At 71.4% G+C, this 55945-nt stretch carries 49 protein-coding genes (1 of these 49 cut by a window edge); 29 read left to right on the top strand and 20 right to left on the bottom strand.

The features are described from left to right. Together lplAB and ABWO84_RS08985 are read left to right on the top strand one after the other, a co-directional pair. A protein-coding gene (gene lplAB / locus ABWO84_RS08990; RefSeq protein ID WP_353114186.1) for a lipoate-protein ligase LplAB crosses the window boundary here: on the top strand, positions 1-816 show its 3' portion. 234 nt of this gene lie to the left of the window's left edge; the window shows 816 of its 1050 coding nt (coding positions 235-1050); its start codon lies off the left edge, out of view; its stop codon occupies positions 814-816. Beyond that, positions 813-1730, top strand: coding sequence for a DNA-methyltransferase (locus ABWO84_RS08985; protein WP_353114185.1), 918 nt, complete (start codon positions 813-815; stop codon positions 1728-1730). The genes lplAB and ABWO84_RS08985 overlap by 4 nt, the downstream gene beginning before the upstream one ends. 10 nt (positions 1731-1740) lie before the next feature. Here the strand turns inward: ABWO84_RS08985 and ABWO84_RS08980 are convergent, their stop codons facing one another. Next, on the bottom strand, positions 1741-2325 hold the full coding sequence (locus ABWO84_RS08980) for a TetR/AcrR family transcriptional regulator (RefSeq protein ID WP_353114184.1): 585 nt from the start codon (positions 2323-2325) through the stop codon (positions 1741-1743). Positions 2326-2465: 140 nt separating this feature from the next. Between ABWO84_RS08980 and ABWO84_RS08975 the strand changes: the two genes are divergently transcribed. Next, entirely contained in the window at positions 2466-3947 is a 1482-nt protein-coding gene (locus tag ABWO84_RS08975) for a carboxylesterase/lipase family protein (protein ID WP_353114183.1), read from the top strand. Between the two features lie 62 nt (positions 3948-4009). Beyond that, the gene (locus ABWO84_RS08970) at positions 4010-6277 is read left to right on the top strand and encodes a glycoside hydrolase family 3 C-terminal domain-containing protein (RefSeq protein ID WP_353114182.1); all 2268 of its coding nucleotides are present in this window, start codon (positions 4010-4012) and stop codon (positions 6275-6277) included. Positions 6278-6319: 42 nt separating this feature from the next. Here ABWO84_RS08970 and ABWO84_RS08965 read toward each other — a convergent pair whose 3' ends face one another. Beyond that, the gene (locus tag ABWO84_RS08965) at positions 6320-7225 is read right to left on the bottom strand and encodes a LysR family transcriptional regulator (RefSeq protein ID WP_353114181.1); all 906 of its coding nucleotides are present in this window, start codon (positions 7223-7225) and stop codon (positions 6320-6322) included. A gap of 62 nt (positions 7226-7287) precedes the next feature. Between ABWO84_RS08965 and ABWO84_RS08960 the strand changes: the two genes are divergently transcribed. Then, positions 7288-10728, top strand: coding sequence for a bifunctional proline dehydrogenase/L-glutamate gamma-semialdehyde dehydrogenase (locus ABWO84_RS08960; protein ID WP_353114180.1), 3441 nt, complete (start codon positions 7288-7290; stop codon positions 10726-10728). 1164 nt (positions 10729-11892) lie between these two features. Here ABWO84_RS08960 and ABWO84_RS08955 read toward each other — a convergent pair. The 4 genes from ABWO84_RS08955 to galT all read right to left on the bottom strand — a co-directional run bounded on the left by ABWO84_RS08955 (position 11893) and on the right by galT (position 16815). After that, positions 11893-13335 (bottom strand): carboxylesterase/lipase family protein, encoded by a 1443-nt coding sequence (locus ABWO84_RS08955; RefSeq protein ID WP_353114179.1) that lies wholly within the window; start codon positions 13333-13335, stop codon positions 11893-11895. A gap of 280 nt (positions 13336-13615) precedes the next feature. Further along, positions 13616-14125, bottom strand: a complete 510-nt coding sequence (locus ABWO84_RS08950) for a GNAT family N-acetyltransferase (RefSeq protein ID WP_353114178.1) — start codon at positions 14123-14125, stop codon at positions 13616-13618. 319 nt (positions 14126-14444) lie between these two features. Further along, positions 14445-15623: a galactokinase gene (gene galK, locus ABWO84_RS08945; protein ID WP_353114177.1), complete on the bottom strand. Its 1179-nt coding sequence runs from the start codon at positions 15621-15623 to the stop codon at positions 14445-14447. Between the two features lie 22 nt (positions 15624-15645). Further along, positions 15646-16815 carry a galactose-1-phosphate uridylyltransferase gene (gene galT, locus ABWO84_RS08940; protein ID WP_353114176.1) on the bottom strand — a complete coding sequence of 390 codons (1170 nt, stop codon included), beginning with the start codon at positions 16813-16815 and terminating at the stop codon, positions 15646-15648. A gap of 59 nt (positions 16816-16874) precedes the next feature. Between galT and ABWO84_RS08935 the strand changes: the two genes are divergently transcribed. Beyond that, positions 16875-17882, top strand: a complete 1008-nt coding sequence (locus ABWO84_RS08935) for a LacI family DNA-binding transcriptional regulator (protein WP_353114175.1) — start codon at positions 16875-16877, stop codon at positions 17880-17882. Positions 17883-18021: 139 nt separating this feature from the next. Here ABWO84_RS08935 and ABWO84_RS08930 read toward each other — a convergent pair whose 3' ends face one another. Both ABWO84_RS08930 and ABWO84_RS08925 read right to left on the bottom strand, forming a co-directional pair. Further along, a complete protein-coding gene (locus ABWO84_RS08930) occupies positions 18022-18510 on the bottom strand; it encodes a hypothetical protein (RefSeq protein WP_353114174.1) in 489 nt (162 codons plus the stop codon). Continuing rightward, positions 18507-18953, bottom strand: coding sequence for a DM13 domain-containing protein (locus ABWO84_RS08925; RefSeq protein ID WP_353114173.1), 447 nt, complete (start codon positions 18951-18953; stop codon positions 18507-18509). Before ABWO84_RS08925 ends, ABWO84_RS08930 begins: the two co-directional genes overlap by 4 nt. A 151-nt stretch (positions 18954-19104) precedes the next feature. On the opposite strand from ABWO84_RS08925, the gene ABWO84_RS08920 reads away from it, so the two are divergent. The 8 genes from ABWO84_RS08920 (at position 19105) to ABWO84_RS08885 (ending at position 27310) form a co-directional block, all read left to right on the top strand. Continuing rightward, the gene (locus tag ABWO84_RS08920) at positions 19105-19803 is read left to right on the top strand and encodes a response regulator transcription factor (RefSeq protein ID WP_353114172.1); all 699 of its coding nucleotides are present in this window, start codon (positions 19105-19107) and stop codon (positions 19801-19803) included. Next, positions 19800-20945 carry a sensor histidine kinase gene (locus ABWO84_RS08915; protein ID WP_353114171.1) on the top strand — a complete coding sequence of 382 codons (1146 nt, stop codon included), beginning with the start codon at positions 19800-19802 and terminating at the stop codon, positions 20943-20945. Before ABWO84_RS08920 ends, ABWO84_RS08915 begins: the two co-directional genes overlap by 4 nt. Before the next feature lie 176 nt (positions 20946-21121). Further along, a complete protein-coding gene (locus ABWO84_RS08910) occupies positions 21122-22249 on the top strand; it encodes a Gfo/Idh/MocA family protein (RefSeq protein WP_353114259.1) in 1128 nt (375 codons plus the stop codon). 2 nt (positions 22250-22251) lie between these two features. After that, positions 22252-23424, top strand: coding sequence for a dihydrodipicolinate synthase family protein (locus ABWO84_RS08905; RefSeq protein WP_353114170.1), 1173 nt, complete (start codon positions 22252-22254; stop codon positions 23422-23424). 73 nt (positions 23425-23497) lie between these two features. Beyond that, positions 23498-24361, top strand: coding sequence for a sugar phosphate isomerase/epimerase family protein (locus ABWO84_RS08900; RefSeq protein ID WP_353114169.1), 864 nt, complete (start codon positions 23498-23500; stop codon positions 24359-24361). 33 nt (positions 24362-24394) lie between these two features. Then, a complete protein-coding gene (locus tag ABWO84_RS08895; RefSeq protein WP_353114168.1) occupies positions 24395-25144 on the top strand; it encodes a sugar phosphate isomerase/epimerase family protein in 750 nt (249 codons plus the stop codon). Between the two features lie 10 nt (positions 25145-25154). Next, complete coding sequence (locus ABWO84_RS08890) at positions 25155-26198, top strand: LacI family DNA-binding transcriptional regulator (RefSeq protein ID WP_353114167.1); 1044 nt, start codon at positions 25155-25157, stop codon at positions 26196-26198. Then, complete coding sequence (locus ABWO84_RS08885) at positions 26195-27310, top strand: glycerate kinase (protein ID WP_353114166.1); 1116 nt, start codon at positions 26195-26197, stop codon at positions 27308-27310. Before ABWO84_RS08890 ends, ABWO84_RS08885 begins: the two co-directional genes overlap by 4 nt. Before the next feature lie 85 nt (positions 27311-27395). On the opposite strand, the gene pgm is transcribed toward ABWO84_RS08885, so the two are convergent. Next, positions 27396-29045: a phosphoglucomutase (alpha-D-glucose-1,6-bisphosphate-dependent) gene (gene pgm, locus ABWO84_RS08880; RefSeq protein WP_353114165.1), complete on the bottom strand. Its 1650-nt coding sequence runs from the start codon at positions 29043-29045 to the stop codon at positions 27396-27398. Between the two features lie 57 nt (positions 29046-29102). On the opposite strand from pgm, the gene pheA reads away from it, so the two are divergent. After that, positions 29103-30044, top strand: a complete 942-nt coding sequence (gene pheA, locus ABWO84_RS08875; protein WP_353114164.1) for a prephenate dehydratase — start codon at positions 29103-29105, stop codon at positions 30042-30044. Positions 30045-30127: 83 nt separating this feature from the next. Here pheA and ABWO84_RS08870 read toward each other — a convergent pair whose 3' ends face one another. Then, positions 30128-31057, bottom strand: a complete 930-nt coding sequence (locus ABWO84_RS08870) for an endonuclease domain-containing protein (RefSeq protein ID WP_353114163.1) — start codon at positions 31055-31057, stop codon at positions 30128-30130. A 195-nt stretch (positions 31058-31252) separates the two neighbouring features. Further along, complete coding sequence (locus tag ABWO84_RS08865; RefSeq protein WP_353114162.1) at positions 31253-32308, bottom strand: LLM class flavin-dependent oxidoreductase; 1056 nt, start codon at positions 32306-32308, stop codon at positions 31253-31255. 101 nt (positions 32309-32409) lie between these two features. On the opposite strand from ABWO84_RS08865, the gene ABWO84_RS08860 reads away from it, so the two are divergent. Further along, positions 32410-34140 carry a cation:proton antiporter gene (locus ABWO84_RS08860; RefSeq protein WP_353114161.1) on the top strand — a complete coding sequence of 577 codons (1731 nt, stop codon included), beginning with the start codon at positions 32410-32412 and terminating at the stop codon, positions 34138-34140. A 70-nt stretch (positions 34141-34210) separates the two neighbouring features. Here the strand turns inward: ABWO84_RS08860 and ABWO84_RS08855 are convergent, their stop codons facing one another. Continuing rightward, the gene (locus ABWO84_RS08855) at positions 34211-35638 is read right to left on the bottom strand and encodes a dicarboxylate/amino acid:cation symporter (RefSeq protein WP_353114160.1); all 1428 of its coding nucleotides are present in this window, start codon (positions 35636-35638) and stop codon (positions 34211-34213) included. Positions 35639-35824: 186 nt separating this feature from the next. On the opposite strand from ABWO84_RS08855, the gene ABWO84_RS08850 reads away from it, so the two are divergent. Continuing rightward, positions 35825-36067, top strand: coding sequence for a hypothetical protein (locus tag ABWO84_RS08850; protein WP_353114159.1), 243 nt, complete (start codon positions 35825-35827; stop codon positions 36065-36067). 103 nt (positions 36068-36170) lie between these two features. On the opposite strand, the gene ABWO84_RS08845 is transcribed toward ABWO84_RS08850, so the two are convergent. The 5 genes from ABWO84_RS08845 to ABWO84_RS08825 form a co-directional block, all read right to left on the bottom strand. Next, entirely contained in the window at positions 36171-36518 is a 348-nt protein-coding gene (locus ABWO84_RS08845) for a hypothetical protein (RefSeq protein ID WP_353114158.1), read from the bottom strand. Between the two features lie 63 nt (positions 36519-36581). Continuing rightward, complete coding sequence (locus tag ABWO84_RS08840) at positions 36582-36857, bottom strand: helix-turn-helix domain-containing protein (protein ID WP_353114157.1); 276 nt, start codon at positions 36855-36857, stop codon at positions 36582-36584. A gap of 74 nt (positions 36858-36931) precedes the next feature. After that, complete coding sequence (locus ABWO84_RS08835) at positions 36932-37171, bottom strand: helix-turn-helix domain-containing protein (RefSeq protein WP_353114156.1); 240 nt, start codon at positions 37169-37171, stop codon at positions 36932-36934. Continuing rightward, the gene (locus ABWO84_RS08830; RefSeq protein WP_353114155.1) at positions 37168-37878 is read right to left on the bottom strand and encodes a hypothetical protein; all 711 of its coding nucleotides are present in this window, start codon (positions 37876-37878) and stop codon (positions 37168-37170) included. Before ABWO84_RS08830 ends, ABWO84_RS08835 begins: the two co-directional genes overlap by 4 nt. After that, positions 37878-38630, bottom strand: coding sequence for a hypothetical protein (locus ABWO84_RS08825; RefSeq protein WP_353114154.1), 753 nt, complete (start codon positions 38628-38630; stop codon positions 37878-37880). Before ABWO84_RS08825 ends, ABWO84_RS08830 begins: the two co-directional genes overlap by 1 nt. A gap of 238 nt (positions 38631-38868) precedes the next feature. On the opposite strand from ABWO84_RS08825, the gene ABWO84_RS08820 reads away from it, so the two are divergent. From ABWO84_RS08820 to ABWO84_RS08805, 4 genes are all read left to right on the top strand, one after another. Continuing rightward, positions 38869-41391, top strand: a complete 2523-nt coding sequence (locus tag ABWO84_RS08820) for an ATP-dependent Clp protease ATP-binding subunit (RefSeq protein ID WP_353114153.1) — start codon at positions 38869-38871, stop codon at positions 41389-41391. A gap of 91 nt (positions 41392-41482) precedes the next feature. Further along, positions 41483-41986, top strand: coding sequence for an amino-acid N-acetyltransferase (locus tag ABWO84_RS08815; protein WP_353114152.1), 504 nt, complete (start codon positions 41483-41485; stop codon positions 41984-41986). Between the two features lie 9 nt (positions 41987-41995). Then, positions 41996-42658, top strand: a complete 663-nt coding sequence (locus ABWO84_RS08810) for a hypothetical protein (protein WP_353114151.1) — start codon at positions 41996-41998, stop codon at positions 42656-42658. 224 nt (positions 42659-42882) lie between these two features. Further along, the gene (locus tag ABWO84_RS08805; RefSeq protein ID WP_353114150.1) at positions 42883-43287 is read left to right on the top strand and encodes a dehydrogenase; all 405 of its coding nucleotides are present in this window, start codon (positions 42883-42885) and stop codon (positions 43285-43287) included. A gap of 12 nt (positions 43288-43299) precedes the next feature. Here ABWO84_RS08805 and radA read toward each other — a convergent pair whose 3' ends face one another. Then, positions 43300-44667, bottom strand: a complete 1368-nt coding sequence (gene radA / locus ABWO84_RS08800; protein WP_353114149.1) for a DNA repair protein RadA — start codon at positions 44665-44667, stop codon at positions 43300-43302. A 61-nt stretch (positions 44668-44728) separates the two neighbouring features. On the opposite strand from radA, the gene ABWO84_RS08795 reads away from it, so the two are divergent. The 6 genes from ABWO84_RS08795 to cydC all read left to right on the top strand — a co-directional run bounded on the left by ABWO84_RS08795 (position 44729) and on the right by cydC (position 51971). Then, a complete protein-coding gene (locus ABWO84_RS08795) occupies positions 44729-45286 on the top strand; it encodes a DUF2441 domain-containing protein (protein ID WP_353114148.1) in 558 nt (185 codons plus the stop codon). 63 nt (positions 45287-45349) lie between these two features. After that, a complete protein-coding gene (locus ABWO84_RS08790) occupies positions 45350-45970 on the top strand; it encodes a helix-turn-helix transcriptional regulator (protein WP_353114147.1) in 621 nt (206 codons plus the stop codon). Between the two features lie 113 nt (positions 45971-46083). Further along, the gene (locus ABWO84_RS08785) at positions 46084-47496 is read left to right on the top strand and encodes a cytochrome ubiquinol oxidase subunit I (RefSeq protein ID WP_353114146.1); all 1413 of its coding nucleotides are present in this window, start codon (positions 46084-46086) and stop codon (positions 47494-47496) included. Between the two features lie 13 nt (positions 47497-47509). Continuing rightward, on the top strand, positions 47510-48535 hold the full coding sequence (gene cydB / locus ABWO84_RS08780) for a cytochrome d ubiquinol oxidase subunit II (protein WP_353114145.1): 1026 nt from the start codon (positions 47510-47512) through the stop codon (positions 48533-48535). Continuing rightward, positions 48535-50283, top strand: coding sequence for a thiol reductant ABC exporter subunit CydD (cydD, locus tag ABWO84_RS08775; RefSeq protein WP_353114144.1), 1749 nt, complete (start codon positions 48535-48537; stop codon positions 50281-50283). The genes cydB and cydD overlap by 1 nt, the downstream gene beginning before the upstream one ends. Next, complete coding sequence (gene cydC / locus ABWO84_RS08770; protein WP_353114143.1) at positions 50280-51971, top strand: thiol reductant ABC exporter subunit CydC; 1692 nt, start codon at positions 50280-50282, stop codon at positions 51969-51971. Before cydD ends, cydC begins: the two co-directional genes overlap by 4 nt. Before the next feature lie 251 nt (positions 51972-52222). Here cydC and ABWO84_RS08765 read toward each other — a convergent pair whose 3' ends face one another. Further along, positions 52223-52693 carry an HIT family protein gene (locus ABWO84_RS08765; protein ID WP_353114142.1) on the bottom strand — a complete coding sequence of 157 codons (471 nt, stop codon included), beginning with the start codon at positions 52691-52693 and terminating at the stop codon, positions 52223-52225. Positions 52694-52784: 91 nt separating this feature from the next. Here ABWO84_RS08765 and ABWO84_RS08760 point away from each other — a divergent pair, with 91 nt between their 5' ends. Both ABWO84_RS08760 and ABWO84_RS08755 read left to right on the top strand, forming a co-directional pair. Further along, the gene (locus ABWO84_RS08760) at positions 52785-53240 is read left to right on the top strand and encodes an SRPBCC domain-containing protein (RefSeq protein ID WP_353114141.1); all 456 of its coding nucleotides are present in this window, start codon (positions 52785-52787) and stop codon (positions 53238-53240) included. A gap of 18 nt (positions 53241-53258) precedes the next feature. Then, positions 53259-54305: a hypothetical protein gene (locus ABWO84_RS08755; protein ID WP_353114140.1), complete on the top strand. Its 1047-nt coding sequence runs from the start codon at positions 53259-53261 to the stop codon at positions 54303-54305. Here the strand turns inward: ABWO84_RS08755 and ABWO84_RS08750 are convergent, their stop codons facing one another. After that, positions 54306-55034: a DUF1345 domain-containing protein gene (locus ABWO84_RS08750; protein ID WP_353114139.1), complete on the bottom strand. Its 729-nt coding sequence runs from the start codon at positions 55032-55034 to the stop codon at positions 54306-54308. Between the last annotated feature and the right edge of the window lie 911 nt (positions 55035-55945).

The raw sequence follows: 55945 nt of genomic DNA, 5'->3' as shown, positions 1-55945 counted from the left end.
CCCGAGGCCGTCGGCACCGCGGTGCGCCGGGCTCTGGTGACCGCCCCCGGCTGGCGCGACTTCGACTGGGAGATCGTCCACGACGAGGCGGTGTCGCCGCGCATGAACCTCGCCCTCGACGAGGTGCTCACCGGCCGCGTCGGGGAGGGGCGCCGCCGTCCGACCCTGCGCATCTGGGAGTGGGACGAGTCGGCCGTGGTGATCGGCTCCTTCCAGTCGTACCGCAACGAGGTCGACCCCGAGGGGGCGGCGAAGCACGGATTCGACGTCGTCCGCCGCATCTCCGGCGGGGGCGCCATGCTCATGGGCTCGGGGCAGATCATCACCTACTCGCTCTACGTGCCGGCATCCCTCGTGCAGGGCATGACCTTCGCCGACTCCTACGCGTTCCTCGACGACTGGGTGCTGCAGGCGCTGCGGTCGCTCGGCATCGACGCCACCTATCAGCCGCTCAACGACATCGCTTCGCCCACCGGCAAGATCGGCGGCGCCGCCCAGAAGCGCCTCGCCAACGGCGGAGTGCTGCACCACGCCACCCTGTCGTACGACATCGACGGCCAGGTGATGACCGAGGTGCTGCGCATCGGGCGCGAGAAGCTCAGCGACAAGGGCACGGTGTCGGCCGCGAAGCGCGTCGACCCGCTCCGCAGCCAGACGGGCCTCTCCCGGGCCGAGATCATCGAGCGCTTCAAGGACACCTTCCGCTCGCTGACCGGCGCCGAGGACGGATCGATCAGCGCCGACGAGTACGCGGATGCGGAGGCGCTCGTCGTGTCGAAGTTCGCCACCGACGCCTGGCTGCACCGGGTGCCGTGACCGACCTCTCGGCGGGTCCGGAGACCCTCGCGCCCGCCGGACCCGGCGCGGTGGAGATCGTGCACGGCGACAACCTGGCGGTCGCGGCGACGCTGGAGTCCGGCTCGTTCACCCTCGTCTACCTCGATCCGCCGTTCAACACCGGCCGTACCCAGGAGCGCCAGCACGTCAGCGTGCGCCGGACCGACGCGGATGCCGAGGACGCCGAGCCCGACGCCGGGCGGGGCGCGGTGGAGATCAGCCACGGATTCCACGGCCACCGCTATGAGAGGGTGCGCAGCTTCCTCCACGCCTACGACGACCGGTTCGACGACTACGGCGACTTCCTCATGCCGCGCCTCGCCGAGGCCTGGCGGCTGCTCGCCGATGACGGCACGCTCTATCTGCACCTCGACTACCGTGAGGCCCATTACGCGAAGGTCATGCTGGACGCGGTCTTCGGGCGCGACGCGTTCCTCAACGAGATCATCTGGGCGTACGACTACGGGGCGAAATCGCGACGACGCTGGCCCACCAAGCACGACACGATCCTCGTCTACGCGAAGACCCCCGGGAAGCACGTGTTCAACGCCGATGACGTCGACCGCGAGCCCTACATGGCCCCGGGGCTGGTCACCCCGGAGAAGGCGGCCCGGGGGAAGCTCCCCACCGACGTCTGGTGGCACACGATCGTGCCGACCACGGGGCGGGAGAAGACCGGATACCCGACGCAGAAACCCGAGGGGGTGCTGCGCCGCATCGTGCGGGCGTCGAGCCGGCCGGGTGATCGGGTGCTCGACCTGTTCGCGGGCTCCGGGACGACGGGCGCGGTGGCGTCGGCGCTCGGCCGCGACGCCGTGCTCGTGGACGTGAACCCCGAGGCGATCCGCGTGATGCGCGCACGGATTCCGCACGCGAGCCTTCGCGAGGGGTGACGGCGGGCGCTCAGCGCGCTGTGGCGGGGAGCGGGCGCAGCAGGGCGAGGAACTGCTCGATGTGCGCGGGCATGTCGATGCCGGGATCGACGAGCCACGCGCTCTGCAGGCCGTCGGCGAGCACGCGGAGCGTTCGCACGATCCATCCGGGGTCGACGTCGTCGCGGATCTCCCCGCGCTCCTGCGCGGCGGCGAACAGCTCGCGGAAGGGCTCCTCGAGGAGCGCGGTGCGCTCGCGGAAGTACGCGTGCGCCGGATGCGCGGGGTCGCCGGCGGCCGCGGCGAGCTGGGCGTAGAGCTGCACGAGGCCGGGCACCGAGGCGTTGTGCCTGATCACGGCGAGGAACGCGGCCGTCGCATCCTGGTCGGCGTAGGTGCGGAGGTCGTGCTCGTCGCGGGCCTGGAGGATCGCCACGAACAGCTCCTCCTTGCTGCCGAAGTAGTGCAGGAGCCCGGCGGGGCTCAGCCCGGCGGCGTCGGCGATGTCGCGCACCGACGCGCCGCGATAGCCCTGGGCGGCCACGACGGCGAGGGCGGCGCCGAGGATCTCCTCGCGCTTGGCGATGCCCTTCGCGTACACAGCTCGTCCGGCCATCCCCTCAGCGTAGCCGCGCGCGGTGAGAAACCGAACGATGTTCGTGAATGCCTTGCGCGGGCGGCGGCGATCTGCGAGCATGTCGATGAATAACGAACAGTGTTCGGTTTTCGCCGGACCCGCTCGCCGAGGAGCACGCGATGGACACGCAGACCGACTACGTCGAGGTGCAGACGGCCGCCGGCCGGGTGCGCGGCGCCTGGCGCCCGACCACCGGCGGACGCGGCGCTCCGCGCTCGGCGGCGTTCCTCGGCATCCCGTTCGCCGAGCCTCCGGTGGGGGAGCTGCGCTTCGCCGCTCCCGTGCCGAAGGCCCCCTGGCGGGGCGTGCGCGATGCGCTGGCCTTCGCCCCCACCGCGCAGCGCGGCGATCCGGGTGTCACCCTGATCCCGGAGCCGTCGGTCCCGGGTGAGTCGACGCTCAACGTCAACGTGTTCACGCCGTCCCCGGGGAGCGCCGGGCCGGGGGCGGGACTCCCGGTGCTGGTGTGGATCCACGGCGGCGGCTACTTCGCGGGCTCCCCGGCGAGCCCCTGGTACGACGGTCGCAACTTCAACCGCGACGGCGTCGTCACCGTCTCCCTCTCGTACCGGCTCGGCTTCGACGGCTTCGGGTGGATCGAGGACGCCCCGTCCAACCGCGGTGTACGTGACTGGCTGCTCGCGCTCGAATGGGTGCAGGAGAACATCGCGGCCTTCGGGGGCGACCCCTCCCGCGTGACGATCGCCGGGCAGTCGGCGGGCGGCGGCGCCGTGCTCACCCTGCTCGGGATGGAGGCCGCCCAGCATCTCTTCCACGGCGTCTACGCGGTCTCCGGTGCGCTCGCCGACGTCTCCGCGGAGCGAGCCGAGGCGTTCGGGCGAGAGCTCGCCGCCGCGGGAGGCATCGCCCCGACGCGGGCGGGGTTCTCCTCGCTGAGCGAGGAGCGGGTGCTCGAGCTGCAGAAGAAGGCCACCGCCCTCGATCCCTCGTCGATGAGCACGATCATCGACGAGGGCCTGCCGCTCGGCCCCGCCGTCGACGGCGACCTGATCCGTCGCCCCACACCGGAATCGCTCCGCGCGGGTGTGGGCGCCGGCACTCCGCTGGTGCTCGGCGCGACCGACGACGAGTTCTCGATGGCCCTCGCCGATGCCGGGAAGGCGCTGCGGTGGGTGCCGCGCGGGATCCTGCTGGGCAAGCTCGGGCTGCCCCGGTCCGCACGCCGAGAGTACCTCGCGGCGAACGCCGACGTCGCCGCCCTCGGGAAGACCCGGCTCGCGGGGAGGCTGCTGACCGATCGGATGTTCCGGGTGGCGGTGCTGCGGATCCTCGCCGACCGCGGCGACGCCCCCACCTGGGCCTACCGGTTCTCCTGGCCCTCGGGACGCTTCGGCTTCGCGGAGCACTGCCTGGACGTGCCGTTCCTCTTCGACTGCCTCGACGGCCCCGCGATCGAGCCGCTGGCCGGATCCGCGGCGCCGCAGGGGCTCGCCGACGAGGTGCATGCGGCCGCGGTGTCGTTCGCCGAGCGCGGCGAGCCCGGCTGGCCGCGCTGGGACGACCGGGAGATCGCTCGGGTCTGGGACACCCCGTCGGAGGACCTCCCCGACGCCTACGCCTCCGTGAAGGCCCTGCGATGAGCGCCCGGCCTCCGCGGCATCCGTCCTCACCCGCCTCAGACACCGACAAGAAAGGCCGTCGCATGACCGACATCCCCGACTCCGTCTCCTCCCTCAGCGTCGAGCAGAAGGCCGCGCTCACGAGCGGCGCCGACTTCTGGACGACCAAGGCCGTCGGTGACGTGCCGAGCATCATGCTCACCGACGGCCCGCACGGCCTCCGCAAACAGGCGGGAGCCGGCGACCACCTCGGTCTCAACGACAGCGTCCCCGCGACGTGCTTCCCGCCGGCGACCGCGCTCGGCTCGACCTTCGATCCGGAGCTGGCGGAGCGGGTGGGCGTCGCGCTCGGTGTCGAATCGGCGATCGAGGACGTCGCCGTCATCCTCGGCCCGGGCATCAACATCAAGCGCTCGCCGCTGTGCGGCCGCAACTTCGAGTACGTGTCGGAGGACCCGATCCTCTCCGGCGCGATCGGGGCCGGACTCGTCCGCGGCATCCAGTCGCAGGGCGTCGGCTCCTCGCTCAAGCACTTCGCCGCGAACAACCAGGAGACCGACCGGATGCGCGCGAGCTCCGACGTCGATCCTCGGCCGTTGCGCGAGATCTACCTCCGCGGCTTCGAGCGCGTCGTCAAGGAGGCGCAGCCGTGGACGGTGATGTGCTCCTACAACCGGATCAACGGGGTGTACGCGTCGGAGGACCCGTGGCTGCTCACCCGGGTGCTCCGCGACGAGTGGGGCTTCGAGGGGCTGGTCGTCTCAGACTGGGGCGCGGTGAACGACCGCGTCGCGGCGCTCGCCGCCGGCCTCGACCTGGAGATGCCCGCCAGCGGCGGGGAGACCGATGCGCAGATCGTCGCCGCCGTCTCCGCGGGGCTGCTCGCCCCCGCGGTGCTCGACACCGCGGCCGGGCGGATCGCGGACCTCGTCGCGAAGTCGCGGCGGCGCCCGGCAGCCGAGGGCCCGCTCGACGTCGACGCCCACCATGCGCTCGCCCGTGAGGTGGCGGGGCGTTCGATCGTGCTGCTGCGCAACGAGCCGGTCGACGGCGTCCCGCTGCTCCCTCTCGCCGAGGGGGCGTCGATCGCGGTGATCGGCGAGTTCGCCCGCACGCCCCGCTACCAGGGCGGCGGCTCCTCGCACATCAACCCGACCCGGCTCGACGATGCGCTCGGCGCCCTCACCGCGGCGGCGGGGTCGCAGCGCGTCGCGTTCGCGCCGGGCTTCTCCTTCGACCCCGCGACCCCGGAGGCGGACGCCGCGCGGCTGAGGGACGAGGCCGTGCGCCTCGCGGCGGCGCAGGACGTCGTCGTGGTGTTCCTCGGCCTGACAGACGCCGAGGAGTCGGAGGGCTTCGACCGCGAGCACATCGATCTGCCGCCCGTGCAGCTCGCCCTGCTCGACGAGGTCGTCGCCGCCAACCCCCGCACCGTCGTCGTGCTCTCGAACGGCTCCGTCGTCGCACTGCCCTTCGCCGACCGTGTGCCGGCGATCGTCGAGGCCTGGCTGCTCGGGCAGGCGGGCGGCTCTGCGACGGCGGACGTGCTGACCGGGGCGGTGAACCCCTCCGCGCGCCTGGCGGAGACGATCCCGGTGCGCCTGGAGGACACCCCGGCCTTCGGCAGCTTCCCCGGCTCCTTCGGGCACGTCCGGTACGGCGAGGGCGTGCTCGTCGGGTACCGCTGGTACGACGCGCGCCGGATGCCGGTGGCCTACCCGTTCGGCCACGGGCTGTCGTACACCGCGTTCTCCTATGGGGACGCGACGGCCGAGGTGCAGGCGGACGGGGACCTCGTGGTGACGGTGCCGGTCACGAACACCGGATCGCGGGACGGACGCGAGGTCGTGCAGGTGTACGTCGCGCCGGCGGCCTCGGCCGTGGAGCGTGCGCCGCGGGAGCTGAAGGCGTTCTCCTCGGTCGAGGTGCCCGCGGGCGGGACGGTCGCGGTGTCGCTGACCGTGCGGCGCGCTGACCTCGCCTACTGGGACGTCCGCGTGGACGGGTTCGTCGTCGAGGGCGGCGTGTACCGTGTCGAGGCGGGCGCATCGAGCCGCGACATCCGCGCGGTCGCCGAGGTCGCGATCACCGGAGACGAGGTGTCGCTGCCCCTGACCATGGAGTCGTCGATCGCGGACGTGCTCGCGCATCCGATCGCCGGTCCGCTCGTCGCCCAGCAGCTTGCTGCCGCGAGGGGGATGATGGACGGCGCGATGGATGCCGGGATCATGGGCGACGAGGCGATCGCGAAGATGATGTCCTCGTTCCCGATCGGGCGCCTGGCGGGCTTCCCCGGGATGAGCGTCGACCGTGCGCAGGTGGAGCAGCTGATCGCCGCCGCGAACGCCTGAGGGGCCGCCGCACGGACGGGCCGGGGCTCCGTCCGTGCGGGCTCAGCGGGAGAGGAACGCCTCGGCGAGGGCGTCGCGCACCAGGCGGATGCCCTCGCCGGATCGGGCGGCGTCGCGCACGGCGGTGAACACCTCGCGCACCGGATGTCCCGGCAGATCGGCGACCGTCGTCGAGGGCGGCGCATCGCCCCAGATGAGGTCGGGCAGCATGCCCACGGCGTGCCCCGACTCCACCAGCCGCACATGGGCGGTGAGGTCGGCGGCCTCGAAGCGCACATCGGGCTCGAAGCCGGCCGCCCGGCACTGCTGCATCGCCCACTGCCGGGCCGCCGTGCCTGCCGGCTCCATCACCCAGACACGGTCGTGCAGCGCGCGGAGCGGGGCCGGGGGCTCCGACGGCGGCAGCACGATGCGGATCGGGTCCTCGCCGAGCAGCTCGTGCGTCACGCCCTCGCGCCGCTCGCGGGTGTGCCCGGGGTACTGCTCGGCGATCACCAGGTCGAAGCGGCGGGCCGCCAGCTCGAAGAGGCTCTCCTCGGGCGGCAGCGCGGCGAGTTCCACCCGCAGGCGGGGCTCCCGGGCGGCGAGCAGCGTGAGGGCGGCGGGCACGATCGTCTCCGCCGCGGTCGGCATCGCGGCCAGGCGCACCGGCTCGAGCGACGGGCCGCCCGCGAGCGCGGCCCGCGCCCCCTCGTCGAGCTCGAGGGCGCGGGCCGCATGGGCGGCGAGCACCCGGCCGGCCGGGGTCAGTCGCACCCGGCGTCCGTCCGGCTCGAGCAGGGCGACGCCGGCCTCGCGCTCCAGGATGCCGAGCTGCTGGGACACGGTCGACGGGCTGTAGGAGAGCGAGGCGGCGACCTCGGCGATCGTGCCGCGGAGGGCCAGCTCGTGCAGCATCCGCAGGCGTCGCAGCTCGAACATCGCATCCCCCGTTCTCATCGAAGACATCGAACATTATCCGTCATGAATGATCGCTTTTCATAGTGGATGATGCGGCCCACACTGAAAGGATGAGTGCCCCCGCCCCCCGCGCCGACGCATCCCTCACCGACCTCTCCGCCCTCGCCGACGACGCCGTCGCGCTCGTGCGGACGTGGCTCGCCGAGAGCCGTGAGATCCCGGTGGACACCGCGGCGCAGCGCCTCGCCGGCGTGCTGCGCGATCCGAACGGGCTCGACTTCACGGTCGGCTTCGTCGACGGTGTCGTGCGCCCCGAGGACACCCGGGTCGCGGCCCGCCGGCTCAAGGAGCTCGTGCCCCTCACCCCGAAGTTCCTCCCCGCGCCGCTGCGGGCCGCGATCGCGCTCGGCGGCGCCTTCGCCCCCGCGTTCCCGGGCATCGTCGTGCCGATCAGCCGTCGTGTGCTGCGCGGGATGGTGCGGCACCTCATCGTCGACGCGCGCGACGAGAAGCTCGGCGCCGCGATCCGGCACATCCGCGAGTCGCAGGACGTGAAGCTCAACGTCAACCTGCTCGGTGAGGCGATCCTCGGGCGCGACGAGGCGGCCCGCCGGCTGGAGGGCACCCGGCGCCTGCTGCAGCGCGCCGACGTGGACTACGTCTCGATCAAGGTGTCCTCCACCGTCGCCCCGCACAGCCCGTGGGCGTTTGACGACGCGGTGGCGCACGCTGCCGAGGCGCTGCGGCCGCTCTACGACATCGCCGCCGCCGGGCGGAAGTTCATCAACCTCGACATGGAGGAGTACAAGGACCTCGACCTCACGATCGCGGTCTTCACCGGCATCCTCGACCGCCCCGAGTTCCGCGATCTCGAGGCGGGCATCGTGCTGCAGGCGTATCTGCCCGACGCCCTCGGGGCGATGATCCGCCTGCAGGAGTGGGCGGCCGCCCGCGTCGCAGCCGGGGGTGCGCCCGTCAAGGTGCGCGTCGTGAAGGGCGCCAACCTCCCGATGGAGACGGTCGACGCCGAGTCGCATGGCTGGCCCCTGGCCACCTGGCCGACCAAGCAGGCCTCGGACGCCTCGTACAAGGCGGTGCTCGAGTACGCGCTGCGCCCGGAGCACGTCGGCAACGTGCGCATCGGCGTCGCCGGGCACAACCTCTTCGACATCGCCCTCGCCTGGCTGCTCGCCTCGAAGCGGGGCGTCACCGAGGGGATCGAGTTCGAGATGCTGCTGGGCATGGCGTCCGCGCAGGCGACCGTCGTCAAGCGCACCGTGGGCTCGCTGCTGCTCTACACCCCGGTGGTGCATCCCGACGAGTTCGACGTCGCGATCGCCTACCTCATCCGCCGCCTCGAAGAGGGTGCCTCGCACGAGAACTTCATGTCGGCGGTGTTCGACCTCGACGCCGACCCTGCGCTGTTCGAGCGGGAGAAGGACCGCTTCCTCGCCTCGATCGCCGACGTCCCCGCCGAGGTGCCCGGCCCGAACCGCGTGCAGGATCGCAGGCAGGCCCCGGCCCCGGCGGCGGCCTCCGGCTTCGAGAACACCCCCGACACCGATCCCTCCCTGCGCGCCAACCGCGAATGGGCCGACGGCATCCGCTCCCGGATGGCCGGCTCCGTGCTGGGGAACGAGACCGTCACGGCGAACACGCTCTCGACGGAGGACGAGGTGTCCGCGCGGATCGCGTCGGCGGTCGCCGCCGGCGAGGCCTGGCGTGCGCGGGGCGCGGCCGGTCGCGCGGAGATCCTGCATCGCGCCGGCGACATCCTCGAGGCGCGCCGCGCCGACCTGCTCGAGGTGATGGGGTCCGAGGCGGGCAAGGTCATCGAGCAGGGCGACCCGGAGGTGTCCGAGGCGATCGACTTCGCGCACTACTACGCGGAGAGCGCCAAGGATCTCGCCGACGTCGACGGCGCCGAGATGCACGCCGTCGGCCTCACCGTGGTGACCCCGCCGTGGAACTTCCCCGTCGCGATCCCGGCCGGATCGACCCTGTCGGCCCTCGCGACCGGCTCCCCGGTGATCATCAAGCCCGCCCGTCAGGCCCGGCGCTCCGGCGCGGTGATGGTCGAGGCGCTCTGGGAGGCCGGCGTGCCGCGCGAGGTGCTGCAGTACGTGCAGCTCGACGGGCGGGAGCTGGGCGCCCGCCTCGTGAGCGACCCCGCGGTCGGCCGCGTGATCCTCACCGGCGGCTTCGAGACCGCCGAGCTGTTCCGCGGGTTCCGCGAGGACCTGCCGCTGCTCGCCGAGACGAGCGGCAAGAACGCGATCATCGTCACCCCGTCGGCCGACCTCGACCTCGCCGCGAAGGACGTCGCCTACTCGGCGTTCGGGCACGCGGGTCAGAAGTGCTCCGCCGCGTCGCTCGTCGTCCTCGTCGGCTCGGCCGCGACCTCGGAGCGCTTCCGCCGCCAGCTCGTCGACGCGGTCCGCTCCTACGACGTCGGGGCCCCCTCCGACGGGTCGAACCGCATCGGCCCCCTGATCGGCCCGGCCGAGGGCAAGCTCCTCTCCGCGCTCACCACCCTGCACCCCGACGAGTCGTGGATGCTGGAGCCGGAGAGGCTCGACGACGCCGGTCAGCTCTGGCGTCCGGGCATCCGCGACGGCGTGAAGCGCGGCAGCGAGTTCCACCGGGTGGAGTACTTCGGGCCGGTGCTCGGCGTGATGACGGCCGGATCCCTCGCCGAGGCGATCGACATCGTCAACGACATCGACTACGGCCTCACCAGCGGCATCCACTCGCTGGACGAGGACGAGATCCAGCAGTGGCTCGCGCGGATCGAGGCGGGCAACGTGTATGTCAACCGCGGCACCACCGGCGCCATCGTGCAGCGCCAGCCGTTCGGCGGCTGGAAGAAGGCGGCCGTGGGGGCGGGTTCCAAGGCCGGCGGCCCGAACTACCTCGTCGGGCTCTCCGAGTGGACGGACGCCGCGGTGCAGTCGTCCACGGCGCTCGACGCCCTCGCGTCCTCGGCGGTCGCGCTGGTCGAGGGCGACGACGCGGAGTGGCTGCGCGGCGCGCTCGCCACCGACATCGACGCCTGGGCCGCGGAGTTCGGCGTCGTCCGCGACGCGACCGGCCTGGAGACCGAGCAGAACGCGCTGCGCTATCAGGCGGTACCGGTGGCCGTACGGTTCGAGGGTGATCGGGTCGCCGAGCTGCTGCGCGTGGTCGCCGCCGGTCGCCGCACCGGCTCGCGGGTGACCGTGACCGCCGCGGAGGCGCTGTCCGCGCCGGTGGTGACCTGGCTCGGCTCGCACGACGTCACGGTCGTGGTGGAGGACGCCGCCGCCTGGGCATCCCACGCCGTGCGCCTCGCGGCGGCGGGCGGCCGGGTGCGTCTGGTCGGCGCCTCTGCGTCGGCGACCGCGGAGGCCGTCCACGGTGCGCCGGGTCTCGCCCTGTACGCGAACCCGGTGGTCGCCGCGGGACGCGTGGAGTTGCTGACCTTCCTGCGCGAGCAGGCCGTGTCGGTCACCGCGCACCGCTTCGGCACCCCGCACCGCTACGAGATCCCGGTGCTCGACCCCGTGCGCTGAACCGGGCCCGGGCGGAGCGCCCGGCATTCCGCGGGGCCTTCGTGCCTTCCGCGGAGTGCTGGGCGTTCCGCCTGTTTCCGGGTGGGTGTGGGGGCGTTCCGTTTCGCGGTCGGTGTCCCGTTCTGCGGGTGGTGTCCCGTTTTGCGGACGGTGTCCCGTTTTGCGGACGGTGTGGGCGGATGTGTGCGGTATTCGTGACGGGGTCCGCGGTTCGGGCGGGTGGGCGCCGGGGCGAGGGCGCATCTGTGTGTCGGGGACGTGTCTCGTTCTGCGGACGGTGTCCCGTTTCTCGGACGGTGTAGGCGGATGTGTGTGGTGTTCGTGACCGAGTCCGCGGTTCGGGCGGCGGGATGCCGGGGCGAGGGCGCATCTGTGTGTCGGGGACGTGTCTCGTTCTGCGGACGGTGTCCCGTTTCTCGGACGGTGTAGGCGGATGCGTGCGGTACTCGTGACAGGGTCCGCTGTTCGGGCGGCGGGCGCGGGGCATCCACGGGCGCGGGGGCATCCAGGGGTAGCGTCCTCGATTCACGGACGGCATCCCGTTCTGCGGACCCCGTGGCCGCGGTGTTCGTGACCGGCTCTGTGGTTCGAGGCGGCGAGGCCTCGGGACGCGGTGTATGTCACGGGGCGGCGTGGCGTCCCGTTTCGCGGACGGTGTCCCGTTCTGCGGACGGTGTGGGCGGATGTGTGTGGTATTCGTGACGGGGTCCGCTGTTCGGGCGGGTGGGCGCCGGGGCGCGGTGCGTCCGGGTCTGGCGTGGCGTCTCGTTTCGCGGACGGTGTCCCGTTTCTCGGACGGTGTGGGCGGAGGTGTGCGGTGTTCGTGACAGGGGCCGCGGTTCGGGCGGGTGGGCGCCGGGGCGCGGTGCGTCCGGGTCTGGCGTCGCGTCTCGTTTCGCGGACGGTGTCCCGTTCTGCGGACGGTTCGAGGCGGGTGTGTGCGGTGTTCGTGACAGGGGCCGCGGTTCGGGCGCGGCGGCCGCGGTTCGGGCGCGGCGGGCGCCGGGACACGGGCGCATCCGTGTCGGGATGTGTCTCGTTCCGCGGGTGGTGTACCGTTTCGCGGACTCTGGGGCCGGGCGGTGTTCGTGACAGGGGCGGCGGGGGCAACCGAACGGACGGCGATGCCGTGATCCGTCCGTGTCGCGAACGGCGCGGAGGTGGTCAGGCGAGGGGCAGGGCTCCGTCGTAGGCGGCGGCCGATACGCCGAGTCCGCTCGTCGCGCCGAACACCCGGGCCGTACCCGGATCGCTGCGCCAGTCGGGCCAGCCGGGCGCGCCGGTGCGGACGAAGGCGGCCGCGGCGCCGTGCATCTCGTCGGCGAGCGACTGCGGCGGATGCGGGCCGGCGTGCGCGGCCACGTGATCCTCCTCGAGTCGATCCCACCAGAAGGGGACGTCGAGGCAGTGGTATGACCAGCCCTTCGTCGGTGACACCCAGGAGAACCGGTATGCCCAGGTCGGGGCATCCGCTCTGGCCTCGGCGACGCGCACGACCAGCGAGCGGAACACGCGGTCGGTGACGAAGCGTCCGAGCACCGCGGGGGTGGGGCCGAGCCGGGGATTCGCGGCCCGCCAGGTCCGTCGCGTGCGCCGGTCCTTCTCGAGGGCGCGCAGCGCGAGGCAGGAAGGGATGAAGCGGAGCACCCGTGGCGCGCGGTCCAGGACCATCGTGAACTCGTCGTCGGTGGCGCCGAGGAGAAGCGGCTTGTCGGCGCCGACCCCGGCAGCGATCGACTCGACCGTCGGACGTGTGATGAGCTCGCCGTCGACGATCGGCCCCCAGGGGAGCCCGTCGGCGAGGGTCGCGAGTGTCGCGGCGAGGCCGGTCTTGCCCAGCAGCGACGCCTCGTACTGCCGCTTGGTGAGCTGTGCCTCGGTCCTGGCGAGGAAGCCCTCCCGTGTGGGCTCCGTGCCGACGAGCTCGGCGAGGCGGATGCTGCGGCGGCGGGCGATGTCGCGGGAGAGGTCGCCGAGGGCTCCGGAGACCGAGAACGCCGCGTGGAAAAGGTGCTGTGCGGAGGGCATCCCGAGCAGGGTGAGCACCGCGCCCCCGCCGGCGGACTGGCCCGAGATCGTGACGCGCGAGGGGTCGCCCCCGAATGCGGCGATGTTCTGCTGCACCCACTCCAGCCCCGCGATCCAGTCGCGCACGCCGCGGTTGTCCGGTGCGCCGTCGATGACGCCGAAGCCGTCGAAGCCGAGGCGGTACGACACCGTGACGGTCACGATGCCGTCGCGTCCGAAGGAGGCGCCGTCGTACCAGGGGCTCGCGGGCGAGCCCGAGGAGTACCCTCCTCCGTGGATCCAGACCAGCACGGGCAGGCCATCGGCATCGGCCGGGGCGAACACGTTCACGTTGAGGGTGGACTCCCCGGGAACACTCGGCTCGGGGATGATCGCATCCGGCTCCTCCCGGCGCTGCGGGGTCGCGCCGTAGGCCGTCGCATCCCGCACCTCGGTCCACGGCGCGGGAGGCTGCGGGGCCCCGAAGCGTCGCTCGCCGACGGGAGGCGCCGCGAACGGGATGCCGAGGAACGCGACCGATCCGTCGTCACGGCGGATACCGCGCACCGGACCGGAAGCGGTCGTGACGATCGGTTGCATCTCCTCAGTATGCCGGGGCTTCCGATGGGCGGGCCGGGAGAGCCTGTCCCGTTTCGCGGATGGTGTCCCGTTTCGCGGGCGGTTCGGTGGGATGTGTCCGGTGTTCGTGACGGGGTCTGCTGTTCGGGTGGAGGGGGCGGTAGGCGGGTGTCCCGGTTCGCGGATGGTGTCCCGTTTCGCGGGTGGTTCGGTGGGATGTGTCCGGTGTTCGTGACGGGGTCTGCTGTTCGGGCGGGGCGCACCGCGCCGGACCCGAGGAGGGTGATCCCTGACGGCCGGATCAGGCGAGCGGCTTCACCCGGCGGCGTTCGAAGAGGCGCAGGTGCGGGCGTTCCTCGACCTTCGTGGCGCCGTCCTCGACCCAGCCGTGCCGTTCGTAGAACGCCGCCGCCCGATCGTTGCCGTCGAGCACCCAGAGATAGGCGCTGCGGTATCCGTCGTCCTTCAGGCTCTGCTCGACCTCGGCAAGCAGGGCGCGACCGGCTCCCGTCGACCAGGAATCCGGGTGCGCGTAGATGCCCCACAGCTCGCCTGCCTCGGAGAGGTCGTCCTCCCGCGCCGCGCCGAACGACGCCCAGCCGACGATTCGACGATCGCGCTCGGCGACGAGTGTGCGGGAGCGCTCGTCGCGTTCGGCGAGGAGACGCGCCCACCCCTTCTCCCGCTCGGACACGGAGAGGTCGTCCAGCACGGCCTGCGGCATCAGTCCGCGATACGCCTCCTGCCACGAGCGCACGTGCACGACCGCGACGCCGTGCGCGTCGTCGGGGACGGCCTCGCGGATCAGCATGCGGCCATGTTACGCATCCGGATGTGGTCGCGCCCCGGCCGTGCGCGTCGTCGCATCTCCGGAGGGCGACCGTGTGAAGGCGTGAATGCGGGCGTCGAGGGGCGGATCCGAACCGGACGACGCATTCGGGATGCCGGCCGGTTGCTGACTCGCGCCGGTACGTTGCGCGAGGCCCACGGGCGTGACCACCGTGGAGCAGGATCAGAGGCGAAGACCTCGCGCGCGGACTCGGACGAGGTCCCGCCCCACCCGGGCGTGACGGCGCGCAGGGGCGTGAAGGCGCGCAGGGGCGTGGAGGCTGCGCCCCACCCGCCCATGACTACGCGTCGCGGCGGGGCCCCGCCGCGGGGGTGACCGTGAAGGTGTGCGGCGCGGCGAAACCGGCATCGGCGAAGGCGCGCCCCACGGCCTCGGACACGGCGCCGACCCGTTCCCGGTCGACGAGGGCGATCGCGGCGCCCCCGAATCCGCCGCCGGTCATGCGCGCCCCGACCGCTCCGGCGGCCAGCGCGGTGTCGACGGCGGCGTCGAGCTCCGGCACCGAGATCTCGAAGTCGTCGCGCATCGAGGCGTGGGAGGCGATCAGGAGGTCCCCGATCGCGCGCGGGCCGTGCTCGCGCAGCGCGACGACCGTGTCGAGCACGCGCTGGTCCTCCGTGACGACGTGCCGCACGCGGCGGAAGGTCGCGTCGTCCATCAGCTCCGCGGCGCGGGGCAGGTCGGAGGGATGCAGGTCGCGCAGCGCAGGGACGCCCATGATCGCCGCGCCCCGTTCGCAGGCCGCACGGCGGTCACGGTAGCCGCCCGTGGCGTGCGCGTGCTCGACGCGCGTGTCGATCACGAGGACCTCGAGTCCGGCGGGGGCGAACCCGGTCGGAATCGACTCGGCCCGCAGCGTACGGCAGTCGAGGAAGGTCGCCGCATCCGCCCTCCCGAGCATCGACGACATCTGGTCCATGATCCCGGTGGGCGCACCCACGGCCTCGTTCTCCGCCTTCCGGCCCGCCTGCGCGAGTGCGACGGCGTCGAGTCCGAGGCCCCAGAGCGCGTTGAGCGCGGCGCCGGTCGCCCCCTCGATCGCGGCGGAGGAGGAGAGGCCGGCCCCGATCGGCACATCGGAGGCGATGGCGATGTCCAGACCGGGGAGCGCGGAAGCGTCGTTCGCCGCCGCGCTCAGCGCCCAGGCGACGCCGAGCGGATAGGCCGACCACTCCGGCACGCGAAGTCCGTCGTGCGACGGGAACAGTGCGGCCAGCTCGCCGATCCCCGCTTCGACCGGCGTCTCGGCGAAAGTGGAGGCGACGCGGATCCGCCCGTCCCGGCGGCGGCTCACCGCGGCATAGGTGCGGTGCGGGATCGCGAAGGGCAGCACGAATCCCTCGTTGTAGTCGGTGTGCTCGCCGATGAGGTTGACCCGTCCCGGCGCGGACCACACGCCCTCGGGGTCGGCGCCGGTGAGGGTGCGGAGCAGGTCGACGGCGGTGTTCTGAGCGGTCATCGGGATTCCTCGGGGCGTGCGGTCAGGCGGAGACGGAGGCGACGGCGTCGCGGAGCCGGGCGGCGGCATCCTCCGGCAGGATCTCGGCCGTCCAGGCGGACATCGCCGCCTCGGATCCGGCGAGGAACTTCATCTTGTCCACGGCGCGGCGCGGGCTCGTGAGCTGCAGGTGCATCCGCATGCTGTCGCGGCCGAGGCGCACCGGAGCCTGATGCCAGGCGGCGATGTACGGCGTCGGGGTGTCGTAGAGCGCATCGACACCGCGCAGCAGTCGCAGATACAGCGGTGCGAGCTCATCCCGTTCCTCGGCCGTCAGGCCCGTGAAGTCGGCGGCGTGGCGATGCGGCATCAGATGCACCTCGAGCGGCCAGCGTGCGGCGAAGGGCACGAACGCGGTCCAGTGCTCGCCCTGCAGCACGACCCGCGACGAAGACCGCTCGGCGTCGAGGATGCGGGCGAAGAGGTCGGGCGAGGTGCGCCCGATCGCGTCGAGCATCTGCGCGGTGCGGGGCGTGACGTACGGGTAGGCGTAGATCTGGCCGTGCGGATGCGGGAGCGTGACGCCGATCGCCTCGCCGCGGTTCTCGAACGGGAACACCTGCTCGATGCCGGGCAGGGCGGAGAGCGCCGCGGTGCGATCGGCCCAGGCCTCGATGACCGTGCGGGCGCGGACGACCGACTGGGTGCCGAAGGATCCGGACGCCTCCGGGCTGAAGCAGACGACCTCGCAGCGGCCGATGCTCGTGCGGGTGCGTCCGATCCCCGGATGCCCGAGGTCGTCGAGGCCGCGCGGAGGGTCGGCGGCGGCCGGTGTCTCGCCGGTCACCGCCGCGAGGGCGGGGCCGAAGGAGGGGGAGCGGTTCTCGAACACCGCGACGTCGTAGAGCGACGGCACCTCGGATGGATTGTCCCCGGTCTGGGGGGCGAGCGGATCGGCGTCGGCGCCGGGCAGCATCACGCGGTTCTGGCGCTTGGTGGCGTAGGTGATCCAGTCGCCGGCGAGCACGTCCTGTCGCATCGTCGCGGTCTCGGGGCGGGGGTCGAGCACTCGGGCGTCGACACGGCGCTCGGCGCCGAGCGCGGATCCCGGGTCGTCGTAGTAGACCAGCTCGCGGCCGTCGGCCAGGCGGGTGTCGCGGGCGACTACGCCGGCGCCGAGGGTGCGCGAGGCGGGAACGGAGGAGATGTTCACGTCAACACGGTAACTCTACGGGGATGGTAACGTCAACAGGCACGAGTGGGAGGAAGCGGATGTCGCAGAAGCGCGTCTCGATGGCGATGGTGGCCGCCCACGCCGGGGTGTCGGGGCAGACGGTGTCGCGGGTCGCGAACGGCAGCCCCCATGTCGACCCGGACACCAGGGCTCGTGTGGAGCGGGCGATGGGCGAGCTGGGTTACCGGCCGAACCGAGCGGCGCGGGCGCTGCGCACCGGGCGGTCGCACACTCTCGGGGTCGTGGCGCAGACGCTCGCCACGGTGGGCAACTCGCGGATGCTCCAGGCCATCGCCGACGCCGCGTCGGCCCGTGGGTACGCCCTCACGGTGGTCACGCTGGGCGGCGGCGGAGACATCGCCGACGCGTTCGCCCGGCTGCACGAGCAGGGTGTCGACGGGGCGATCGTGCTGAACGAGGCGACCGCGCTCGCCCGAGAGGCACCGCCGGCCGGCCTGCAGCTCGTGGTCGTCGACTCGGCCCCCGACGACCGGTTCACGGTGATCGGCACGGATCACGCCGAGGGGGCGCGCATCGCCACCGCCCACCTCCTCGCCGCGGGGCATCGGACCGTGCACCACCTGGCGGGGCCCGCGGGATCCTTCGCCGCGGACGAGCGGGAGCGGGGATGGCGCGTGGCCCTCGGAAGGCGACGCGCCCCGGAGGCGCTCCGCGGCGACTGGACGGCGCGCGCGGGGTATGACGCCGGCCGGTCCCTCGCCGTCCGGGATGAGGTCACCGCCGTGTTCGCGGCGAACGACCAGATGGCGCTCGGTCTGTTGCGCGCCCTCGCGGAGGCGGGGAGGAGAGTGCCGGAGGACGTCGCCGTGATCGGGTTCGACGACATCGCGGACGCGGCCGACTACCGCCCGCCGCTGACCACGCTCCGGCAGGACTTCGACGCGCTCGGCGAGCTGGCCGTGCGGGCACTGGTGTCCCGGATCGAGGCCGCCGTGCCCGGGGGCGCCGACGGGACCGTCGATCCCGGCACGATGCCTCCGGCGGTGCTCGCCCCAGCGACCCTCGTCCGCCGCTCGAGCGCCTGATTCCCGGCCCCGGCCCTCCGGCCCCGGCCCTCCGGGTGCGTCTATTCGTCGCAATGTCTCGTTATCCGACCCGAATAACGAGACATTGCGACGAATAGACGGTGTGGGCAGCCTCGGGGGTGTGGGCATTGCCCGGGGGTCACGGTTGCGGGCCGGGGCGTCGCGTGCGCGTTAGCAGCGGGAGGCCGATGCGGCCCGCCTGCGGGATCGCGAGCACGAGCGCCGAGAGCACAACGAGGATCGGATACTGCGCGATGAGCTGATCCGATGACCAGTACAGCATCAGCGTGCCGATCGAGCAGAGCGCGACGATCACGGTCCACACCCGGCCCCCGCCGAGGATGAGCAGCACGCCGAGCAGCACTTCGAGCGCGGGGATCGCGATGCCGAACAGGCCCGGCGCGGTGCGCATCAGGTCGCCGAGCGGCGCGAAGAACCAGGGGACGCGCGTGTTCCCGGCGGAGCCTTCCGCCACGAGGAGGATGTCGGATGCGCCGAAGCCCGCGCGGTATTTGAGGACGCCCTCGAGCAGCCACAGCACCCCGGCGGCGACCCTCGCCGCACCGCCGAGCAGCGATGCGGCGAGGGCGATCCGTCCGCGTGCGGGCGCGATCCGGCTCCCGCTCATGAGAGCGCGGCGGCGCCGAACACCGCCTTGGCCTTGTCGCAGTGGATCACGACATCGGTGTACTTCGAGAGGTCGACATCCTTCAGGGAGAACGTCTGGGAGGCCTTGTCGAAGGCGACGGCGTCGATCTGCATGCCCGCGGAGACGGCGGCCTCGTCGGTGCCGTTCGCGAGGTAGACGTGCAGGTCGGGCCCCTCGTCCGAGGAGAAGCCCTCGAGCGTCAGCTCGGTGTCGGAGACGGTCACCGTTCCGGCGACCTTCTTGCCGTTCAGGCCCATGAAGTCGCCCTTCTTCATGGCCATGTCCATCGGCTTGTCCGTGGACATCGAGTCGCTCGACGAGGACGGCTTCATGGGCTCGTCGGAGGTGCCTCCGGCGCTGCACCCGGCGAGGGACAGCCCGACGAAGAGCAGGGCGGCGGGGATGACGGCGGTCTTGCGCATGATCTTTCTCCTTCCCGGCGGGACTCTCTCGCCGGATGCGGGAACAGGGACGCTGACGACGGTAGGCAGGGGCGGCGGCCCGCCGGGGGAGTTCTTTCGGAGACGTAACAACCCGATGCCCTCGGGCATCCGCGCGGATTAGCCTCGGAGCATGCCGGAGTCGCCCCGTGCCGTCCTCGTGGAGGACGACCCCACCGTCCGCGGTGCCGTGGACGGTTATCTGCGCGCCAACGGATACCGGGTGGCGGCGTTCGACAACGGCCTGGCGGCGTTGCGCGCCGTGCGCGACGAGGTGCCGGACGTGCTCATCGTGGACCGGATGCTCCCGGGCATCAGCGGCGACGAGCTGTGCCGCGAGGTGCGGGGGTTCTCGTCCGCCCCGATCATCATGCTCACCGCCCTCGGCGAGGTGGAGCAGCGGATCGAGGGCCTCGAGACCGGCGCCGACGACTACCTCGTCAAGCCCTTCGCGTTGCGCGAGCTGCTGCTGCGGGTCGGCGCGCTCATCCGGCGCTCGCGCGCGGCGGATGCGCCGACGCGGGTCGTCGTGCGCGGGGACTTCACCGTCGACCCCGCGCGTCGCCAGGTGCGCGTGCGCGACCGGGAGGTCGTGCTGGCGGCGCGCGAATACGAGCTTCTCGCGTACCTGGTGGAGAACGCCGGGCGGACGCTGTCGCGCGACGAGATCCTCCGCGAGGTGTGGGGCTGGTCCTTCGGTGAGGCGTCGACCGTGACCGTGCACGTGCGGAGGCTGCGCGAGAAGATCGAGGACGATCCGCGGCATCCGCTCTATCTGCTCACCGAGTGGGGTGTCGGGTACCGCTTCTCGACCGGAGGTGAGGCCGCATGATGCCGCTGGGGGTCGTGGACGTCGTCGCGATCGTCGTCACCTGTCTGCTCTGCGCGGGCGCCGTGGCGCTCGTCGCGGCACTCGTGCTGATGCGCGCCCGTCGCGCGGGGCTGGCGTTCCGCTTCGGCGTCGTGGGCAGCGCCGCGGTGCTGGCGCTGGCGCTGTCGGTGCTCGCGATCGCGCTGCAGATGTACATCTCGCCGCATGACCTGACCGTGCTCGTCTGGGTCGTGTGCGTCGCCCTCGTGTTCGCGCTGGCCGCGGCGTGGGTGGCCGGACGGGCGGCGCGGTCGTCCCTCGCCGGCCTCTCCGACGCCGTGCAGCGGGTCGGAGAGGGTGACGTCGTCGAGCCGGGGAGCAGCGGGTGGCGGGAGATCGATGAGCTCTCGGCCCAGCTGGCGGACGTGTCGGCACGGCTGAGCGAGGCGCGCGCCGAGCTGGAGAAGGCCGACTCGGATCGCCGTCGGTTCCTCGCATGGATCTCACACGATCTCCGCACGCCTTTGACGAGCATCCGCGCGCTCGCCGAGTCGATGGAGGCGGGGCTGCACGAGGATGCGGCGGCGTTCCCCTCGCAGGTGCGGTCGCAGGTCGAGACGCTGGGGCGGATGGTGGACGACCTCTTCGAGCTGTCGCGGATCACGTCCGGGGCGCTGCGGCTGCGGACGGAGCAGGTCGATCTGCTCGACATCGTCTCGGATGCGGTCGCGGACGTGCGTGCGCCGGCCGCGGAGCGCGGGGTGCGCATCGTGCAGCGCGGCATCGCGGGGCACGTGCTCTGGGCGGATCCGCATCAGCTCGGCCGGGTGATCGTGAACCTGCTCACGAACGCGATCCGTCATGCGCCCCGGGGGTCGGACATCCTCCTGTTCGCCGAGTCCCCGGATGAGCGGCGCCTCGTGCTCGCCGTGCTCGACCGGGGCGGCGGCGTGGCGGTCGAGGACCTCGACCGGATGTTCGATGCGGGCTGGCGGGCCGATGCCTCCCGCACGGCGGAGGCTCCCGGGGCCGTGGCATCCGGTGCGGGGCTCGGCCTGGCGATCGCCCGGGGGCTGGCCCGCGCGCACGGCGGCGACGTGTACGCCGAGCGCACGTCCGAAGGCTTCTGCCTGAAGGTGCTGCTCCCGCTCTCCGAGCCCTGAGCCCTGCCCCGTGTCGCGCGTCCCCGGTGGGTTCCGTCTATTCGTCGCAAAGTGCCGGAATGCGAGGCGCATTCCGGCACTTTGCGACGAATAGACGGGGTGCGCGACGTGGGGTATGGTGTCGGAAAGCGTTTACCGACTGTGAAGGAGACCCCGTGCGGGAGATCGGCATCATCATGAACGGCGTCTCCGGGCGCATGGGCTACCGGCAGCACCTGGTGCGCTCGATCCTCGCGATCCGCGAACAGGGCGGCATCGAGCTGTCCGACGGCACACGGGTGACGGTCCGCCCGATCCTGGTGGGCCGCAGCGAGGCGAAGCTCGCGGAGCTCGCCGCGAAGCACGGCATCGACGACTACACCACCGATCTCGACGCCGCGCTCGCGGACCCCCGCGCGGAGATCTACGCCGACTTCCTGGTGACCAAGGCCCGCGCCGCGGCGCTCCGCAAGGCGATCGCCGCGGGCAAGGCGATCTACACCGAGAAGCCCACCGCCGAGTCCCTCGACGAGGCGCTCGAGCTCGCCCGGCTGGCGCGGGCGGCGGGCGTGAAGACCGGCGTCGTGCACGACAAGCTCTACCTCCCCGGACTGCAGAAGCTCCGGCGCCTGGTCGACTCGGGCTTCTTCGGCCGGATCCTCTCGGTGCGCGGCGAGTTCGGCTACTGGGTGTTCGAGGGCGACTGGCAGCCGGCGCAGCGGCCCAGCTGGAACTATCGCGCCGAGGACGGCGGCGGCATCATCTCCGACATGTTCCCGCACTGGAACTACGTGCTGGAGAACCTCTTCGGCGAGGTCAGGAGCGTCTACGCCCAGGCCGCGACCCACATCCCCGAGCGCTGGGACGAGGACGGCCGGCCCTACACCGCCACCGCCGAGGACGCGGCGTACGGCATCTTCGAGCTCGAGGGCGGGATCCTCGCCGAGATCAACTCCAGCTGGACCGTGCGGGTCAACCGCGACGAGCTGGTCGAGTTCCAGGTCGACGGCACCCACGGCTCGGCCGTGGTCGGCCTGTTCGGCGCGAAGATCCAGCATCGCAACGCCACCCCCAAGCCGGTGTGGAACCCCGACCTCGCAGATGCCCACGACTACGACGCCGACTGGGCGGAGGTGCCGGTGAACGACGTCTTCCTCAACGGGTTCCGCCAGCAGTGGGAGGAGTACCTGGAGTCCTATGTGCTCGGGACCGACTACGCCTTCGACCTGCTCGCGGGCGCCCGCGGCGTGCAGCTCGCCGAAGCCGGGCTGACGTCGAGCGCCGAGGGCCGCAAGGTGCTGCTCGACGAGCTGACGCTGGGCTGATCGTGACGACCCTCCGACTCCTCTCCGCGGCGGGCGTCCTCGGCGAGACCGCACTGAACGAGACCGGCGCGGTCTCCCGCCCGACCTCGCCGCTGCGCAGCCGCGTCGCCTACGCGGCCGCGCACGTCGTGCCGCGGGTGCACGCCGACAACACGCCGGGCCGCCCGGCCGACATCGACTGGGACGCCACGCTCGCGTTCCGTCGGAACGTCTACTCCTGGGGTCTCGGCGTCGCGGACGCGATGGACACCGCGCAGCGCAACATGGGCCTGGACGCGGCGGCGACCCGCGAGCTCATCGCCCGCAGCGCCCAGGTCGCGCGGGAGGAGGGCGGATCGGTCGTGGTCGGAGTGAACACCGACCACGTCGAGGAGGCGCACATCACCCTGAGCGAGGTGATCGACGCCTACCGGAGTCAGCTGCAGTTCGCGGAGGAGCAGGGGGCGGGGCCGGTCCTGATGGCCTCGCGCCACCTCGCGAGGGCGGCCGAAGGGCCGGAGGACTATCGCCGTGTGTATCGTGCAGTGCTCGAGAGCGCGACCGCCCCCGTCGTGCTGCACTGGCTGGGCACCGCCTTCGATCCCGAGCTCTCCGGCTACTTCGGCGCGGAGGACTGGCCCGCGGCAGCCGAGGTGCTGCTCGACATCATCGCCGAGAACCCCGGCAGGATCGCGGGCGTGAAGATGAGCCTGCTCGACGCCGAGAGCGAGATCTCGGTGCGTGCGCGCCTGCCGGAGGGCGTGCGGATGTTCACCGGTGACGACTTCAACTACGTGTCGCTCATCGGCGGCGACGACATCGGGCAGGGCGATGCGCATTCCGACGCACTGCTGGGTGCCTTCGCGGCGATCACGCCGGTGGCGTCAGCGGCGATCCAGGCGCTGGACGCGGGAGACGCCGCCGCGTACCTCCGCATCCTCGGCCCCACCGAGGAGCTCAGTCGTCAGGTGTTCGCCGCGCCGACGTTCTACTACAAGACGGGCGTCGCCTTCCTGGCCTGGCTCAACGGGCATCAGCCCGCGTTCCAGATGGTCGGCGGTCTGCACTCCGCGCGGAGCCTTCCGCACCTCTCGCGCATCGTCGAGCTGGCGAACGCCTCGCTCGCCCTCGAGCATCCGGAGCTCGCGCGGGAGCGCTGGCACGGGATGCTCCGGCTGAACGGGCTGGACGCATGATCCGCCCGGCACGGCCGGCGGCCGTATCCGCCCCGCGGGCGACAGCCCGCCATCCGTTCCGAGGAGCACGCCGATGACCGCCGATCCGCGCCTGTCCGTCAACCAGGCCACCATCAAGTACGCCGACCTCGGGACGGCGCTGCGGGTCACCGCGGATGCCGGGGTCTCGTCGATCGGGCTCTGGCGCGAGCCGGTGAACGAGGTCGGCCTCGACACCGCCATCCGGATGCTGGCCGACTCGGGCCTCCGGTTCTCCTCGCACTGCCGCGGCGGCTTCTTCACGGTGCCGGAGGGTCCGGCGCGCCGGGCGTCCATCGACGACAACCGGCGGGCGATCGACGAGACGGCGGCCCTCGCGGCGGCGGGGGCGGAGGGCTCGGCCGCCGTGCTCGTGCTCGTCGTCGGCGGCCTGCCGGAGGGGTCCCGTGATCTCGTGGGCGCCCGTTCGGGGGTGCACGACGCGCTCGCCGAGCTCGCGCCGCACGCCCGGGACGCCGGCGTGACGCTGGCGATCGAGCCCCTGCATCCGATGTACGCCTCCGACCGCGCCGTCGTCTCGACGCTCGGCCAGGCCCTCGACCTCGCCGCCGACTTCGACGCCGCGGTGGTCGGCGCCGCGGTCGACACGTTCCACATCTGGTGGGATCCCGACGTGTTGTCGCAGATCGCCCGTGCCGGGAAAGAGGGGCGCATCGCGACCTATCAGGTGTGCGACTGGAAGACCCCGCTGCCCGCCGACGTGCTGCTGTCGCGGCACTACCCGGGCGACGGAGTGATCGACTTCGGGCCCCTCACGCGAGCCGTTCTCGACGCCGGCTACGAAGGGGACATCGAGGTCGAGATCTTCAACGCCGATATCTGGGCCGCCGATCCGGCCGAGGTGGTGGCGCGCACGGCGGCGTCCTTCGGCGCCGCGGTGTCCCCGCACCTGGGGTGACATGCCGGCGGAGGCATGCGGGAGGATGAACGGATGAGCATGCGACCAGGGCTCTGCTCGATCACCTACCGTCGGCTGAGCGCGGCGCAGGTCGTCCTGACCGCGGCGTCCGCGGGACTTGAGGCGATCGAGTGGGGCGGCGACGTGCACGTGCCGCCGGGCGATGTCGTGCGGGCCGCTGAGATCGGGCGGATGACCGCGGATGCCGGTCTCGCGGTTTCCTCCTACGGGTCCTACTGGCGCGGCGAGGGGGAATTCGGTCCGGTGCTCGACGCGGCGACCGCGCTCGGAGCCGATCGGATCCGGGTGTGGGCGGGACGGATCGGATCCGTGGATGCCGATGCGGGGGACCGTGCGCGGATCACCGGCGCCCTCGCAGACGCGGTGGAGCAGGCGGCGGCATGCGGCGTCCTCGTCGCGCTGGAGTACCACGGCGGGACCCTCGCCGACGGGCCCGGTGCGGTGCGCCGGCTGCAGGACGACGTCCCCGGGCTCGGCACCTACTGGCAGCCGAGCGTCGGGGTGCCGGCTGCGGCGGCGCTGGCGGAGTACGCGGAGATCGCCGAGAGGGTCGCGGCCGTGCACGTCTTCTCGTGGTGGCCGACCGTCGAACGGCGGCGGCTGCATGAGCGCGACGACCTGTGGGGTCCGCTGTTCCGCCGTGCGCAGGAGCCGCGGGACGCGCTGATCGAGTTCGTGCCGGACGACGATCCCGCTCTGCTCGCTGCGGAGGCGGAGACCCTGCGCCGCTGGATCGCAGATGCCGCGGACTGCGGCGACTAGGCTCGCGGACATGACCGCCTCCGACGTGAACCGACCCGCCCGCATCGCCGCGCCCACGCTGCACGATGTCGCCCGGGAGGCCGGGGTGTCCCTCGCGACGGCCTCGCGCGTGCTCAACGGCTCGGAGCGCAAGGTCGCGGACTCGTTCAGGGAACGGGTCGAGCGGGCCGCGGAAGCCCTCGGGTACACGCCCAACCTGTCGGCACAGTCGATCGCCCGCGGCACGTCCCCGGTGATCGCGCTGCTCGTCGCGGACATCTCCGACCCGTACTTCGGGCTCATCGCATCGGGCGTGGCCCGGGGCGCCGACGAGCGCGGCCTCATCGTCACGATCGCGGTGACCGAGCGCGATCCCGACCGGGAGGCGCGCATCCTGCGGGCGCTCCGCGGGCAGCGTCCGCAGGGGATCATCCTCGCGGCCTCGCGCACCGGAGGAGGCCTCGACGACGCGGCATCCGCCGAGCTGTCCGCCTTCGCCGCGCTGGGCGGCAGGACCGTGACCCTCGGCCCGGGCGGCGAGCGGAGCATCGCCCTCGACAACCGCGGCGGCGCCGAGCGGCTCGGCCGCGCGATGGCGACGAAAGGGTACCGCCGGGCGATCGTGCTGGGCGCGGCGGAGGGCGTGCGCACGTCGGATGAGCGTCTCGCCGGCTTCTCCGCCGGGTTCGAGGGCGGCGGCGGGTCCGTCGAGCGCGTGTACCGCGGCGGCTTCCAGCGAGAGTCGGGGGCGGAGTCGATGGCGGCCGCGCTCGCCGACGGCGTGGAGCCGGGCACGCTCGTGTTCGGGCTCAGCGACGTGGTCGCGGTCGGGGCGATGACGTCGATCCGCGATGCGGGCCGGACGGTCGGCGCGGACATCGCCGTGTGCGGCTTCGACGACGTCCCGGTCAGTCGCGACGTCACGCCGCCGCTGACCACCGTCGGGGTGCCGCTGAGCGACCTCGGCTATCAGGCGTTCCGTGCGACCGTCGACGCCGAGTGGCGGCAGGAGGACCTTCCGCTCGAGGTGATCGTCCGCGAGAGCACACCCGGACCCGCCGGGGTCTCCGGGTGAGGGTGGTCCTGGCGCCGGACAGCTTCAAGGGGACGATCTCGGCGGCGCGGGCGGCCGAGGCGCTCGCCGAGGGATGGTCGTCGGAGGATCCGGACGCGGACATCGTCCCGCGTCCGATGGCGGACGGCGGCGAGGGGACGGTCGCGGCGTTCGCGGCCGCGCATCCGGGGGCGGTGCGGATGCCCGTGGTCGTCGACGGCCCGGCCGGGAGTCCGGTCGACACGTCGTGGCTGCTGCTGCCCCCTTCGGCGGAGCAGCAGGGCGGCACGGCGGTGATCGACCTCGCCTCGACGTCGGGGATCGAGCTGCTCGATGGGCTGCGCCCCTGGGATGCGGACAGCACGGGATTCGGCCAGGCGATCGCGGCGGCCCTCGGTCACGGGGTGTCGCGGCTGGTGCTGGGCATCGGATCGAGCGCGTCGACGGACGGCGGCACCGGGATGCTGCGCGCCCTGGGCGCCCGGTTCCTCACCGCGTCGGGCACGGAGACGGTGCCGGGGGCTCGGGGGCTGCGCGATGTCGAGCGCCTCGACCTCTCCGGTCTGCTGCCGGCTCCGGAGACGTCGGTGCTCACGGATGTGACCAATCCGCTCACCGGTCCGCGGGGAGCTGCGGAGGTGTTCGGCCCCCAGAAGGGGATGCATGACGCCGGTGACCGGGCGCAGGCCGATGCCGCGCTCGGACGGCTCGCCACCCTGCTGGGGCTGGATCCGGAGACGCCTGGCGCGGGCGCGGCCGGTGGCGTCGGCGGGGCGCTGATCGTGTGGGGAGCGAGGCTGCTGCCCGGGGCGCAGGAGGTCGCCCGTCTCGTCGGGCTGGCGGAGGCGATCTCCGGCGCGGACGTGGTCGTGACCGGGGAAGGCTCCTACGACGGGCAGTCCGGTGACGGAAAGGTGCCGTCGTTCGTGGCGGGTCTGGCCGAGGACGCCGGGGCGTCGCCGATGCTCGTGGCGGGCCGGATCGCACCGGACGCGGATCCCTCGCTGTTCCGGATCGCGATGTCGCTGACGGAGCTCGCGGGGAGCGCGGAGGCGTCGCTCGCCGATCCGGCGCGCTGGTTGCGTGACGCGGGCGCGAGGCTCGCCGTGGAGGCGAGGCGTACGGGGCGGTGAGCCGGCACGGGGTCCGAGCCCGGAGGTCGCGCGTCCGGTGCCGGGGAGCCGGGAGGGTGTCCGACTCCGGAGAGCTCGCCGGCGCTCAGCCTTCTGAGCCGAGCGCCGCGGACACCACCGCGCGGGCCTCCTCCTGCACCTTCGCCAGGTGGTCGGCACCGAGCAGGCTCTCGGCGTAGAGCTTGTAGACGTCCTCCGTGCCCGAGGGCCGCGCGGCGAACCAGGCGTGCTCGGTCTGCACCTTCAGGCCGCCGATCGCCGCTCCGTTGCCGGGTGCGTGCGAGAGCTTGGCGGTGATCTCCTCGCCGGCCAGCGCGCTCGCGGTCACGGCCTCGGGGGCCAGCCGGCCCAGTGCGGTCTTCTGCGCCGGCGTCGCCGGGGCGTCGACGCGCTGATAGGCGGATGCGCCGAACGCCTCTTCGAGCTCGGCGTAGCGCTCGGAAGGGGACTTCCCGGTGACCGCGATGATCTCCGCGGCGAGCAGGCAGAGCAGGATCCCGTCTTTGTCAGTCGTCCAGGGCGAGCCGTCCATCCGCAGGAACGATGCCCCCGCCGACTCCTCGCCGCCGAACGCGACGGTGCCGTCGAGCAGCCCGGGCACGAACCACTTGAACCCTACGGGAACCTCCAGCAGGCGGCGCCCGAGCGATTCCGCGACCCGGTCGATGATCATCGACGACACCAGCGTCTTGCCGATCGCCGCGTCCCGTGGCCACTGCGCGCGGTGCGAGAACAGGTAGTCGATCGCGACCGCCAGGTAGTGGTTCGGGTTCATGAGGCCCCCGTCGGGGGTGACGATCCCGTGCCGGTCGGCGTCGGCGTCGTTCCCGGTGAGGACGTCGTAGTCGCCCTTCTTCGCGACGAGGGAGGCCATCGCCGACGGCGACGACGGATCCATCCGGATCTTCTCGTCCCAGTCGAGCGTCATGAAACGCCAGGTCGGGTCGACCTCGGGGTTGACGACCGTCAGCTCGATCCCGTGCATGTCGGCGATCAGCGACCAGTACTCGACGGACGCCCCTCCGAGCGGGTCGGCCCCGATCCGGACGCCGGCGCGCTTGACCGCCTCGATGTCGATGATCGACGGGAGGTCGCGCACGTACGCGTCGCGGAAGTCGTACTCGCCGATCTTCGAGTCGTCGATGTCCGCATGACGCTGGCGCCTCACGCCCTCCAGCCCGCCGGCGATGAGCTCGTTCGCGCGCGCGGCGATCCATCCGGTGGCGTCGGTGTCCGCGGGCCCGCCGTTCGGCGGGTTGTACTTGAACCCTCCGTCCCGAGGCGGGTTGTGGGAGGGGGTGACGACGATGCCGTCGGCGCGGCCCGGGTCGTTCGCCGCACGTCCGCGGTTGTAGGTGAGGATCGCGTGGCTGAGGGCCGGGGTCGGTACCCAGGAATCGCGCGAGTCGGTCCGGACGTCCACGCCGTTGGCGACGAGCACCTCGACGGCGGTGCGCTCGGCGGGGAGTGACAGCGCGTGGGTGTCGCGCCCCAGGAAGAGCGGGCCGGTGATGCCCTGTCCGCGCCGGTAGTCGACGATCGCCTGGGTCGTGGCGAGGATGTGGTCCTCGTTGAAGCTCGACGACAGCGCCGACCCGCGATGCCCGCTGGTTCCGAACACCACGCGCTGGGCGGGATCGGAGGGATCCGGATGCCGGTCGTAGTAGGCGGCGATCAGTTCGTCGACGTCGATGAGGTCACTTTCCTCCGCAGGGAGGCCGGCACGGCTCGTCATGAATCCCATCTTGCACCGGCCGCGACCGCGCGTGCGAGATATCACTAGGCTTGCGAGGTGACCGAACGCCGCACGTACAGCTATCTGGGACCCGCCGGAACGTTCACCGAGGCGGCGCTCGACCAGGTGCCGGAGGCGCGCGGACACGAGTGGCGCCCGGTGCACAACGTGGGCGAGGCGCTGGGCGATGTGCTCTCGGGACGCAGCGATGCGGCCATGATCGCGATCGAGAACTCCGTCGAGGGCGGCGTGTCGACCACGCTCGACGCCCTTGCCACGCAGCCCGGGCTTCGCATCGTCGGCGAGTACCTGGTGAAGGTCAACTTCGTGCTGGTCGCGGCGCCGGGGACGACGCTCGACGACGTCGACGTGATCGCCGCGCATCCGGTGGCCTACGCGCAGTGTCATGGATGGCTGGGCGAGAACCTGCCGAAGCACTCGCACCTGCCCGCCGCCAGCAACGTGGCCTCGGCGATCGGGATGCTGGACGGAACCCTGCCCGCGCAGGCGGCGATCGCGGCGCCCGGGATCATCGCGCATCACGATGTCGCCGTGCTCGCCGAGGAGATCGGCGACAACGCCAACGCGGTGACCCGCTTCGTGCTCGTGACCCGCACCACCGCGCCGGCGGCGCCGACCGGGGCGGACAAGACCTCGCTCATCGTCGAGCTCCCCGATGACCGCCCCGGCGGCCTGCTCGACCTGCTGGAGCAGTTCTCGACACGAGGCATCAACCTCTCGCTGCTGGAGTCCCGGCCGATCGGCGACGAGCTCGGCCGGTACCGGTTCGTGCTCGACGCCGACGGACACGTGCACGACGAGCGGATGGCGGACGCGCTGCTCGGCATCCGCCGGTTCAGCCCGCACGTGGTGTTCCTCGGGTCGTACCCGCGGGCCGATCGCAAGATCGTCCAGTACCCCGAGCGGTACGCGGACGAGGTCTTCGTCGAGGCGCGCGACTGGCTGCGCGGCCTGATCGACGGGGAGCCCGAAGCCTGACGCATGTCGCACGGTGTGAGAACGTCGCATCGCGGACGTGGAGGGACGTCTCATCGCGCCTGGGAGCGGCCGGGTGACGAGAGTCATGCGGCCTCCCGCTGAGTGGGGAACACCCCTCGTAACCGGGCGACGACGCTGGCGCCGCCATCGCGCAGGTCGAGCTCGGTGATCCGGATCACCGTCCACCCGAGATCCTCGAGATCGCGTTGCCGGCGGATGTCGGCACGCCACTGCTCCTTCCCCGTGCGGTGGCCGTCCCCCTCGTACTCGATCGCGATCCGAAGACTCGGATAGGCGAGGTCGACGCGGGCGATCAGGCCGTCCCGCGACCGCACCTCGTGCTGGACCTCGGGTTCGGGAAGCCCGTGGGCCAGGAGGAGCATCCGCGTCTCGGTCTCCTTGGGCGACTCGACGTGCGGGCGTGCGAGGGCGAGAGCGCGGCGGACCGTCCCGCATCCCGGGAAGCGGCCCCATTCGTCGAGGCGCTGCCCGACGTCCTCCGCCCTCACCGGGCGCCGTGCACCGCGAGCCGGATAGTTCCCGGCATCGGAGATGAGCGCGTCGATGATCACGACGGCGTCGAGGAGGGTCACCTCCTTCGCGCACGTGAAGAAGGCGGCGATCGGATCGATGAGTTTCGCGCCCGCGAGGGACCAGGTGACCGCACGGTCTTCAGCGAGGCGTGTCCCGCGCACGCCTCGGGTGCGCGGCGGGCACGTGCCCGTGGGCACGACGACGTCGATCGGCTCCCCCGTCCGCCAGACGGTCGGGAGGGGAAGGCCCCAGAGGCGTGCGGCGGTGCGGCCCCCGAACCGCTGGCCCGGTCTCAGCCGTGGGAGGTAGCAGGCCACCGCGGCGCCGAAGGTCGCCGGAGGCTCGACGGCGCGGACCCCGTGGAACGGGCGGGCGAGGTCTCGGGCACTGTGGCGTCCGCGACCGACCCCGAGCGCGGCGGCCTCGCTCACCGAGAACTGCGGGCCGAGCGGCGGGGGAAGGGCAATCCTGTGTCGCATGCCCCCATGCTGACGGCGTCGGGTGCGCCGCCCGCCGCGATCCCCGCCCAATGTGGAAACCCCGCCACATCTCGCCAATGTGGAACTCGAGTCCCGCCGGGGCGATCCGTCGTGAGAGATCAGAAACGCACCGCGGAAGGCCTTCCTAGATGCGTTTCTGCGCACCCACCGGGCAAGACCGGGCGGAGCGGGGAGTCAGGACTGGGGGCCGGGGGCGAGGAGCTCCAGCGTCTGGAGGCGTCCGGGGGTGGCGTCCAGGGGGTCGGCGGCGTAGGAGCCGGCGACGGGGGAGATCATGATCTCCTCGACGCCGTGACGTGCCGCGAAGGCTTCCAGTTCCGCGGCGACCGACGCGCCGTCCCCGATGAACCATCCGGCGCGTGCCGCGTCGATGGTCCGCTCGTCGGCGTCGTCGTCCCCGTCGGCCATGCCCTGGCGCGCCCGCTCGACGGTCTCCAGCGGCACGAGGGGGCGTCCGCCGCGGATCCTCACCATCATCCGCAGCTGCGGCAGCGCCCGTTCCTGCGCCTCCTCCGCCGTCGGCGCCGCGACGACGTTGGCCGTGAGGAAGGTGCGCGGCTCGGGGTGGGCTTCGCTGGGCTGATATCCGGTGCGGTACAGGTCGAGCGCGCGCTCGAGCCCGTGTCCGGCGAAGTGGTTCGCGAAGACGTAGGGCAGACCGAGTGAGGCCGCGAGCTGCGCGGAGTAGTCGCTCGACCCGAGCAGCCAGACGTCCGGGCTGCCGGACGCCGCCGGTGTCGACCGCACGCTGTACTCGCCGCCGGAGGTGAACCGCACGGTCGCGCCCTCCGCCTGCAGCATCAGCTGGATGTCCTGCACGTGCGACGGGAACCTCTCCACGTCGCCGGAGGTGCCCGACTGACGGAGCAGCTGCGTGATCACGGGGTCGCTGCCGGGGGCGCGTCCGATGCCCAGGTCGATCCGTCCCGGCGCGATCGCCTCGAGCGCGGCGAACTGCTCGGCGACGATGAGCGCCGCGTGGTTTGGCAGCATCACGCCTCCCGACCCGACCCGGATCCGGTGGGTGCGCGAGGCGGCGGCCGCGATCAGCACCGGGGGAGTGGTGGAGGCCACCGCCGGCATGTTGTGGTGCTCGGCGAACCAGTAGCGGAGGTAGCCGAGCTCGTCGGCGCGCTGCGCGAGCGCGAGGGAGGCGCCGATGCCCTGGGCGCTGGTCTGGCCGTCGCGGACGGGGACGAGATCGAGGACGGAGAGCTGCAGGGAAGTCATCGTGTGTGTGCAACGCTGTGGGGCTGCCGGGCATTCCTCGATCGCGGCCGATCCGCGCGGCCGCGTCCGCCGACGTCGGGCGCCCGCGCTAGCCTTTCCGCATGGATGCCGAGATCTTCTTCGTGCTCGTCGGCGCCGTGCTGGTCGCGGCGGTCGCCCGCTGGCGTGGCTGGCCCGCCCCGCTGCTGGTCACCGGCGTCGCGCTCGCCGTGGCGTTCCTGCCCTTCGTCCCGAATCCGACGATCGACGGCCATCTGCTGCTGAACATCGTGCTGCCGCCGCTGCTGTACTCGGCGGCGCTGGACGTGTCGTTCGTGAGCTTCAAGCGCAGCATGCCGCAGATCCGCCGTCTGGGAGTGGGGCTCGTGATCGTCACCACCGCGGCCGTGGGGCTGGTGGCATGGCTGCTGATGCCGCAGCTCACCCTTCCCGGTGCGTTGCTGCTCGGGGCGATCGTCGCGCCGCCCGACGCGGTCTCCGCGGCGGCGATCGGCCGCAAGCTCGGCCTGCCGCGGCGGGTCATGTCCGTGCTGTCCGGCGAGAGCCTGATCAACGACGCGACCTCGCTGACCCTCTACCGCGTCTTCGCGGTGATCATCGCGGGCGCGACGACCATGACGGTGTGGGACGGCATCTGGCAGTTCGTCGTGGCCGTGGTCGTCGGCGTGCTCGTCGGCCTGATCTTCGGCGCTGTTCTGCACCAGCTCCGCATGCGGATCTCCGACCCCGTGGTGTCGGGCACGTTCGGACTGCTCGCGCCCTTCGGCGCCTACGCGATCGCGGAGCATCTGCTCGGCTCCGGCGTGCTCGCCGTGGTCGCGATGGGCCTGTTCGTCGGCTACAACTCGCCCCGTACGAGCTACACGATGCGGCAGCAGGAGAAGCCGCTCTGGCTGTCGGCGGACTTCCTGCTCGAGTCGTTCGTCTTCGCGTACATCGGCCTCCAGCTGCCGCGCGTGATGGCCGACCTCGGCGCCCTGCACGTCGGCGGTGCGCTCGGGCTCTCGGTGGTCGTGCTGGTCGTGGTGCTCGTGGTGCGCCCGCTCTTCGTCTACCCGGCCAGCGCCTGGGGACAGATGTGGCAGCGGTTCCGGATGAAGCGGTGGAGTGCTGCCATCGCTCAGGGACGGTTCGCGGAAGCCGAACGGCGATATGAGCAGGCGCTCGCGAACGGCGCGCGCATGCGGCGACCGAAGACCGCTGAGCAGGTGCGCGAGCAGATGATGGAGCCCTCGTTGTCGTGGCGTGACAACGCCGTCGTCTCCTGGGCGGGGATGCGCGGCGTCGTCACCCTGGCGACCGCCCTGGCCGCCGCCGACCTCGCCGGTCTCGACGATGCGGCCTCCCACGTCATCGTCGTCGTCGCGTTCTTCGTGACCGTGGGCACTCTGCTGCTACAGGGCCTGACCCTGCCGCTGCTCATCCGCAAGCTGAACGTGGCCGACGAGTCGGAGGCCGGCGAAGATGCGCGCGAGGTCGCAGCGGTGATGAAACGCAGCCGGGAGGCGGGCAAGGCCTATCTGCGCGGCATGCGGACCAAGTGGATCGAGAAGCACGGCGAGGAGCGCCTCGCGGCGTTCGACAAGTTCGCCGAGCGGTTGGTGAAAGTCGAGTCGAACGCGGAGCAGGCGCAGCCGCAGGTCGTGCGGCCCACCTATGAGGAGCTCCTGTTCCTCTCGCGCGGATGGCTCAAGGTGCGGCGCCAGGTGCTCCTCGACGAGAGGGATGCCGGGAACCTCAGCGAGGAGGTCATGCGCGAGCTGATCACCGCGATGGATGCCGAGGAGCTCATGCTCGACACCCGCAGTGACATGCGCGCGAGCTCCGCGTGAGTCACCGGATCTGAGAACGCGAAGAGGCGCCCCGGACGGATCCGGGGCGCCTCTTCGCGGATCGGCGGCGTCAGCGCGCCGCGGTCGCCGCCTCTGCTTCCGGTGCCGGGCCGTCGTCGAGGTCCTCGGCGAACGGCAGGCCCTCGCGGGGTGCGTTGTAGAGCTCCTCGTCGAGGATCCCCTCGCGCTTCGCGACGATCGTCGGGACGAGCGCCTGGCCGGCGACGTTCACCGCGGTGCGGCCCATGTCGAGGATCGGGTCGATCGCGAGCAGCAGGCCGACACCCTCGAGCGGGAGCCCCAGGGTCGACAGGGTGAGCGTGAGCATCACGATCGCCCCGGTGGTGCCGGCGGTCGCCGCAGAGCCGACCACCGACACGACGACGATCAGCAGATACTGCACGAAGTTCAGCTGGATGTCGAAGAACTGCGCGACGAAGATCGCGGCGATCGCCGGATAGATCGCGGCGCAGCCGTCCATCTTGGTCGTCGCGCCCAGCGGCACCGCGAACGAGGCGTAACCGCGGGGCACGCCGAGGTTGCGCTCGGTGACGCGCTCGGTGAGCGGCAGCGTGCCGATCGACGAACGGCTCACGAATCCGAGCTGCACCGCCGGCCACACGCCCGAGAAGTACTGCTTGATCGACAGGCCGTGGGTCTTCACGAGGATCGGGTAGACCACGAACAGCACCAGTGCGAGGCCGATGTAGATCGCGCCGGCGAACCACGCCAGCGAGGCGAGCTTCTCCCAGCCGTACTTGACGACGGCAGATCCGATGAGCCCGAAGGTGCCGAGCGGTGCGATGCGGATGATCCACCACAGCACGCGCTGGATCACCTTGAGCAGCGACTCGGTGAAGGCGAGGAACGGCTCCGCCTTGCGGCCGGCCTTGAGCGCGGCGATGCCCACCACGGCGGCGACGACGATGACCTGCAGGATGTTGAAGTTCACGCCGGAGACGACCGACTTGGACGCCTCGTCGAACGAACTGGTGACGCCCAGTCCGAGGAAGTTCTGCGGGATGAGGCCGAGCAGGAAGTTCCACCAGGTGCCCACCGCGTAGGGCTCGCCGGGCTCGAGGCCGGCGCCCGCGCGCGACCCGGGCTGGATGACGAGGCCGAGCACGATGCCGATCGACACGGCGATGAAGGCGGTGATCGCGAACCAGAGGATGGTCTGACCCGCCAGGCGCGCGGCGTTCTGCACGCGGCGGAGATTGGAGATGCTCGCGACGATCGCGGTGAAGATGAGCGGCACGACGGCGGCGCGCAGCAGCGTGACGTACGAGCCGCCGATCTTGTCGAGCGTGTCGGACAGCACCGTCGGGTTGTCGGCGCTCGCCCCCAGGTTTCGGCCGAGGAGGCCGACGCCGATGCCGAGGACGAGGGCGGCGACGATCTGGAAGCCGAACGACGTCAGCAGCTTGCGCACGGGGCCGCGGGTGTCGGGCGCCTTGGGCTTGCGTGCACCGTTCGAGGGCGCAGGTGTAGTGCTCATGGGACTCCAAAGGGGGATGCGCGCCGAATGCGCGCCATGGGAGTCAACGCTAGGAGCGTTCCCGCATTCCCCGTCCGTAGATGACGAAGGATGACGGATGCCCCGGGGCGGCGCCGCCCCTTGCCCCCCCGAGAGTTTCTATGTTTAAGCTGTGAACAACAGTTGTTCACCAAGGGGGGTATGAACATGTCGATTCGAATCTCGAAGACGGGCAAGATCGCTGCGACGGTTGCATTGACCGTTGGCCTTGTCGCCGCACCGGTTGCGGCGAACGCAGCCTGGGTCAATAAGGCATGGGGGCCTTATACCGGCATGCTTGCTTGTTTTGGCGACACCATGAGGGCGGAGCAGAGCGGTCACGTGCTCCTCGCTCCCTGCCACATGGAGAGCGATGGGAAAGTGTACTTCTACACGAAGTACTGGAAGTAAAGTCCAGCGCCGCCTCGTCGCGGAGCAATGAAGAAGCCGGGCCTCCGAGATGCCCGGCTTCTTCTCATTGTCTTGCGCACGGGAGTGCGGCGAGAGCAGGTGCTTACTTGGACTGTGCGGCGCACTTCTCGAGCGAGCCGTTGATCGTGTCGGTGGCGATCTTGAGCTCGGTCGTGGGGATCTTGTCGTCCGAGTTGCCCTTGGCGAACGTGGCCAGGGAGTCGTTCGAGAGGTCCGACTTGAGAAGAGCCTCGGCGAGGCAGGTGGAGACGCCGGCGGGCAGCTCGCCGCCGCCCTGATCCTTGACCATCTTCTCGACGCCCTTGGCGACCTGGTCGGCGGACGGACGGGCGGCACCGCCACAGGCGGCGAGCGAGAGGGCGATGGCGGCGGCGGGGATCGCCAGCAGCAGACGCGCGGAGGTGGAGCGCAGTTTCCGGTCGATGTTCATAGGAAACACATTACGCGACCACGGTCAGGTATCAGGATGGGGAGTTCTCCCCATCCGGGGGGATCAGCCCGCCCTGCGCCGGCCGTCGCGCTCGGGGGCCGTGAACATTCCGAGCTCGATGCCGCGCAGCAGCGCGCCCGGTTCGAGGCGGAGGGCGTCGGCGATGCGGACCAGGGTCTGCACGCTCACCATCGCGCGGCCGCTCTCGTAGCCGCGGATGTTCGACGAGTCGATGCCTGTGAGCGACGCCAGGTCGTCCTGGGTGAGCCCGCGCTCCTTGCGGGCCGTCGCGATGTGCTCGCCGACGTGGCGGGCAGCGGGCGACGGGACTCGGGGCATCCATCCAGCGTCGCGAAGGTCGGTGACCTGTGCCAGAGTCTTGACGCCCGTGTACTAGTACCGAAGATGAACTCTCAGCTCTCCGGGGTGAGGGCGAGCAGATCGCCGACCTCGCAGTCGAGGGCGTCGCAGACGGCTCGCAGCGTGGAGTAGCGGATCGCGCGGGCGCGGTCGTTCTTGAGCACCGAGAGGTTGACCACGCTGACGCCGACGCGCGCGCTGAGCTCGGTGAGGGTCATGCCCCGCTCCGCGAGCAGCTCGTCGAGCCGGCAGTGGATGCCGGTCTCCTCCTCGTCCTGCGGTGCCGGGGTCACACGAGGCCCTCGGTCTCCCGTTGCAGTCGTGCGCCGTGCCGGAAGATCGCGGCGAGGGCGAAGAAGCCGATCCCGACCGCGAACGGCCAGAGCGCGATCTCGAGCGGGAACGGGATCTGATCCTCCTCCTTCCACGGCAGCGACCGCGCGGCGAGGGTCATCCCGATGCGGCGGGCGATGTCGCCGAGCACTACGGCCGTCATCACGACGATTCCGGTGATCGTGAAGGTGCGCGCGACGATCGGACGGAACGGTGCGCCCTCGCGGGCACTCCGTGCGGCGACGTGGATCGCCCACCCGACCGCGGCCGATGCGGCGATCGTGAGCAGCGCTCCGGCGAACAGGAGCACCCGCACGCCGGGCGCCGCGCCGATGATCGTCCCGCCGCAGCCGAGTCCGGGGAGGCTGTCGGCGCCGGCGAACTCGCAGGAGGCCTCCAGCTGCGGCTCCCGGTCGAGCACCATCTGGCGCACCGGGTCTTCGAGGGTCACTTCGGCGGCGAAAGAGGCGAACGCCGCGAAGATCACGCCGATCGCGCAGAGGCACACCCAGGCGAACGCCAGCCGGTCGGTCACATCGAGGGCGAGGGTCGTGCTGCCCCGGCGGCGCGAGCCGACGACCGTGAAGGCGGTGAGCATTCCGATGACGAGGACCGCCAGTGCGAGGATCGACAGTCCCGCCGCGAGGTCCTCGGTGGTGAAGCCCATCACACGAGCCCCTCCGTGTCGTTCTGCAGGTGTGTTCCTCTGGCGAGGAGTGCGGTGAGGATGAGCAATCCGATCGCGGCGCCGAGTGGCCAGAAGTCGAGGGGGACGAAGACCGTGGGCTCGGGCAAGACATCGGCGAGATCGAAGTCCTCCGGGTACCCGGTCCAGGCGGCGGAGCTATACGAGAGCGCCTGATACGACGCCATCGAGCCGGCGACTCCGCGAAGGGCCTGGCCCAGAAAGCCGGCGAGGAGAACGAACGCCGCAGCGAGCTTCGCGAGGCGGGTGAGCACGGTCGAGAACGGGCGCCCGTCGCGAAGTCGTGAACAGGCGACCGCGACCAGCACGGAGAGAGAGGTTGGCATGAGGGTGATCAGGGCTTGCCCGAACGCCCACAGTGCTCGTGTGGGGAGCGCGATGTGGCCCAGTGAGAGCTCGGCGAGGACCAGTCCGGATGACTCGATCCGCGCGGGGCTGCCTTCTGTGGTGAGCTGCGGGATGTGGAGCGGCAGCGGCAGCCGGAGCGGAACGGTCATGGTTACCGCGGGGGAGATGAGATCTGAGACGAGTCCGAACAGTGCCGCCGCCGCCGTCGCCGCGGCGACGACCCAGGCGACACGTTGTGCGATGCCGAGGGCTCGCGGGACGTTGTCAAGCGCCGAGCGGCTGAGCGCCCAGAGGAAGGCTCCCGCCACGCCGACGACGAGCACGAGGGTGACGAGTGCGGCACCGCCGAAGACCGTGCCCATCACGCGAGCTCCTGTGTGCTGCGGTGTGTGCCTTCCATGGGACCCCCGACCCTCGCCATATCGATTTTCGTTAACATAACGATTTTCGATATGAGGCGCAACAGCCGATCCGGTCCGGGATGACGGTCGGTCGCTATGCCGACGGCGAACACGGGCATCCCAGGCCCGGGCGCTCGTTACGCTCGGAGTACACGGACGCGGTGGGAGCCGCGTACGAGGCGTACAGCCAAGGAGTCACAGCATGTTCGAGAGATTCACGGACCGAGCCCGTCGAGTGGTCGTCCTCGCCCAGGAAGAGGCGAAGATGCTCAACCACAACTACATCGGCACCGAGCACATCCTGCTCGGTCTCATCCACGAGGGCGAGGGCGTCGCCGCCAAGGCTCTCGAGAGCCTCGGCATCTCCCTCGAGTCGGTCCGCGAGCAGGTGCAGGACATCATCGGCCAGGGACAGCAGCAGCCCACCGGGCACATCCCCTTCACCCCGCGGGCGAAGAAGGTGCTCGAGCTGAGCCTGCGCGAGGCGCTGCAGCTTGGCCACAACTACATCGGCACCGAGCACATCCTGCTCGGCCTGATCCGCGAGGGTGAGGGCGTCGCCGCTCAGGTGCTCGTCAAGCTCGGCGCGGACCTCAACAAGGTGCGGCAGCAGGTCATCCAGCTGCTATCCGGCGCTCCGGGTCGCGAGCCGGCCGCCGTCGGCGCCACGCAGCACGAGAGCCAGCAGTCCTCGCAGGGTTCGCAGGTGCTCGACCAGTTCGGGCGCAACCTCACCCAGGCAGCGCGCGACAACAAGCTCGACCCGGTGATCGGGCGCGAGAAGGAGATCGAGCGGGTCATGCAGATCCTCTCCCGCCGCTCCAAGAACAACCCCGTCCTCATCGGCGAGCCCGGCGTCGGCAAGACCGCCGTCGTCGAGGGCCTCGCCCAGGCGATCGTCAAGGGCGAGGTGCCGGAGACGCTGAAGGACAAGCAGCTCTACATCCTCGACCTCTCGTCGCTGATCGCGGGCAGCCGCTACCGCGGCGACTTCGAGGAGCGCCTGAAGAAGGTCACCAAGGAGATCCGCACCCGCGGCGACATCATCGTCTTCATCGACGAGATCCACACCCTGGTGGGTGCGGGGGCCGCCGAGGGTGCGATCGATGCGGCCAGCATCCTCAAGCCGCTGCTCGCCCGCGGCGAGCTGCAGACCATCGGCGCGACCACGCTCGACGAGTACCGCAAGCACTTCGAGAAGGACGCCGCGCTCGAGCGCCGCTTCCAGTCGGTGATGGTCAACGAGCCGTCGCTGCCGCACGCGATCAACATCCTCAAGGGGCTGCGCGACCGCTACGAGGCGCACCACAAGGTGCAGATCACCGACGGCGCGCTCGTCGCCGCGGCGAACCTCGCCGACCGCTACGTCTCCGACCGCTTCCTGCCCGACAAGGCGATCGACCTGATCGACGAGGCCGGTGCCCGCCTGCGGCTGTCGATCCTCTCGAGCCCGCCCGAGCTGCGCGAGTTCGATGAGCGGATCGCGAAGGTCCGGGAGGACAAGGAAGCGGCCAGTGAGGAGCAGGACTTCGAGAAGGCCGCCGCGCTGCGCGACCAGGAGAAGGAACTGCTCGGCGAGCGGCTGCGCCTGGAGAAGCAGTGGCGCTCGGGCGACGTGGCCACGAAGGCCGTCGTCGACGAGGGCCTGATCGCCGAAGTGCTCGCACAGGCCACCGGCATCCCGGTCTTCAAGCTCACCGAGGAGGAGTCCTCGCGGCTCGTCTTCATGGAGAAGGCCCTGCACCAGCGCGTCATCGGGCAGGAGGAGGCGATCGCCGCCCTCTCCCGCACGATCCGCCGGCAGCGCGCGGGTCTCAAGGACCCGAAGCGCCCCTCGGGCTCGTTCATCTTCGCCGGCCCGACGGGCGTGGGAAAGACCGAGCTGGCGAAGGCGCTCGCCGAGTTCCTCTTCGACGACGAGGCTGCGCTGATCTCCCTCGACATGTCGGAGTTCGGCGAGAAGCACACCGTCTCCCGGCTGTTCGGAGCCCCTCCCGGGTTCGTCGGCTTCGAAGAGGGCGGCCAGCTCACCGAGAAGGTGCGCCGCAAGCCGTTCTCGGTCGTGCTCTTCGACGAGATCGAGAAGGCCCACCCGGACATCTTCAACTCGCTCCTGCAGATCCTCGAGGAGGGTCGTCTGACCGACGGTCAGGGGCGCGTGGTCGACTTCAAGAACACCGTGATCATCATGACGACCAACCTCGGCTCGTCGGCGATCGCCGGCGGTCCGGTCGGCTTCCAGATCGAGGGCAACCAGCAGACGACCTACGAGCGGATGAAGGGCAAGGTCGACGAAGAGCTCAAGCGGCACTTCAAGCCCGAGTTCCTCAACCGCGTGGACGACATCATCGTCTTCCCGCAGCTGAACAAGGACGAGCTGCGTCAGATCGTCGGACTGTTCACCAAGCAGCTCGCCGATCGTCTGCTCGATCGCGACATGACCGTCGAGCTGACCGACGCCGCCAAGGACAAGCTCATCGAGATCGGGTTCGACCCGGCTCTGGGGGCCCGGCCGCTGCGTCGCGCCATGCAGCGCGAGGTGGAGGACCAGCTCTCCGAGAAGATCCTCCACGGCGAGCTGAACCCCGGCGACCACGTGAAGGTGGATGCGGTGGACGGAAAGCTCACGTTCGACGCGGCGCCCCGCGGCGAGAAGGTCTCGGTCGGCGTCAACGTCGGAGGCATCTCCGCGACGCCCGACCTCGCCGCCACCGGCACGGACTGACGGACTCCACGAGAGGGGCGGATGCTGCGGCATCCGCCCCTCTTCGCGTGCGCTCACGGATGTCGCAGGCGGAGAGTCCTACGCTGGAACGGTGAGCGACATTCTCGTCCGGCCGGCGCGCGCCGCCGACATCCTCGGCATCCATCGGCTGCTCGAACCGCTGGTCGACCGACGCATCCTGCTGGGCAAGGACCTGGCCGTGCTCTACGGCGCGGTGCAGGAGTTCGCCGTCGCCGAGGCCGATGGCGAGCTGATCGGCTGCGGTGCGCTGCACGTCATGTGGGAGGACCTCGGCGAGGTGCGCACACTACTCGTCCGGGAGGACTGGCTGCACCACGGCGTCGGCCGCCGCATCGTCGAGAACCTGGAGCAGCGCGCTCGCGATCTCGGCCTCTCGCGGCTCTTCTGCCTCACCTTCGAGACCGAGTTCTTCACCCGCCGCGGCTTCGCGCCGATCGGCGAGCAGGTCGTCGAGGCGGACGTCTACTCCCAGCTGCTGCGCAGCGGTGACGCCGGCGTCGAGGAGTTCCTCGACCTCGCCCACGTGAAGCCGAACACGCTCGGCAACACCCGGATGCTGAAGCACCTCATCTAGCCTGGAACCATGGCCACTCGACCCTCCGCCGCCGTCTACCGCCGCCGGCGACTCGTCGTGTTCGGCGGCCTGATCCTGGTCATCGTCCTCATCGTCGCCGGCGTGTGGCTCGCGATCGCCCAGCCGTGGAAGGGCGGGGACACGCCCGCGCCGCGGAGCTCGTCGCCGGCGCCCACCGCTCCGACGCCCTCCGGCGGCACGCCTGCTCCGACCGCGTCGACCCCCGCTTCGACTCCGACGCCGGGGGACACCTCCCCGGCTCTCGCCGCCTGCACCACGTCGCAGGTGCAGGTCACCGCCAAGACGGATGCCGAGACCTATGCCGCCGACGTCAAGCCGAAGCTGTCGATCTCGCTGAAGAACACCGGGGGCGTCGACTGCACGATCAACGTGGGGTCGACCAAGCAGGTCTTCACGGTGACGAGCGGCAGTGACGTGTGGTGGCGCTCGACTGACTGCCAGAAGGACCCGAGCGACATGATCGTCACGCTCAAGGCAGGGCAGGAGGTCAGCAGCTCGGCGCCGGTCGAGTGGGACCGCACCCGGTCGTCCGTCGAGACCTGCGGCAGCACGAGCCGGCCGCGCGCACCCGGTGGAGGAGCCTCCTATCACCTGAGCGTGTCCATCGGGGGGATCGACAGCGCATCCCCCGCCCAGTTCATCCTGAAGTGACGGAGGCGGGACACGCCGCCGACTGGGATTGTGACCTCCGTTTGGGATACCATTGTTGACGGTTCTCCCGCACGCGATGTAAGCCATCCCCAGTGGTGTCGACTCCAGCGTCCCCAGCGCTTCGACAGAACATCGCCGGAGAGCCTGAGGGCCCTCTCGAGTACCCCAGTCCCCAATGGACGACTCGAGAGGGCCCCACTTCATCCACGGCCTAAGCTGAAGTGATGGCGAAGAAAGACCGCAAGAAGCCGGCCCCGGAGGACTTCCGCTCGGAGGCGCTGGCCCAGGCCCTGGAGAAGCAGGACATGGCGGCGGTCGCCCTCGCGCTGCGGCACGGCACCACGGTCGTCCCGCTCATCAAGCCCGGCGCCCGCGACAACCCGCTCGACGGCGGGGAGGTCTGGACCTACCGCGATCGAGCCACCGGCGATGTGGCGCTGCTGCTGTTCAGCGACGCCAAGAACAAGCCGGAGAACCTGCCCCCCGGTGTGGGGATCTACTCTGCCGCCTGGCTGAAGGCGTTTCTCGGTGCGCACCGCGACGAGATCACGACGGTGTTCCTCGACATCGCCGGCCCGCACCCGATGCAGGCCCCGCCTGAGGAGCTCCTCAAGGCTCTCGAAGCCTGACGGCGAGTGGCCTCAGAACGCGGGGATCTCGTCCTCGCGGCGCCGCGACGAGGCCCGCGAGCGCACGTCGGTGAGCGCGGCGCGCAGAGAGCGTGACCGGTCGTCGATGACCTGCTCGTAGCCCAGCCGGGACGCCTCGGACCTCCGCTGCGCGGCCTGTGTGACCGGGCGCACCTCGCCCGCGAGCGACAGCTCGCCGACCGCGGCGACGGTGCGCGGCACGGAGAACTGCTGGATCGAGCCCGCCACCGCGATGGCGATCGCGAGGTCGGCGGCCGGCTCGGTGAAGCGGACGCCCCCGACGGTCGACACGTACACGTCGACGCCGCCGGTGGGGATGCCGGCCCGCCGTTCGAGGATCGCGAGCACCATGGCCACCCGCGAGCCGTCGAGGCCGTGCACCACCCGTCGCGGGTTGGGGCCGTTCGCCGCGATCGTCAGGGCCTGCACCTCGACGGGCAGGGCGCGGCGGCCCTCGAGGGAGATCGCGACGCAGGTGCCCGGCTCGGCGGTGCCCTGCGAGAGGAAGAGCCCGCTCGGATCCGGCACCTCGGAGATGCCCTCGCCGGTCATCTCGAAGCATCCGACCTCGTCCGTCGGACCGAAGCGGTTCTTCAGGGCGCGGATGAACCGCAGGGAGGTCTGCCTGTCGCCCTCGAAGTGGCATACCACGTCGACCAGGTGCTCCAGCACGCGAGGGCCCGCCACCTGGCCGTCCTTGGTGACGTGGCCGACGATCACGATCGGCAGGTCGCGCTCCTTCGCCACCCGGATGAGGGTGGAGGCGACCTCGCGCACCTGACTCGGATGCCCTGCGACGCCCTCCGACAGCGATGACGACACCGTCTGCACCGAGTCGACGATCACGAGCCCCGGCTGCACCTCGTCGATGTGCCCCAGGATCGTGGCGAGGTCGGTCTCGCTCGCGAGATACAGCTCGTCGTGCAGCGCGCCGGTGCGCTCGGCCCGCAGGCGCACCTGTGCGGGGGATTCCTCCGCGCTCGCGTAGAGCACCCTCCTGCCGCTGCGCGCCGCGCGGGCGGCGACCTCGAGAAGAAGGGTCGACTTGCCCACGCCGGGCTCGCCGGAGAGCAGGATCGCGGCACCGGGGACGATCCCGCCGCCCAGCACCCGGTCGAACTCGCCCACGCCGCTGGAGCGCCGCGGCGCATCCGTCGTGGTGATCTGCGTGATCGGCCGCGCCGCGCGCTCGGCGACCGGGGCGACGGCGTCGACGCGGCGGACGATGCCGGTCTGCGTCGCCTGCTCGACCACGGTGCCCCACTGCTGGCACTCCCCGCACCGGCCCACCCACTTGGCGGCGGTCCATCCGCACTCGGTGCAGACGAACGCGGGCGGAGCGGTCTTGCGGGTTGCCATAGGGCCAGGGTATCCGCGGCAACCGACACCGGGCCTCGCGAGGCCGCTAGAGTCGGGCCTTATGACCCGCACGACCGTCTTCCACGTCGTCACCGAGCGCCCGATGAGGGTCGGCCAGCGCATCGTCTTCGACGAGGGGAACCGCAGCGGCGTGTGGCGGCGCGTGCACGAGCGGGCCGAGGAGGCCGCGCGCATCCAGGCCGATCCGGACGCCTACGAGGGCGTCGAGCTCGACCACCACCTGGCCGTGGCGCTCCGCGAGCTCGCGATGGAAGAGGTGCGCGTGCGCGACTTCCCCGCCCTCCCGTCGCGGATGGCGAGCCTCTACGTCTCGCGCACCCGGGAGGACGCGGAGGCCTGGTGCGGCCTGTTCACCGGCTGGGGGAGGCCGACCCATCAGATCGTCCGGATGGAGATCGACGGCGCGGTGTTCGCCGGAGATGCGCGGAACTGCTTCGCCGGCACGGCCGACCGGGACGAGAACCTCCGGCTCGCCGCGCGCTACTGGCGGAACCTGCCGAACCCCGGGGGTGAGGAGCCGATCACCGAAGTGCTCGCGGCCGGGGTCATCGAGGTGGTGGAGATCGTCCGCGAGGTCGGGGCGAACCTCCCGGAGTGAGACCGCGTATTATTCACGGCCCGCCGGTTCGCCTCCGTCGACACGCCCGGGGATAATGGAGGCATGGCCAACGGCGGGCCCGTCTGCGGGCCGATCTCGAGCTACTCCCGGGTGCGGATCCTGCACCTGGTGCAGACCCGATCCGAACGGACGATCGGGGAGCTGAGCGAGGCCACAGGACTGCACGCCAACACGGTGCGCGAGCACCTGCAGCGGCTCATCGAGGGCGGCTACGTCATCCAGACGTCCGAGCGCCGCACCTCGCGCGGACGCCCGCGCACCCTCTACAGCGCGGCCACCGGCGCACCGGACGCCTCCAGCCCCGTCGCACGGGAGAAGGCCGCGGCGGCCGCACGCCGCGGTGACCTCATGCGGCGGATGCTGCAGACCGAGGCATCCGATCTCGGCCAGCGCGCCATCAATCAGCTCGACGCCCTCATCGAGCACCTCGAGGAGAGCGGCTTCGAGCCGATCATCGACGAGCGCGACCTCACCGTCGAGCTCACTCCCTGCCCGCACGCCGCGGCGCTGCCGGAGCATCGCCCCCTACTGTGCCGCGTGCACCTCGGGCTGATGCAGGGCGTGCTCGCGGAGGCGGGAGGCCCGATCGCGGCGGACTGCGTCCGCGCGGCGGAGAGGCCGGAGGAATGCACCGTACAGCTTCGGATCGTCCCGGCGGCGTAGCCCCGATCCCGCGACCACGACCGGCAGGGCGCCGGTCACCATGATCGGCCGAGGGGCCGATCGCCCGGCGTGCGTCCGGAGTACCCGGATGCACGTGAGAAACAGGAGAACAGATGGAATGGCTTGACCCGCTCGTCCTCTCCCGATGGCAGTTCGGTCTGACGACCGTCTACCACTACCTGTTCGTGCCGCTGACGATCGGCATGGCGACGGTGGCGGCGATCTTCCAGACGATCTGGGTGCGCACGGGGCGGGTCGAGTACCTGCACCTGACCCGGTTCTTCGGGAAGATCTTCCTCATCAACTTCGCCATGGGCGTGGTCACCGGCATCGTGCAGGAGTTCCAGTTCGGCATGAACTGGTCCGACTACTCGCGCTTCGTCGGCGACGTGTTCGGCGCACCGCTCGCCTTCGAGGGGCTCCTGGCGTTCTTCTTCGAGGCCACGTTCATCGGACTGTGGATCTTCGGCTGGGACAAGCTGCCCCGCAAGGTGCACCTGATGTGCATCTGGTTCGTCGCGATCGGCAGCATCCTCTCGGCGTACTTCATCATCGCCGCCAACGCGTTCATGCAGAACCCGGTCGGCTACGAGTACAACCCGGTGACCAACCGCGCCGAGCTCGTCGACATCGGCGCGCTGCTGACCAACCCCGTCGCGCTCGCCGCGTTCCCGCACACGATCTTCGGCGCCCTGATGTTCGCGGCCGGCGTGGTCGTCTCGGTCTCGGCCTGGCACCTCTCCCGCGGTCAGCACATGGACTCGATGCGCATCTCGCTGAAGTTCGGCCTCTGGGGCGTGCTCGTCGCGACCGCCGGGGTGGTGATCTCCGGTGACCAGCTGGGTCTGGCGATGTACGCCACCCAGCCGATGAAGATGGCGGCGGCGGAGGCGACCTACAACACGGTCTGCGGGAAGGACGCGGCGTTCAGCCTGTTCACGCTCGGCACACCGGACGGCAAGACCGACCTGTTCTCGATCCGTGTGCCGTACCTGCTGTCGCTCCTGTCGAACCACACGCTCGACGGCTGCGTGCACGGCATCAACGACCTGAACGCCGAATACGCGCAGAAGTTCGCCGACACCGGCCTCACCGAGTTCAACCCAGTGCTGTGGATCACCTACTGGGCGTTCCGCTGGATGATCGGCCTGGGCATGCTCCACGCCTTCATCGCGGTCGTCGGCCTCTGGATCACCCGCAAGCGCGCGAAGAACCCGCCGGCGAAGTGGATGTGGAAGATCGCGATCTGGTCGTACCCGCTCGCCCTCGGCGCCAACATCGTCGGATGGGTGTTCACCGAGATGGGCAGACAGCCGTGGATCGTCTTCAGTCTGATGACGACGAAGGACGGCGTCTCGCCCGGGGTGACCGGCGTCGACGTGCTGATCTCGCTGATCGCGTTCACCGCGATCTACGCCGCGCTCGCCGTGGTCGAGATCGGCCTCATCGTCAGAGCCGCCAAGAAGGGGCCGGACACGTCCGAACAGCCAGAAGAGACGGCGTCCGTGCCGTCGGTGGTCTACTGAGAAAGGAATGGACATGGATCTCTCCGTCCTCTGGTTCTGGGTCGTCGCGTTCCTCTTCGTCGGCTACTTCGTGCTCGACGGCTTCGACTTCGGCGTCGGGATGTCCCTGCCGTTCCTCGGCAAGGACGACGTCTCGCGGCGCCAGGTCATCAACACGATCGGCCCCGTGTGGGATCTCAACGAGACCTGGGTGATCGTCGCCGGCGCATGCCTGTTCGCGTCGTTCCCCGAGTGGTACGCCTCGCTGTTCAGCGGTTTCTACCTGCCGCTGCTGCTGATCCTGCTCACGCTGATCCTGCGCGGGGTGTCGTTCGAGTACCGGCACCAGCGTCCCGAGGCCGCCTGGCGCGGCCGCTTCGACGCGATGATCGTGATCGGCTCGGCGGTCCCCGCGCTGCTCTGGGGGGTCGCGTTCGGCAACATCGTGCAGGGCGTCCCGCTCGACGCCGACCACGTCTTCCGCGGCAACCTGCTGACGCTGCTGAACCCCTACGGGCTGCTCGTCGGCGTCACGACGCTGCTGCTGTTCTTCCTGCACGGCACCTACTTCGTGGCGATGAAGACCGACGGGCAGGTGCAGGCGGACGCCCGCCGGCTGTCCCGTCGGCTGGCGATCCCGACGGTGCTGGTCGCCGCGGGGACGGTGGTGTGGACCATCGTCATCGCCGCGGGGCGTCCCTCGCTGCTGTGGGCGGCCATCGCCTGCGGTGCGGTGGCGGCCGTGTTCCTGGTGAACTCGGTGATCTTCTCGATGCTCCGCAAGGACGGCTGGGCCTTCTTCTGCGCGGCGGTCACGATCATGTCCGCCGTGGCGATGCTCTTCTCGGCGCTGTTCCCGAACGTGATGCCCTCGACCATCGACGCGGCCAACAGCCTGACGATCGCCAATGCGTCGAGCACGCCGTACACGCTGCAGATCATGAGCTGGACGGCGCTGATCGCGCTGCCGCTCGTGATCGCCTATCAGACGTGGACCTACTGGGTGTTCCGCAAGAGGGTCACCAGGAAGTCGATCGAGGCGGCGCCGGCGCACGCGTGATGGATCCGCGCCCTCAGCGTCCGGTGCAGGCCGGACGGGCCGGGTCGATCATGAGGCCGATCGACCCCCGGCTGCTGCGGCACGCCCCGTCGGCCCGCCGCTACCTGGCGGGCTCGGCGGGGATCGCCGTGCTCCAGACCATCGTCACGGTCGCGTTCTCGTGGCTGCTCGCGGACGCGGTCACCGCGGTCGTCGACGGGCGGCCGGCGGCCTCGGGCATCGGATGGCTGGTCCTGGTGGTGCTCGCGCGCGGCGTGCTGCTGTGGGCCTCCGAGGCCTGGGGGCAACGTGCTGCGGCGCGCACCGGCGCCGAGCTGCGGCAGGCGCTGATCTCGGCGATCGGACGACGCGGCCCGGAGTGGCTGTCGCAGCGCAACAGGGCGGCCCTCGCGATCACGGCCGGTCACGGACTCGACGCGCTCGATCCGTACTTCGCGCGGTACATCCCGCAGCTGCTGCTCACCGCGATCGCGACGCCGGTGATCGTCGCGGTGATGTGGTGGGCCGACTGGCCGAGCGGGCTGACCGCGGCCCTGACGCTCCCCCTCGTCCCGCTGTTCCTGATCCTCATCGGCATCGCCACGCGCACGGTGCAGCGGAAGCAGCTGGCGGTGCTGCAGCAGCTCGCCGCGCGCTTCGCCGACACGGTGCAGGGGTTGACGACGCTGCGGATCTTCGGTCGCGAGAGGCGGGCCGCCGAGCGGATGCGCGACACCGCGGAGCAGTACCGCGCGGAGACGATGCGGGTGCTGCGCTTCTCGTTCCTGTCGGGCTTCGCGCTCGAGCTGCTCTCCTCGCTCGCGGTGGCGATCATCGCGGTGGCGGTGGGCTTCCGGCTGCTCGCGGGCGACATGCCGCTCGGCGTCGGGCTGTTCGTGCTGCTCCTCGCTCCCGAGGCCTTCCTGCCGCTGCGGCAGGTGGGCGTGCAGTTCCACGCCGCGTCGGAGGGGGTCGCCGCGACCGACGACGTGTTCGACGTGCTGGGGGAGCCGGACGGGGACAGGGGATCCGAGGCGTCTTCTGGGTCGGGGGCGTCCGGGGTCGGGGTGTCTGTTTCGCGGTCGGTGTCCCGTTCGGCGGATGGTTCGGGGGGTTCTGTCCGGGATTCGGGACAGGGTCCGGGGATCGGGGCGTCCGCCGGTGTCCTCGTGGTCGACGGACTGCGCGTGCGGGACCTCCCTCCGGTGTCGTTCGAGGCGACCCCCGGGTCGGTGACCCTCGTCGAAGGGCCGAGCGGGGCCGGCAAGTCGAGCCTGCTGGCGGCGCTGCGGGGTGCGGTGTCCTTCGGGGGAGCGGCCACCTACGCCGGACACGACGTGCGGACGCTGGCCGCCGCGGACTGGCTCGCCTGGTCGGGGCAGCATCCCGGTCTTCTGCAGGGCACGATCGCCGAGAACGTGGCCCTGGGGGCGTCCGTTCCGGATGAGGCGCGCGTGCGCACGGCGCTGCGGGCGGCCGGGGCGGCATCCCTGGCGCCCGAGACGCCCCTCGGAGTGCAGGGGGAGGGGCTCTCCGGCGGGCAGGCGCAGCGGGTGGCCGTCGCGCGGGCGCTGTACCGGCTGGGGGAGGGCGCTCGGGTGCTCGCGCTGGACGAGCCGTCGAGCGCGCTCGATGCCGCCACCGAGGCCGAGCTGTGGTCCGCGGTGCGTGCCGCGGCGGACGACGGGGTCGTGGTGCTGCTGGTGTCGCATCGCCGGACGGCGAGGGAGATCGCCGATCAGATCGTCGGGCTGGGGGTGAGCGCATGAGCGCTCCGACCCGATCGGACGCGGCGGTCCGCGACGTGCTGCGGCAGGCGATGCCGCCTCTCCGGCGGTTCCTGCCCGGGCTGCTGTCGGGCGTGCTCTCGGCCGCCGCGGCGATCGGGCTGCTGCTCGTCAGCGGCTGGCTCATCGTCAGCGCATCGATCGTCGACTCGCTCGTCCCGCTGTCGGTCGCCGTGGTCGGCGTGCGCTTCTTCGCCGTCTCGCGGGCCGCCTTCCGGTATCTCGAGCGTCTCGCCGGGCATGATGCGGCTCTGCGTCAGCTTGCGGACCTGCGGGCGGGCGTGGTGCGCCGGCTCACACCGCTGTCGCCCGCCGGGCTGGGGCGCACCGACCGTGGCGCCGCGCTCTCGACCCTGGTCGACGACGTCGAGAACCTCCAGAACCTTCCGCTGCGCGTCGTCCAGCCTCTGCTGACGGGCGGTGTGATCGCCGTCGCCTCGATCGGAGTGATGGCGCTGGTGTCGCCGGCCGCGGCGCTCGCGCTCGCCGTCTGTCTGCTGGGGGCCGTGATCGTCGCGGTGCTGGTGGGGTGGATGCTGGGTGACCGCGCCGAGCGCACGCTGTCCGTCCGGCGTGCCGAGCTCTCCGGCGCGCTCGTCGACTATCTCACCGGCCTCGACATCCTGCTCGCCTACGGCGCGGAGGAGCGGGCGCGCGAGAGGATCCGTGACGCGGACTCCGCTCTGCGCCGTGCGGTCACCAGGGCCGCGCTGGCGCAGGCGGCGTCGACCGCGATCGTGTCCGTCGCCGCGGGGGTCGCGTCGATCTGGGCGCTCTCCGTCGCCGTGCCCGACGCTTCCGGAGGGGCTGCCGACGCGCCGTGGTTCGCCGTCGCGGTGCTGCTGCCGATGGCGGTGTTCGAGGTGTTCGCGGTCGTGCCGCAGGCGGCGTCCTCGTGGCGATCCGTGCGCGCGAGCGCCGAACGGATCGCCCGCATCGTGCCCGAGGACATCCCCGCCGAGGTGCGGCTCGACGGTGCGGATGTCGACGGTGCGGACGATGACGGGGCCGACGCGCGCGGACGGTCGGTGACGCTCCGCGGGATCCGGGCGTCGTGGCCGGGATCGGTGTCGCCGGTGCTCGACGGGGTGGATCTCGAGGTCGACGCCGGGGAGCGCGTGCTCGTGACGGGCGCCAGCGGTGCGGGCAAGTCGACGCTCGCCGCCGTGCTCGCCGGGTTCCTGCGCTTCGAGGGCGAGTACCGGATCGGCGATGCGGACGCCGCGCGGATCTCCGGCCCGCAGGTGCGGCGGATCGTCGGCCTCTGTGAGCAGAGCCCGCAGCTCTTCGACGAGGACCTCCGGCAGAACCTGCTGTTCGCGCGGGACTCCGCCACCGACGACGAGCTGCGTCAGGTGCTCGGCCGGGTCGGACTCGCGGACTGGGCCGAGGCCCGCGGAGGGCTCGACGCCCGGGTGGGCGAGCGGGGTGCTCTCGTGTCGGGCGGTCAGGCGCAGCGGATAGCCCTCGCCCGTGCGCTGCTGCGGGGGTTCCCGGTGCTGGTGCTCGACGAGCCGACCGCCGGTGTCGATCCGGATGCCTCGGACGCACTGCTGCGCGACCTGCTCGCGGCTTCGGGGGAGCAGACCGTGGTGCTGATCTCGCACGTCGCCCCGCCCGAGGGGACCGTCGACCGCGAGGTGCGGATCGACGGCGGACGCGTCCGGTAGGCGGGGCTGTCCCGTTTTGCGGATGGTGTCCCGTTTCGCGGGTGGTTCGGGGTGGGGTGTCCGGGGTTCGTGACGTGGTCCGGGGTTCGGGCGGGGTTCGCTGTGGGGATCCCGTCCGGGGTTGGGGTGGGGCTGTCCCGTTTTGCGGATGGTGTCCCGTTTCGCGGGTGGTTCGGGGTGGGGTGTCCGGGATTCGTGACATGGTCCGCGGAACGGGTACCCCCCGGCAGAACGGGCCCCGGCGCGAGGCCTCAGCCGCCGAGCAGGTCTTCGAGCTCCGCGGTGATCGCGGCCCGCAGGGCGTCGTGGCGGGGAGCGAGGGCATGCCGGGGGTCGCTCCAGTGGGAGGGGGCATACAGCCACACGGGCTTGCGGATCAGCTCCACGGGCTCCCAGTCGTAGCGCGGCCAGATGTGCGCATGGACGAAGGCGTCGGTGTTCCCGAGGATCTCGATGTTCATCCGCCGGAAGCCCGGATCGGCCGCACGGCAGGCGCGCTCCACGGCGGTGGCCAGCAGGTCGACGTCGGCGAGGTACTGCACGCGTTCGGCGCGGGGGAGCTCGGCCAGTGCCGTGGCATCCGGGTTCCTGCTCAGCAGCAGGCTGTACCCCGGGAGGAACTGCACGTCGCCGATCACCGCGAAGCCCGCCGTCGTGGAGGCGAGCACCGTCGGGTTCTCGCCCCGTGTCGCCGCGCCGATCCTGTCCTCGCGCCAGTCCATGCCCCGATCCTAGAGCGCCGACCCGGGGAGGTTGCTGGGGTGCCCGGACGACGGGGTGCGTACTCGGCGGGACCTCCGTAGCGTGGAGGGCATGACTCGAACAGATGAAGCGACCCTGATCGTCGACGCCTCGTCGGTGCGCGTCTACCGTGCGCTGACCGACCCCGAATCCGTGGCCCGGTGGCTGCCGCCCGAAGGGATGTCCGGTCGTGTCGACCGGTACGAACCCCGGGTCGGCGGCACCTACCGGATGGTGCTCTCCTACGACGGGCCGGAGACGGGCAAGACCGGCGATGGGACGGACATCGTGGAGGGCAGGTTCGTCGAGGTCGTCCCCGGCGTGCGTCTCGTGCAGGAGGTGGAGTTCGACTCCGACGATCCGCGGTTCTCGGGCGTGATGCGGATGAGCTGGATCGTGAGGGCCCGCGGCGCCCGTTCCGAGGTGGTGTTCCGTGCGGAGGACGTGCCGGCGGGGATCCCGGCCGAGGACCATCGGAAGGGCATGGAGTCGTCGCTCCGCAACCTCGCGGCGCTCGTGGGGCGCTGACGCCGATAGCCTGAGTCCATGACTCAGCCCCACGGCGCGCTGCTGGTCGGCAGCGTGAACTACGACGACGCCGAGAAGACGATGCGGGTCGCCGCGGAGCTGCTCGGGGATCGGCTGGCCCGCATCCCCGACGGCGAGGTCGGCAAGCGGTTCCACTGGATCATGTTCCAGCCGGACGTGCTGGGGGCGGCCCGGGGGATCGAGCGCGTCGGCGCGCAGCCGATCCCGTTCCCGGCGGGCATCGACGCCCGGCCCCTGCGGATCGCCCCGGGGGCGGATGCCGCGGAGATCGAACTCCCGCCGCTGGGATACGCGGCGGCGGCCCGAGAGTCGTGGGAGGTCTTCCGCCGTCTGCGCGAGGAGGGCGTGATCGCCGAGGGCACCCGCTTCCAGGTGTCGCTCCCGACGCCGCTCGCCGTGGTCTCCTCGTTCTTCTCCGGCGACGACCGGGCGGCGATCGAGCCGGTGTACGAGGCGGCGGTGCTGCGTGAGCTCGACGAGATCCTCTCCGGCATCCCGCACGAGGACCTCTCGATCCAGTGGGACGTCGCCAGCGAGATGGGGATCATCGAGCGTGCGGCGGGCTACGGCAAGGTGATGGACGCCTGGTGGCCGGGCGATCCGTTCGACGGTCTCGTCGCGCGTCTGGCGGCCCTCGTCGACGCCGTGCCCGCGGGCGTGGAGGCGGGCGTGCACCTCTGCTACGGCGACGCCGGGGAGAAGCACTTCGTCGAGCCGGCGGATGCGGGGAATCTGGTGCGCTACGCGAACGCGGTGATCGCCGCATCCTCCCGTCCGCTCACCTGGCTGCACCTTCCGGCGCCGATCGAGCGCGACGACGAGGCCTACTTCGCGGCGCTCGCCGATCTCGCCCCGGTCGCCGAGCTCTACCTCGGGCTCGTGCACCGCGAGGACGGTGCGGAGGGCGCCCGGCGGCGGATCGCCGCCGCGTCCGCTTTCGTGTCGGACTTCGGGGTGGCGACGGAGTGCGGGATCGGCCGCGCGCCCGCCGGGACGACCGAGGGCATCCTCCGCGCACACGCCGAGGTGTCGTCGCCGCGCTGATCAGCCGTTCGCGGCGTTCATGATCGTGTTGAAGGACAGCGCGATGATGAGGGCGTTCATGAGGAAGCCGAGCACGGAGTGGACCGTCACGGTCCAGCGGGTGCGTGTGCTCCTCACGTTCACGTCGGAGGCGGCGAAGGTCGTCCCGACCGTGAAGGAGAAGTACACGAAGTCGACGAGGCCGGGCTTCGGGGTGTCGGGGAAGTCGAGTGTTGCGACGGGGTCCATCCGGTCGCGCTGATGCATGTAGAGCTGGGCGAAGCCCCAATGCAGGAAGCCCCAGGCGAGCAGCATCGCCCAGACGCCGATCGGCTTGACCGCCCAGCCGAGCTCGATGTCGGGGCCGAGGAGCTCCGCGAGATCGTGGTTCTTCGCCGCACCGACGAGGATCACCTGCAGCGCCGCGGTGACGCCGATGGCGGTGGGGATGACGGTGAGGATGACCGTGGCCGCGCCCCGGATGCGGTCGAACCAGCGCGGGTTCTCGTCATCGCGGATGCGACTCTCGGCGCCGCGCGCCCGCATCGACAGGTAGACGATCGTGACCAGGGCGTAGAGCGAGCCGAGTCCGCACCAGAGTGTGAGCGAGAGCAGGCTGCTCCCGTCGCCGACGATGAATGCGATGCCGATCGCTGCGAGGACGATCTGCATCCCCCAGTTGAGGACCCACGACCACGCCGAGTCGAGACGGCGGCGGCGACGGCGGGCCTTCCGGGGGACGTGCGACATGGACTCACAGTAGCGTCGGGCGTGCCGATCGTCAGCCGGACACGGGCGTGCGGGCGCCGGCGGCCCACCGTCCGAAGAGCGGCTCCACGGCGACGCGCACCGGGCAGGGGAGGTTCTGCCCGTAGCGGTGGAACAGGTCGTCGCGGGAGTCGAACAGTCCGAGCTCCCGATGGTCGGGGAGCGCCTCGCAGGTGCAGTCCGCGCCCCCGGACCAGCGCGCCGCGCCGCGTCCGATCGCGTCGAAGAGGGTGTCGGCGCCCTCGTTCGCGAAGGCGGGGGGAGCCCGGCATCCGCTCGAACAGGTCGGAGGCGTCGGTCCAGGAGCCGTCGACGAGGAACTGCGGCCAGGCGAGGAGGATGCGCTGCGGGAGCAGCGGAGAGAGGAAGCCGAACCTCGGGCGCCAGAACTCCCCGGATACGAGCAGCCCGCGGGTGCGGGTGGCGATGCCCCGTGCCCGGGCGACCGCCTCGAGCACGGCGAGTCGCTGGCTGCAGGATCCGCGTCCCAGGGCCAGGGTGCGTGAGGCGGGCCGGCTCTCCCGCATCGAGTACACCGGGTGGATGCGACGGCGGATGAGCGCGTGGGCCTCGCGCAGCAGCTGGAGGTCGCCGGGCGCCGTGAGCGATGCCGCGAGCCCGCGGATGCCGGGGGAGCGGGCATCGAGGATGCGGGTGGGCGCTGTCCCTCCGCTCGCCGGTGCGAGGGACGGCTGCGCGCGACGGATGCGGCAGGTGGTGGTGAGGATGCAGGTCATGTCGCCAGCATAACCAAAACTGAACGTGTTCAAAATAGACGATCCGGTGGTGGGTGACCGTCCGATTCGCGTGGTCGCCCACCGTGTCGTAAGCTTGTCCGCGGTGACGTGTCCGAGCGGCCGAAGGTGCAACTCTCGAAAAGTTGTGTAGGGTAA

It is taken from the genome of Microbacterium sp., assembly GCF_040394595.1.
Taxonomy (GTDB): domain Bacteria; phylum Actinomycetota; class Actinomycetes; order Actinomycetales; family Microbacteriaceae; genus Microbacterium.
This window is presented reverse-complemented; position numbering and strand designations above follow the sequence as displayed.

Excerpts from the sequence above, each read along its gene's own strand:
- ABWO84_RS08760 (WP_353114141.1), top strand. The coding sequence starts at position 52,785 with ATGACTCGAACAGATGAAGCGACCCTGATCGTCGACGCCTCGTCGGTG.
- cydD (WP_353114144.1), top strand. The coding sequence starts at position 48,535 with ATGGATCCGCGCCCTCAGCGTCCGGTGCAGGCCGGACGGGCCGGGTCG.
- ABWO84_RS08925 (WP_353114173.1), bottom strand. The coding sequence starts at position 18,953 with ATGCGCAAGACCGCCGTCATCCCCGCCGCCCTGCTCTTCGTCGGGCTG.
- ABWO84_RS08950 (WP_353114178.1), bottom strand. The coding sequence starts at position 14,125 with ATGCTGATCCGCGAGGCCGTCCCCGACGACGCGCACGGCGTCGCGGTC.
- ABWO84_RS08750 (WP_353114139.1), bottom strand. The coding sequence starts at position 55,034 with ATGTCGCACGTCCCCCGGAAGGCCCGCCGTCGCCGCCGCCGTCTCGAC.
- radA (WP_353114149.1), bottom strand. The coding sequence starts at position 44,667 with ATGGCAACCCGCAAGACCGCTCCGCCCGCGTTCGTCTGCACCGAGTGC.
- ABWO84_RS08975 (WP_353114183.1), top strand. The coding sequence starts at position 2,466 with ATGGACACGCAGACCGACTACGTCGAGGTGCAGACGGCCGCCGGCCGG.
- ABWO84_RS08965 (WP_353114181.1), bottom strand. The coding sequence starts at position 7,225 with ATGTCTTCGATGAGAACGGGGGATGCGATGTTCGAGCTGCGACGCCTG.
- ABWO84_RS08900 (WP_353114169.1), top strand. The coding sequence starts at position 23,498 with ATGACCGCCGATCCGCGCCTGTCCGTCAACCAGGCCACCATCAAGTAC.
- galK (WP_353114177.1), bottom strand. The coding sequence starts at position 15,623 with ATGACCGCTCAGAACACCGCCGTCGACCTGCTCCGCACCCTCACCGGC.
- ABWO84_RS08935 (WP_353114175.1), top strand. The coding sequence starts at position 16,875 with ATGTCGCAGAAGCGCGTCTCGATGGCGATGGTGGCCGCCCACGCCGGG.
- ABWO84_RS08980 (WP_353114184.1), bottom strand. The coding sequence starts at position 2,325 with ATGGCCGGACGAGCTGTGTACGCGAAGGGCATCGCCAAGCGCGAGGAG.
- ABWO84_RS08895 (WP_353114168.1), top strand. The coding sequence starts at position 24,395 with ATGAGCATGCGACCAGGGCTCTGCTCGATCACCTACCGTCGGCTGAGC.
- cydC (WP_353114143.1), top strand. The coding sequence starts at position 50,280 with ATGAGCGCTCCGACCCGATCGGACGCGGCGGTCCGCGACGTGCTGCGG.
- ABWO84_RS08920 (WP_353114172.1), top strand. The coding sequence starts at position 19,105 with ATGCCGGAGTCGCCCCGTGCCGTCCTCGTGGAGGACGACCCCACCGTC.
- ABWO84_RS08910 (WP_353114259.1), top strand. The coding sequence starts at position 21,122 with ATGAACGGCGTCTCCGGGCGCATGGGCTACCGGCAGCACCTGGTGCGC.
- pgm (WP_353114165.1), bottom strand. The coding sequence starts at position 29,045 with ATGACGAGCCGTGCCGGCCTCCCTGCGGAGGAAAGTGACCTCATCGAC.
- ABWO84_RS08785 (WP_353114146.1), top strand. The coding sequence starts at position 46,084 with ATGGAATGGCTTGACCCGCTCGTCCTCTCCCGATGGCAGTTCGGTCTG.
- ABWO84_RS08915 (WP_353114171.1), top strand. The coding sequence starts at position 19,800 with ATGATGCCGCTGGGGGTCGTGGACGTCGTCGCGATCGTCGTCACCTGT.
- ABWO84_RS08855 (WP_353114160.1), bottom strand. The coding sequence starts at position 35,638 with ATGAGCACTACACCTGCGCCCTCGAACGGTGCACGCAAGCCCAAGGCG.
- ABWO84_RS08765 (WP_353114142.1), bottom strand. The coding sequence starts at position 52,693 with ATGGACTGGCGCGAGGACAGGATCGGCGCGGCGACACGGGGCGAGAAC.
- ABWO84_RS08850 (WP_353114159.1), top strand. The coding sequence starts at position 35,825 with ATGTCGATTCGAATCTCGAAGACGGGCAAGATCGCTGCGACGGTTGCA.
- ABWO84_RS08820 (WP_353114153.1), top strand. The coding sequence starts at position 38,869 with ATGTTCGAGAGATTCACGGACCGAGCCCGTCGAGTGGTCGTCCTCGCC.
- ABWO84_RS08810 (WP_353114151.1), top strand. The coding sequence starts at position 41,996 with ATGGCCACTCGACCCTCCGCCGCCGTCTACCGCCGCCGGCGACTCGTC.
- cydB (WP_353114145.1), top strand. The coding sequence starts at position 47,510 with ATGGATCTCTCCGTCCTCTGGTTCTGGGTCGTCGCGTTCCTCTTCGTC.
- ABWO84_RS08830 (WP_353114155.1), bottom strand. The coding sequence starts at position 37,878 with ATGGGCTTCACCACCGAGGACCTCGCGGCGGGACTGTCGATCCTCGCA.
- ABWO84_RS08845 (WP_353114158.1), bottom strand. The coding sequence starts at position 36,518 with ATGAACATCGACCGGAAACTGCGCTCCACCTCCGCGCGTCTGCTGCTG.
- ABWO84_RS08805 (WP_353114150.1), top strand. The coding sequence starts at position 42,883 with ATGGCGAAGAAAGACCGCAAGAAGCCGGCCCCGGAGGACTTCCGCTCG.
- ABWO84_RS08865 (WP_353114162.1), bottom strand. The coding sequence starts at position 32,308 with ATGACTTCCCTGCAGCTCTCCGTCCTCGATCTCGTCCCCGTCCGCGAC.
- ABWO84_RS08970 (WP_353114182.1), top strand. The coding sequence starts at position 4,010 with ATGACCGACATCCCCGACTCCGTCTCCTCCCTCAGCGTCGAGCAGAAG.
- ABWO84_RS08960 (WP_353114180.1), top strand. The coding sequence starts at position 7,288 with ATGAGTGCCCCCGCCCCCCGCGCCGACGCATCCCTCACCGACCTCTCC.
- ABWO84_RS08795 (WP_353114148.1), top strand. The coding sequence starts at position 44,729 with ATGACCCGCACGACCGTCTTCCACGTCGTCACCGAGCGCCCGATGAGG.
- ABWO84_RS08955 (WP_353114179.1), bottom strand. The coding sequence starts at position 13,335 with ATGCAACCGATCGTCACGACCGCTTCCGGTCCGGTGCGCGGTATCCGC.
- ABWO84_RS08890 (WP_353114167.1), top strand. The coding sequence starts at position 25,155 with ATGACCGCCTCCGACGTGAACCGACCCGCCCGCATCGCCGCGCCCACG.
- ABWO84_RS08755 (WP_353114140.1), top strand. The coding sequence starts at position 53,259 with ATGACTCAGCCCCACGGCGCGCTGCTGGTCGGCAGCGTGAACTACGAC.
- ABWO84_RS08840 (WP_353114157.1), bottom strand. The coding sequence starts at position 36,857 with ATGCCCCGAGTCCCGTCGCCCGCTGCCCGCCACGTCGGCGAGCACATC.
- ABWO84_RS08870 (WP_353114163.1), bottom strand. The coding sequence starts at position 31,057 with ATGCGACACAGGATTGCCCTTCCCCCGCCGCTCGGCCCGCAGTTCTCG.
- ABWO84_RS08860 (WP_353114161.1), top strand. The coding sequence starts at position 32,410 with ATGGATGCCGAGATCTTCTTCGTGCTCGTCGGCGCCGTGCTGGTCGCG.
- ABWO84_RS08930 (WP_353114174.1), bottom strand. The coding sequence starts at position 18,510 with ATGAGCGGGAGCCGGATCGCGCCCGCACGCGGACGGATCGCCCTCGCC.
- ABWO84_RS08790 (WP_353114147.1), top strand. The coding sequence starts at position 45,350 with ATGGCCAACGGCGGGCCCGTCTGCGGGCCGATCTCGAGCTACTCCCGG.